The 50,363-nt window shown below is 58.0% G+C and carries 51 protein-coding genes, 2 tRNA genes and 1 rRNA gene; 24 read left to right on the top strand and 30 right to left on the bottom strand.

Going from position 1 to position 50,363, the window contains the following annotated elements; translation table 11 throughout:
* The first annotated feature begins 112 nt into the window (after positions 1 to 112).
* Positions 113 to 200, top strand: a tRNA-Leu gene (locus V5D86_RS06850).
* 166 nt (positions 201 to 366) lie between these two features.
* Here the strand turns inward: V5D86_RS06850 and V5D86_RS06845 are convergent.
* On the bottom strand, positions 367 to 633 hold the full coding sequence (locus V5D86_RS06845) for a DUF1634 domain-containing protein (protein ID WP_414595941.1): 267 nt from the start codon (positions 631 to 633) through the stop codon (positions 367 to 369).
* Positions 630 to 1,454 carry a sulfite exporter TauE/SafE family protein gene (locus V5D86_RS06840; protein ID WP_414595940.1) on the bottom strand — a complete coding sequence of 275 codons (825 nt, stop codon included), beginning with the start codon at positions 1,452 to 1,454 and terminating at the stop codon, positions 630 to 632. The genes V5D86_RS06845 and V5D86_RS06840 overlap by 4 nt, the downstream gene beginning before the upstream one ends.
* Positions 1,455 to 1,540: 86 nt before the next feature.
* Here V5D86_RS06840 and V5D86_RS06835 point away from each other — a divergent pair, with 86 nt between their 5' ends.
* Both V5D86_RS06835 and V5D86_RS06830 read left to right on the top strand, forming a co-directional pair.
* Complete coding sequence (locus tag V5D86_RS06835; protein WP_414595939.1) at positions 1,541 to 2,860, top strand: NCS2 family permease; 1,320 nt, start codon at positions 1,541 to 1,543, stop codon at positions 2,858 to 2,860.
* A 22-nt stretch (positions 2,861 to 2,882) separates the two neighbouring features.
* A complete protein-coding gene (locus V5D86_RS06830; RefSeq protein WP_414595938.1) occupies positions 2,883 to 3,713 on the top strand; it encodes a THUMP domain-containing protein in 831 nt (276 codons plus the stop codon).
* 73 nt (positions 3,714 to 3,786) lie between these two features.
* On the opposite strand, the gene V5D86_RS06825 is transcribed toward V5D86_RS06830, so the two are convergent.
* Both V5D86_RS06825 and V5D86_RS06820 read right to left on the bottom strand, forming a co-directional pair.
* Positions 3,787 to 4,116, bottom strand: a complete 330-nt coding sequence (locus V5D86_RS06825) for a P-II family nitrogen regulator (RefSeq protein WP_414595937.1) — start codon at positions 4,114 to 4,116, stop codon at positions 3,787 to 3,789.
* A 5-nt stretch (positions 4,117 to 4,121) separates the two neighbouring features.
* Positions 4,122 to 5,465 carry an ammonium transporter gene (locus V5D86_RS06820; protein ID WP_414595936.1) on the bottom strand — a complete coding sequence of 448 codons (1,344 nt, stop codon included), beginning with the start codon at positions 5,463 to 5,465 and terminating at the stop codon, positions 4,122 to 4,124.
* A 438-nt stretch (positions 5,466 to 5,903) separates the two neighbouring features.
* Here V5D86_RS06820 and V5D86_RS06815 point away from each other — a divergent pair, with 438 nt between their 5' ends.
* A complete protein-coding gene (locus V5D86_RS06815) occupies positions 5,904 to 6,440 on the top strand; it encodes an FmdE family protein (protein WP_414595935.1) in 537 nt (178 codons plus the stop codon).
* 69 nt (positions 6,441 to 6,509) lie between these two features.
* Here V5D86_RS06815 and V5D86_RS06810 read toward each other — a convergent pair whose 3' ends face one another.
* Positions 6,510 to 7,139, bottom strand: coding sequence for a 50S ribosomal protein L15e (locus V5D86_RS06810; RefSeq protein ID WP_414595934.1), 630 nt, complete (start codon positions 7,137 to 7,139; stop codon positions 6,510 to 6,512).
* A gap of 334 nt (positions 7,140 to 7,473) precedes the next feature.
* Between V5D86_RS06810 and V5D86_RS06805 the strand changes: the two genes are divergently transcribed.
* The 4 genes from V5D86_RS06805 (at position 7,474) to V5D86_RS06790 (ending at position 13,610) form a co-directional block, all read left to right on the top strand.
* On the top strand, positions 7,474 to 8,556 hold the full coding sequence (locus tag V5D86_RS06805; RefSeq protein WP_414595933.1) for a hypothetical protein: 1,083 nt from the start codon (positions 7,474 to 7,476) through the stop codon (positions 8,554 to 8,556).
* A gap of 28 nt (positions 8,557 to 8,584) precedes the next feature.
* A complete protein-coding gene (locus V5D86_RS06800) occupies positions 8,585 to 11,044 on the top strand; it encodes a leucine-rich repeat domain-containing protein (protein WP_414595932.1) in 2,460 nt (819 codons plus the stop codon).
* 519 nt (positions 11,045 to 11,563) lie between these two features.
* A complete protein-coding gene (locus V5D86_RS06795; protein WP_414595931.1) occupies positions 11,564 to 12,523 on the top strand; it encodes an asparagine synthase-related protein in 960 nt (319 codons plus the stop codon).
* A gap of 607 nt (positions 12,524 to 13,130) precedes the next feature.
* Positions 13,131 to 13,610 (top strand): tetratricopeptide repeat protein, encoded by a 480-nt coding sequence (locus V5D86_RS06790; RefSeq protein ID WP_414595930.1) that lies wholly within the window; start codon positions 13,131 to 13,133, stop codon positions 13,608 to 13,610.
* A 28-nt stretch (positions 13,611 to 13,638) separates the two neighbouring features.
* Here the strand turns inward: V5D86_RS06790 and V5D86_RS06785 are convergent, their stop codons facing one another.
* Both V5D86_RS06785 and ilvC read right to left on the bottom strand, forming a co-directional pair.
* Positions 13,639 to 14,019 carry a cyclophilin-like fold protein gene (locus tag V5D86_RS06785; RefSeq protein ID WP_414595929.1) on the bottom strand — a complete coding sequence of 127 codons (381 nt, stop codon included), beginning with the start codon at positions 14,017 to 14,019 and terminating at the stop codon, positions 13,639 to 13,641.
* Positions 14,020 to 14,042: 23 nt separating this feature from the next.
* Positions 14,043 to 15,029: a ketol-acid reductoisomerase gene (gene ilvC, locus V5D86_RS06780; RefSeq protein WP_414595928.1), complete on the bottom strand. Its 987-nt coding sequence runs from the start codon at positions 15,027 to 15,029 to the stop codon at positions 14,043 to 14,045.
* Positions 15,030 to 15,176: 147 nt separating this feature from the next.
* Between ilvC and V5D86_RS06775 the strand changes: the two genes are divergently transcribed.
* The 4 genes from V5D86_RS06775 (at position 15,177) to V5D86_RS06760 (ending at position 18,831) form a co-directional block, all read left to right on the top strand.
* Positions 15,177 to 15,635 carry a MarR family winged helix-turn-helix transcriptional regulator gene (locus V5D86_RS06775; protein WP_414595927.1) on the top strand — a complete coding sequence of 153 codons (459 nt, stop codon included), beginning with the start codon at positions 15,177 to 15,179 and terminating at the stop codon, positions 15,633 to 15,635.
* A 184-nt stretch (positions 15,636 to 15,819) separates the two neighbouring features.
* Positions 15,820 to 17,391: an MFS transporter gene (locus tag V5D86_RS06770; RefSeq protein WP_414595926.1), complete on the top strand. Its 1,572-nt coding sequence runs from the start codon at positions 15,820 to 15,822 to the stop codon at positions 17,389 to 17,391.
* 72 nt (positions 17,392 to 17,463) lie between these two features.
* The gene (locus V5D86_RS06765; RefSeq protein WP_414595925.1) at positions 17,464 to 18,021 is read left to right on the top strand and encodes a sugar O-acetyltransferase; all 558 of its coding nucleotides are present in this window, start codon (positions 17,464 to 17,466) and stop codon (positions 18,019 to 18,021) included.
* 21 nt (positions 18,022 to 18,042) lie between these two features.
* Positions 18,043 to 18,831 (top strand): nitrilase-related carbon-nitrogen hydrolase, encoded by a 789-nt coding sequence (locus tag V5D86_RS06760; protein ID WP_414595924.1) that lies wholly within the window; start codon positions 18,043 to 18,045, stop codon positions 18,829 to 18,831.
* Between the two features lie 28 nt (positions 18,832 to 18,859).
* Here V5D86_RS06760 and V5D86_RS06755 read toward each other — a convergent pair whose 3' ends face one another.
* Genes V5D86_RS06755 through V5D86_RS06730 form a run of 6 tightly spaced genes read right to left on the bottom strand, consistent with a single transcriptional unit; the run spans position 18,860 to position 23,899 of the window.
* Positions 18,860 to 19,225 carry a 4Fe-4S binding protein gene (locus V5D86_RS06755; RefSeq protein ID WP_414595923.1) on the bottom strand — a complete coding sequence of 122 codons (366 nt, stop codon included), beginning with the start codon at positions 19,223 to 19,225 and terminating at the stop codon, positions 18,860 to 18,862.
* A 4-nt stretch (positions 19,226 to 19,229) separates the two neighbouring features.
* Complete coding sequence (locus tag V5D86_RS06750; protein ID WP_414595922.1) at positions 19,230 to 20,309, bottom strand: nickel-dependent hydrogenase large subunit; 1,080 nt, start codon at positions 20,307 to 20,309, stop codon at positions 19,230 to 19,232.
* Positions 20,309 to 20,644 carry an NADH-quinone oxidoreductase subunit C gene (locus V5D86_RS06745; RefSeq protein ID WP_414595921.1) on the bottom strand — a complete coding sequence of 112 codons (336 nt, stop codon included), beginning with the start codon at positions 20,642 to 20,644 and terminating at the stop codon, positions 20,309 to 20,311. The genes V5D86_RS06750 and V5D86_RS06745 overlap by 1 nt, the downstream gene beginning before the upstream one ends.
* Positions 20,641 to 21,105: an NADH-quinone oxidoreductase subunit B family protein gene (locus V5D86_RS06740; protein ID WP_414595920.1), complete on the bottom strand. Its 465-nt coding sequence runs from the start codon at positions 21,103 to 21,105 to the stop codon at positions 20,641 to 20,643. Before V5D86_RS06740 ends, V5D86_RS06745 begins: the two co-directional genes overlap by 4 nt.
* A complete protein-coding gene (locus V5D86_RS06735) occupies positions 21,102 to 21,989 on the bottom strand; it encodes a respiratory chain complex I subunit 1 family protein (protein WP_414595919.1) in 888 nt (295 codons plus the stop codon). The genes V5D86_RS06740 and V5D86_RS06735 overlap by 4 nt, the downstream gene beginning before the upstream one ends.
* Complete coding sequence (locus tag V5D86_RS06730; protein ID WP_414595918.1) at positions 21,986 to 23,899, bottom strand: NADH-quinone oxidoreductase subunit L; 1,914 nt, start codon at positions 23,897 to 23,899, stop codon at positions 21,986 to 21,988. The genes V5D86_RS06735 and V5D86_RS06730 overlap by 4 nt, the downstream gene beginning before the upstream one ends.
* Before the next feature lie 176 nt (positions 23,900 to 24,075).
* Here V5D86_RS06730 and V5D86_RS06725 point away from each other — a divergent pair, with 176 nt between their 5' ends.
* From V5D86_RS06725 to V5D86_RS06715, 3 genes are read left to right on the top strand one after another with little or no spacing between them, the layout of a single operon-like run.
* Positions 24,076 to 25,398, top strand: a complete 1,323-nt coding sequence (locus V5D86_RS06725) for an ATP-binding protein (protein ID WP_414595917.1) — start codon at positions 24,076 to 24,078, stop codon at positions 25,396 to 25,398.
* A 2-nt stretch (positions 25,399 to 25,400) separates the two neighbouring features.
* A complete protein-coding gene (gene glpK / locus V5D86_RS06720; RefSeq protein ID WP_414595916.1) occupies positions 25,401 to 26,912 on the top strand; it encodes a glycerol kinase GlpK in 1,512 nt (503 codons plus the stop codon).
* Positions 26,913 to 26,942: 30 nt separating this feature from the next.
* The gene (locus V5D86_RS06715) at positions 26,943 to 28,637 is read left to right on the top strand and encodes an FAD-dependent oxidoreductase (protein WP_414595915.1); all 1,695 of its coding nucleotides are present in this window, start codon (positions 26,943 to 26,945) and stop codon (positions 28,635 to 28,637) included.
* Positions 28,638 to 28,736: 99 nt separating this feature from the next.
* Here the strand turns inward: V5D86_RS06715 and V5D86_RS06710 are convergent, their stop codons facing one another.
* Positions 28,737 to 29,714 carry a hypothetical protein gene (locus V5D86_RS06710; protein WP_414595914.1) on the bottom strand — a complete coding sequence of 326 codons (978 nt, stop codon included), beginning with the start codon at positions 29,712 to 29,714 and terminating at the stop codon, positions 28,737 to 28,739.
* Positions 29,715 to 29,981: 267 nt separating this feature from the next.
* On the opposite strand from V5D86_RS06710, the gene V5D86_RS06705 reads away from it, so the two are divergent.
* Positions 29,982 to 30,230, top strand: a complete 249-nt coding sequence (locus tag V5D86_RS06705; RefSeq protein WP_414595913.1) for a hypothetical protein — start codon at positions 29,982 to 29,984, stop codon at positions 30,228 to 30,230.
* 15 nt (positions 30,231 to 30,245) lie between these two features.
* Here V5D86_RS06705 and V5D86_RS06700 read toward each other — a convergent pair.
* The 5 genes from V5D86_RS06700 to ilvB (V5D86_RS06680) form a co-directional block, all read right to left on the bottom strand.
* A tRNA-Pro gene (locus V5D86_RS06700) sits at positions 30,246 to 30,318 on the bottom strand.
* A 44-nt stretch (positions 30,319 to 30,362) separates the two neighbouring features.
* Complete coding sequence (gene cca, locus V5D86_RS06695) at positions 30,363 to 31,682, bottom strand: CCA tRNA nucleotidyltransferase (RefSeq protein WP_414595912.1); 1,320 nt, start codon at positions 31,680 to 31,682, stop codon at positions 30,363 to 30,365.
* A gap of 54 nt (positions 31,683 to 31,736) precedes the next feature.
* Positions 31,737 to 33,410, bottom strand: a complete 1,674-nt coding sequence (gene ilvB, locus V5D86_RS06690) for a biosynthetic-type acetolactate synthase large subunit (RefSeq protein WP_414595911.1) — start codon at positions 33,408 to 33,410, stop codon at positions 31,737 to 31,739.
* 62 nt (positions 33,411 to 33,472) lie between these two features.
* Complete coding sequence (locus tag V5D86_RS06685; RefSeq protein ID WP_414595910.1) at positions 33,473 to 34,903, bottom strand: ATP-binding protein; 1,431 nt, start codon at positions 34,901 to 34,903, stop codon at positions 33,473 to 33,475.
* A gap of 149 nt (positions 34,904 to 35,052) precedes the next feature.
* On the bottom strand, positions 35,053 to 36,711 hold the full coding sequence (gene ilvB / locus V5D86_RS06680; protein ID WP_414595909.1) for a biosynthetic-type acetolactate synthase large subunit: 1,659 nt from the start codon (positions 36,709 to 36,711) through the stop codon (positions 35,053 to 35,055).
* Positions 36,712 to 36,914: 203 nt separating this feature from the next.
* Between ilvB (V5D86_RS06680) and V5D86_RS06675 the strand changes: the two genes are divergently transcribed.
* Genes V5D86_RS06675 through V5D86_RS06665 form a run of 3 tightly spaced genes read left to right on the top strand, consistent with a single transcriptional unit; the run spans position 36,915 to position 39,592 of the window.
* A complete protein-coding gene (locus V5D86_RS06675; protein WP_414595908.1) occupies positions 36,915 to 37,934 on the top strand; it encodes a type II glyceraldehyde-3-phosphate dehydrogenase in 1,020 nt (339 codons plus the stop codon).
* 9 nt (positions 37,935 to 37,943) lie between these two features.
* On the top strand, positions 37,944 to 39,176 hold the full coding sequence (locus V5D86_RS06670) for a phosphoglycerate kinase (protein ID WP_414595907.1): 1,233 nt from the start codon (positions 37,944 to 37,946) through the stop codon (positions 39,174 to 39,176).
* 44 nt (positions 39,177 to 39,220) lie between these two features.
* Complete coding sequence (locus V5D86_RS06665; protein ID WP_414595906.1) at positions 39,221 to 39,592, top strand: hypothetical protein; 372 nt, start codon at positions 39,221 to 39,223, stop codon at positions 39,590 to 39,592.
* Between the two features lie 158 nt (positions 39,593 to 39,750).
* Here the strand turns inward: V5D86_RS06665 and V5D86_RS06660 are convergent, their stop codons facing one another.
* The 4 genes from V5D86_RS06660 to V5D86_RS06645 form a co-directional block, all read right to left on the bottom strand.
* Entirely contained in the window at positions 39,751 to 40,095 is a 345-nt protein-coding gene (locus V5D86_RS06660) for a type II toxin-antitoxin system PemK/MazF family toxin (RefSeq protein ID WP_414595905.1), read from the bottom strand.
* The gene (locus V5D86_RS06655) at positions 40,092 to 40,322 is read right to left on the bottom strand and encodes an AbrB/MazE/SpoVT family DNA-binding domain-containing protein (protein ID WP_414595904.1); all 231 of its coding nucleotides are present in this window, start codon (positions 40,320 to 40,322) and stop codon (positions 40,092 to 40,094) included. The genes V5D86_RS06660 and V5D86_RS06655 overlap by 4 nt, the downstream gene beginning before the upstream one ends.
* Positions 40,323 to 40,628: 306 nt before the next feature.
* Entirely contained in the window at positions 40,629 to 41,186 is a 558-nt protein-coding gene (rdgB, locus tag V5D86_RS06650) for an RdgB/HAM1 family non-canonical purine NTP pyrophosphatase (RefSeq protein ID WP_414595903.1), read from the bottom strand.
* Entirely contained in the window at positions 41,183 to 41,806 is a 624-nt protein-coding gene (locus V5D86_RS06645) for a KEOPS complex kinase/ATPase Bud32 (protein ID WP_414595902.1), read from the bottom strand. The genes rdgB and V5D86_RS06645 overlap by 4 nt, the downstream gene beginning before the upstream one ends.
* 87 nt (positions 41,807 to 41,893) lie before the next feature.
* On the opposite strand from V5D86_RS06645, the gene V5D86_RS06640 reads away from it, so the two are divergent.
* The 3 genes from V5D86_RS06640 (at position 41,894) to radB (ending at position 43,644) form a co-directional block, all read left to right on the top strand.
* Positions 41,894 to 42,574, top strand: a complete 681-nt coding sequence (locus V5D86_RS06640; RefSeq protein ID WP_414595901.1) for a TIGR00266 family protein — start codon at positions 41,894 to 41,896, stop codon at positions 42,572 to 42,574.
* 9 nt (positions 42,575 to 42,583) lie between these two features.
* Complete coding sequence (locus V5D86_RS06635; RefSeq protein WP_414595900.1) at positions 42,584 to 42,919, top strand: hypothetical protein; 336 nt, start codon at positions 42,584 to 42,586, stop codon at positions 42,917 to 42,919.
* Positions 42,920 to 42,984: 65 nt separating this feature from the next.
* Positions 42,985 to 43,644: a DNA repair and recombination protein RadB gene (gene radB, locus V5D86_RS06630; RefSeq protein ID WP_414595899.1), complete on the top strand. Its 660-nt coding sequence runs from the start codon at positions 42,985 to 42,987 to the stop codon at positions 43,642 to 43,644.
* A gap of 190 nt (positions 43,645 to 43,834) precedes the next feature.
* On the opposite strand, the gene V5D86_RS06625 is transcribed toward radB, so the two are convergent.
* The 4 genes from V5D86_RS06625 to rrf form a co-directional block, all read right to left on the bottom strand.
* Positions 43,835 to 44,824, bottom strand: coding sequence for a polyprenyl synthetase family protein (locus tag V5D86_RS06625; RefSeq protein ID WP_414595898.1), 990 nt, complete (start codon positions 44,822 to 44,824; stop codon positions 43,835 to 43,837).
* Positions 44,821 to 45,876, bottom strand: coding sequence for a type 2 isopentenyl-diphosphate Delta-isomerase (fni, locus tag V5D86_RS06620; RefSeq protein ID WP_414595897.1), 1,056 nt, complete (start codon positions 45,874 to 45,876; stop codon positions 44,821 to 44,823). Before fni ends, V5D86_RS06625 begins: the two co-directional genes overlap by 4 nt.
* 5 nt (positions 45,877 to 45,881) lie before the next feature.
* The gene (locus tag V5D86_RS06615; protein WP_414595896.1) at positions 45,882 to 46,652 is read right to left on the bottom strand and encodes an isopentenyl phosphate kinase; all 771 of its coding nucleotides are present in this window, start codon (positions 46,650 to 46,652) and stop codon (positions 45,882 to 45,884) included.
* Positions 46,653 to 46,772: 120 nt separating this feature from the next.
* Positions 46,773 to 46,894, bottom strand: a 5S ribosomal RNA gene (gene rrf, locus V5D86_RS06610).
* 121 nt (positions 46,895 to 47,015) lie between these two features.
* Here rrf and V5D86_RS06605 point away from each other — a divergent pair.
* Positions 47,016 to 47,318 carry a DUF2188 domain-containing protein gene (locus tag V5D86_RS06605; protein WP_414595895.1) on the top strand — a complete coding sequence of 101 codons (303 nt, stop codon included), beginning with the start codon at positions 47,016 to 47,018 and terminating at the stop codon, positions 47,316 to 47,318.
* A 34-nt stretch (positions 47,319 to 47,352) separates the two neighbouring features.
* Here V5D86_RS06605 and V5D86_RS06600 read toward each other — a convergent pair whose 3' ends face one another.
* The 3 genes from V5D86_RS06600 to V5D86_RS06590 all read right to left on the bottom strand — a co-directional run bounded on the left by V5D86_RS06600 (position 47,353) and on the right by V5D86_RS06590 (position 49,202).
* Positions 47,353 to 47,583, bottom strand: a complete 231-nt coding sequence (locus V5D86_RS06600) for a HypC/HybG/HupF family hydrogenase formation chaperone (protein ID WP_414595894.1) — start codon at positions 47,581 to 47,583, stop codon at positions 47,353 to 47,355.
* Between the two features lie 5 nt (positions 47,584 to 47,588).
* Entirely contained in the window at positions 47,589 to 47,948 is a 360-nt protein-coding gene (locus tag V5D86_RS06595) for a nascent polypeptide-associated complex protein (protein WP_414595893.1), read from the bottom strand.
* Between the two features lie 63 nt (positions 47,949 to 48,011).
* Positions 48,012 to 49,202 (bottom strand): DHHA1 domain-containing protein, encoded by a 1,191-nt coding sequence (locus V5D86_RS06590; RefSeq protein WP_414595892.1) that lies wholly within the window; start codon positions 49,200 to 49,202, stop codon positions 48,012 to 48,014.
* Here V5D86_RS06590 and V5D86_RS06585 point away from each other — a divergent pair.
* The gene (locus V5D86_RS06585) at positions 49,120 to 49,734 is read left to right on the top strand and encodes an Lrp/AsnC family transcriptional regulator (RefSeq protein ID WP_414595891.1); all 615 of its coding nucleotides are present in this window, start codon (positions 49,120 to 49,122) and stop codon (positions 49,732 to 49,734) included. The genes V5D86_RS06590 and V5D86_RS06585 overlap by 83 nt on opposite strands.
* The last annotated feature ends 629 nt before the right edge of the window (positions 49,735 to 50,363 follow it).

Here is a 50,363-nt window from a genome sequence, read left to right as displayed (position 1 = left end):
TTTTGAAGAAACAACCAGATTGAATTACAGAATCGAGGAATTAGGAAACACACTAGAGGAGTACCCAATTCTTATATATCGGAACTATATCCGCACCTTAAAGGCTCTCCGTGCAAGGGTATCCGAGCCTGGCCAAAGGAGATAGGTTCAGGGCCTATTCTCGTAGGAGTTCGAGGGTTCAAATCCCTTCCCTTGCACCATCATTCTCAACCAGTCCGACATCGTCGTGATTCAAAGCGGCATCACTGTTGCCACCTTCCCTTGCACCAATTTTTCCATCCTGATCGTATTTTTCGGATTCTCGGTCGCTAGGTCCGTCCTTCACATCCGCACTATCGTCGCCAGATCCAGCGGTCCCACGCAGCGTCAGATAATGGATATCGCTATGCCGGATACGGTGATCAGCAGGAGTATGCCTGCCACAGCGGACCAGAACACGTCCTTCTCCCTGAGCAGGCAGATGAACGAGACCACCACGCCCGCGAAGGGCGACAGGATCAGGACGAGTATGCCGGCACGGAGGACCGTGTCGCCGGACCCGCCCATGCTCATGACGAGACCGATCGCCATCAGTGCCATCCCTAGGACCACTCCCGCACGGAGGGTGAATGCCGTGGACCTGTTCAGGTTCATAGGACCCCCACCGCCTGAAGGAGCACCATGGTCGCCATTATGAACACGACCACGGAGAAGTATTTCCTGAGATGCTTGGCGTCGATCCTCCTGGTGAGCGATGTGCCGACCAAGGCTCCGAGGAACGCCCCGATGGCGACCCCTGCCGCATATTCGAGGAGGACCTGCCCTCCTAGGAAGTATGTCACGGCTCCGGAGAATGCGGTTATCCCGATCATGTAGCTGCTCGTGGCGCTCGCGGCCTTCATCGGGACGTGCATGTAGATGTTCATAAGGGGGACCTTGACCATCCCCCCGCCGACACCGGTCATGGAGGAGATCATGCCTGCCACGGTGCACAGGGCCATGCCGCCCCCTATGTGCTGGACCTCGTAGTCTATGGACTCCCCGTTGGATTCGTCGCTGTACCTGAACGCATACCTCCCGGAGGAGTCCTCCGAAGGCGGGACGACCTTCTCCGGATTCCTCAGCATGCGGTATCCGCTGATGTAGACGATGGCCGCGAAGATCACCATCAGGACCCATTCCTGGAGGTATGTCGCGACGATCGCTCCGATGATGGCGCCTGCGGCGGTCGTTATCTCCATCAGCAGCCCCAGACGGACGTTGGACAGGCCCTTGTCCACGAATACGGTCGATGCGCCCACCGATCCCGCGATTATGCCGATGAGGCTGATCGCCACCGCCTCTGTGGGAGCCAGTCCGAACACGAGCATCAGGAGCGGGACGAATATTATCCCGCCGCCCAGTCCGAAGAGCGCTCCGAGCACGCCCGCGCCGAGGCCCATGACGATGAGCCCTGCCAACACGATCGGATCCATGTGCCCCCATCCCCCGTATCGTTACTAAATGTTGCGAATGTCCGACGGGGGCATCATTATTAAGACCGTAACACGGTGCTTAATCCATGGGCGTATCTTCGGCATTGGACAGATACTTCGGGATATCCGAGAGGGGATCCGATCTCAGGACGGAGATAAAGGGCGGGTTCCTGGTGTTCTTCGCGATGTCGTACATCATCGCCGTCAACACGAAGATGATGTCGGACGCCCACATGGACCCGGATGCGGCGTTCACGGCGACGATCCTCATGTCCGCGATAGGGTCGCTCCTGATGGGGCTGTACGCGAAGTTCCCTGTCGCGATGGCCCCTGGGATGGGCATCAATGCGATGTTCTGCTATACGGCCGTCCTGACCATGGGGTTCACCTGGCAGGAGGCTCTGGTGGCCGTCATAATATCCGGGGCGCTGTTCTTCGTGGCGACCATGTCCGGTATCAGGCGCAGGGTCCTGGACAACATACCGTTCGGGATAAAGGCGGGGATCACCGCCGGTATCGGGTGCTTCATAGCGTTCATAGGTCTTCAGAACGCAGGCATAATCGCGGACAGTCCATCCACACTCGTATCCCTGGGCGACATGTCGGACCCGGCGGTGCTCCTGGGACTGTTCTGTATAGTAGTGTCGGTGTTCCTCGTGGCGAAGAAGGTGTCCGCAGGTGTCCTCATAGGGATGATTGCCACTGCCATCATGGGCGTGGCGATAGGGGTCATCGACCTTCCACAGTCATTGTTCGCATCCCCCGCGGCCCCTCCGATAGGGGATTTCCTGGATGGCATCGGGCCCAATCTCCTGAGCATCAAGTTCCTGGTCCTGGTCATAGCATTGTCATTCGTCGAGTTCTTCGACGGTTCCGGGACGCTCATGGCGGTCGGGAAGCGCGGAGGGTTCGCCGATGACGAAGGGAACGTGACCTGCGAGACCGCGCTCAGGGTGGATGCGGGCATAGCGTCGCTGTCCGGTGCGGTGGGATGCACCCCCACCACCGCATACGCCGAATCGGCGGTCGGAGTGGAGGCCGGGGCAAGGACAGGTCTGGTGCCGGTCGTGGTCGCGATCCTGTTCATGGTGTCGCTGTGGATAGCCCCGTTGTTCGGTATGATCGAGTACAGCTGTACCGTCGGTGCGATGGTCCTGGTAGGGGCGGCGATGATGTCCGAGCTGAAGGGAGCGGACTGGTCGGACACACCCACCATGATAACCATACTCATGACGGTGCTGATGATGATCCTGACCTACTCGATCACGGACGGTATCGCCTTCGGCATAATCCTGTACTGCGTGACGATGATGGGTGCCGGGAGGATGAGGGAGGTCAGTCCCGTCCTGTATGTCCTGTCCGTGATATTCATCCTCTATTTCGTCGTCTGCGCGATATCATTTTAATCGTGTTCGGGGTTGAACGGGCGTGTCCATCATACTCGCAAGGTACTCCGAGATCGGCCTCAAGAGCGCTCCCGTCAGGAAGAGGTTCGAGAATCAGCTTCGCGACAATGCCGTGGCGATGCTCATGGAGGACGGTGTCGAGGCACTCGTGAACAAGCAGGGTGCCAGGTTCTATGTGGAGGCCGAGGATCCGGAGAGGGCCGTGGCCTCCCTGAGGCGCGTGTTTGGGATAGCATCCCTGTCCATCACGGAGGAGACCTCCTCGAAGATGGAGGACATGTGCGCACTCGCGGCCGAGTTCTCCATTCCCCGGCTATCGCCCGGGCAGTCGTTCGCGGTCAAGGCCCGCAGGGAAGGTTCCCAGGGGTACACGAGCATGGATGTCGGCCGCGAGGTCGGTTCGGCGATATTCCTCGCCAACGAGGACAAGGGCGTGAAGGTGGACCTGACGGACCCCGACGTGACGTTCTACGTGGAGGTCAGGGACAACAGGGCATACATCTTCGGGGACTACATCAGATGCCATGCGGGACTTCCAGTGGGCAGTCAGGGAAAGGTGCTGGCACAGGTGGACGACGATCGCGGGCTGGTCTCGGCATGGCTCATGATGAAACGCGGATGCCGCGTCATAGTATCCGGCTCGAGGGACTGGTCCTGCCTGAAGGCGTACGATCCGCTGATCCGTGGCGGAGAGCATCACAAGCAGGCGCTCGGATACGTCCTCGGGACGGGTCTGGACGACCTCGACAGGGTCGATGTGTCGAAGTACGACCTCCCCGTCTACTTCCCCACGGTGGGGATGCCGGACGGAGAGGTCGCGGAGCTCCTCGATGTCATCGAGAACGGGCTCTGACGATCCCCGATCCGCAGTGTCGATGCGGAGGGGCGCGCCCGAGCGGGTCGGAGCCCCATATCGTCCTCGAACGTCATCCGGTCGTCTCATCGGCCCTTATCCTGATGGACTCGAGGACCGGCATGATGAAGATCTTGCCATCCCCGGGATGTCCGGTCTGGGCCTTCCCTCTGATCGTGTCTATCACGGTCTGCACCCGATCGTCCTCGACGACGGTCTCTATCTTCACCTTCTCGATCTCGTCGACCACGAACTTCCCGACCCTCGTCGTGAACACGAGGCCCATCTGCTCCCCGCGCCCGGTGACGTGGGTGATGGTCATGCCGTAGATGCCTATGTCCTTGAGTCCATCCTTGACGAACTGCAGCCGTTCCGGTCTGATTATAGCTACTATCATCTTCATTCGAATCACATCACGTATGCGGACTCCCCGTGCTCCACGACATCGGATCCGATCATCTGTTCCTCCTCGCTGAGGGTGGCACCCTTGCCGATGGTGCGCATCATCATGAGGTCGATGACCTTCATGATCGCATAGGACACCAGGAAACAGTAGACCAGCGTGACGACGACGTTCACCAGCTGTCCTACCATCATCTCCCAGTGACCCTCTATGAGGCCGCCCACGCCGACCCAGCTGTAGCCGGCTATGGAGAAGATCCCGACTGCGAGGCATCCCCATATGCCTCCGATGCCGTGGACACCCATGACATCGAGGGCATCGTCCACTCCGGACTTGTTCCTCATGAATATGATCCCGAAGTAGCAGATCGCCGCGCTTATGGCACCGATGACGACCGCCGCCCAAGGGTCCACGAACCCGCATCCGGGCGTGATGCCTACAAGTCCTGCGAGGACCCCGGCACAGAGGCCAGTGACACTGACGCGTCCGACGTGGAAGTACTGGATGCCCATCCAGACGATCGTGCTGACCGCCGAGGCCATCATCGTGTTGACCATGGCCAGTACCGCGATCTCATCGAATGCACCCTCGGATCCGCAGTTGAACCCGAACCATCCGATCCACAGGGTCATCGCACCGAGGAACATGACCGGAACGTTGTGGGTACGGCCCTTCGACACCCTGTCGCTCCTCCTTCCGATGGCGATCGCGCATGCTACACCGGAGATGGCGGAGCACATGTGGACCACGGTCCCTCCGGCGAAGTCCTGTGCGGGGAACCCGAGCTGTGTGATGCCGTCCGAGAGGAACCCTCCGAACCATACCATGTGGGCCATCGGAGCGTATACCAGTATGGACCAGAGTGCGAGGAACGCGATCACCGCGGAATATCTTATGCGCTCGGCAGTGGCACCGAAGACGATGCATGCGGTGACGATCGCGAAGAATCCCTGGAAGACGAAGAACTGCATGGTGGATATGTTCCCGTTGCCCTCGGTGATGGAGAGGCCCTGGCCGAAGATGTAGTCGAGGCCGCCGATGAATTGCCCGTCCCCGCTGGCGGCAAGCGAATAGCCGACGGCCCACCATATGAACATGACCAGGGCCATCACTCCGAGGCATTGGGCCATCATGGACGTCATGCTCTGCTTCCTGAGCATGCCGCCGTAGAACAGCGCGATCGCGGGCGCCATCATGAAGACGAGCATCCCGCAGAAGAACATGAACACGCTGGATGTCATGTCGACCGTCTCGGTGTCGAACCCTGCCGCGGACACCTCCGGCAGCAGGAATATTGTCAAAGACAGCAGAGCAACGATTCCCGCGACCGCCTTGATGAATAACTTCAAATCGATTCACACTCCGAATGACTTAATTTATTTGTTTAGATTAGACAAATGTATAGTTATATTTGAATGTAATCACTATTTGATGTGATAAATGCTCCATCGATGTCTTATCGATGGATGGAAAAGTGGAAAAACGGAGGATCTCGACGGGATCGATCCCTCACGGTACGATCCCCTCTGTCTGTTCTCTATGGTAGAGGTTGTGGACATGGTCCAGGATCACCTGTACTTGTCCGATTCACGTGGTGTTATAGAGGGGATCCCGCGGTGGAATGGAACCTCCGTCTCCATTCTGTACACTTCTCCGATCCTCTACGATGATCACTGCTGCGTGTATGGTGACATGGCTTTCTTATCCACGTGTTTAGTATTACGAAAATTTAGAATAATAATACTTTTCAGATAAACATTAAATAAACTTATACCTAATCGAGAATCATGGACCAGCAACTTTGGGATGATTGCGTTAAATTTCACGGACACGCGTGCGGAGGTCTGGCATCGGGATACCGGGCCGCGGAGGTCGCAGCCAGCATCCTCGGGTTCGAGTTGGGACGTACCGGGGATGAGGACATCGTCTGTGTGGCAGAGAACGATGCATGTGGGGTCGATTCCATCCAATGTCTCCTCTCGTGCACGGTGGGCAAAGGCAACATGATCCTCAGGCCCCGTGGGAAATCGGCATATTCTTTCTTCGATCGCAACACCGGGAAGTCAGTTCGTCTGGTCCTCAGGCCGATCGACAGGAAATCGATGACCAAGGAGCAGATAATCGGATACATCATGAACTCCCCTGCCGAGTCGATTTTCGATATCAAGGACGTGGGATTCCAATTGCCTGAAAGGGCGAGGATGTTCGGAAACAGGACCTGCGAGTGTTGCGGAGAATCCGCACGTGAGGATCTGGTCAGGTTCCAGGACGGGAAGGTCGTCTGTCTGGATTGCTTCAGAGGCTACGATCGCGGATGGATGTGAGTCGTACCGTATGATTCTAAAAAACACCCCGTCCCGATGGGACGGGTAAAAAGTTTCAGGAAGTGAGAATCACTTGATCCTTCTCTGGTTGGCGCGGACGGAAGGCCTTGCCTTCTCGGCTCCCTTACCAGTGGTCCTCATACCGCGGCCCTTCTGGCCGGCAGAGGTCTTTCCGCGGTAGACGCGGTTCGTGTGATCGTTGTTGCAGATCCAGTTGATCTTGGGGTCCGCCTTGATCACGGGGTGTGCGGGATCGACGAGGATGACCTCGTACCACTCCTGCTGTCCATCGGCTCCGACCCAGTAGGAGTTGAGGACCTCGAGGTTGGGGTAGCGCTTCGCAGTCCTCTCCTCGGCCATCCTCTGGAGGGATTTGCCGACGGTGATCTGGTTGATACCCTTTCTCTTAGCCCTGCGTCCGGTGACGATGGCCCTCTTCTGGAAGGATCCCTTCCTGACCTTCGCCCTGACGATGACGTATCCCTGCTTGGCCTTGTATCCGAGAGCCCTTGCCCTGTCGAGCCTGGTGGGGCGCTCGATGCGGAGGAAGTTCTCCTCCTTGCGCCAGACGATCCTGCGCTCGTAGTTCAGGGCCTTGACGTAGGAGTTCTCGGGGTTGTCCCATGCCTTGCCGATGTAGTAGTACAGACTCTTCCCGTTAACCGGGCGTGTCTCCTGCTGCTGAGTTTCTTCGCTCATTTGGAATCACCTTTACGGATTCACCGATTCACGGCACATTTCCGTTCGCGTAGCGAATGCTTCGCGATTCCGGGTACGGGGGTGTCCTATATAAAGGTGAGCGGGGGACGCGCAGGCATATGTGCACTGAGCCCCTTGTCTGCGGTCTCGGTCACGAATCACGTTGAAAAAGAATAGAGTCAGACCGGTTAGAATCATGGAATATGGTCTTAGGTATTAGAAACATTAAATCCCCATACAGGGATTTCAACAGCAATAGTCGAAAAAAGGCTATAGCGGGGGGGGGGGTCGACCTCCTTTTGGTTCCTTCCTCCGCCTCCCGTGCGGAGATATCATGAAAGAGATCACCGAACACGGAAACAGGAATGGTGTGGACTTCAGGAAGGTCCTTGTCGTCATGGCAGCGGTCTGCATGATGTTCACGCTAGTGCCCATGGTGGATGCGGCAGGGGCCGATGACACCATGGAACTTCAGAACCTGATCAATGGTTCCACAACGACACCCATCGAACTGGATAAGGATTACAGCATAAGCAGCACTGTCAGCATCGGCAGGACGCTGACCATCGATGGAAATGGTCACAGTATCACGTATTCCGGCAACCAGAGTGCTCTGAAGATAACCGGAGGAGCTACCGTAGCACTCAAGAGTCTGACAATAAACGCAACCACCAGCGGAGCCTATGGGATAACCATAACGAGCAACGAATCCAATGTCACTCTTCAGCAGTGCACAGTGAATGCGAACAACCGTGGCGTCAGCTACTATCCGACCGATGGATGCACTGGTAAGACTCTGACGATCGACAATACGGACATACTCAATTCCCAGATCTCGAATTATGATAATGACACCACGGTGGGGGATACCCGTGGAATCGCACTGTACGGTGTCACGGACAGTCAGATCAATATCATCAACGGGAGTGCCATCAAGGGATTCGGATACTCGATCAACACCTCCAACGGATTGGCAAACGGTGTCAGAGCCGGCGGGAACACATACACGGTGACGGACAGCGTCATTGTAGGGTGGTCGGCATTCAACGTGTGGACCGTCGGGAACACGTTCAACATCACGAACAGTACACTGAAGGGAATCAGCGATCTCAGTGGCGATTGGAATAATTTTGCGACGATCGTGTTCAATGATGGGATATACAACGGGGTATCAGGAAATGCCAACATCCTCAACATCTATGGCGGGACAGTTGCAGCATTCGCCACAGGTACTGCGATGCATTCTGCATTCTTGGAGAGTTCTGAGTCTATTACGCAGATTCATTTCTACAAGTACAATAACATTCCTGTGTTGTTGTATTTCCCAGAGGAGTCGAGTGCATTCAGAGTTACTTATCCTGGGACGACAGTCAATTACACTGGCATAGAGAACGTACTGCCAGCATATTCGGATTGAAACGATGGAAATGCATGGAGCGATAACCATGAAAAAACTGATGGCGGCTACGTTTCTGGCACTGGTGGTCGTCCTATTGGCAACCACTGTCGTGGCTGGTGATTCGGATGCCGACAATGGGGAACCTTATTTCACAGATTCAACGACTACCTTCAGGTATAAGATAGTCGACGGCTCGGATTATGGAATCCTCAATGCGGTAGAACTCGTCAACCCCGGTTCATCTGGGAATACGAACGTCCCTGATTCGACGTATGTGGGAACTCCTGTTGTTCCAGCGACCGTCGAATATAATGGGACGACATACAATGTTATTGGAATCTCCGATCGTGCATTCCTTCATTCGAGTATAACAGGAATTACCCTCAACGAGGGGTTGAAATACATAGATGGTTCCGCTTTTGCTGATTCTAATCTGACATCGATTGTGATACCTGCAAGCGTAGAGAGGATTGGAACATCAGTAGCATATGCATCTAGCACGGCGAACAGTCCTGTGTTCGCATCCTCCGGCGAAAAATGCAGCCTTGCAAGCTTGGCCTTTACCGAAGACAGCAAACTGAATTACATAGGACCGGGCGCATTGGAAGGCATAGCGGTTCAGAACCTAATAATACCCGCGGGAGTGACAGATCTCGGACTGGTGTATGAGATGAACTATAGCGGACCAGTTGCAGCACTGCAAGCTTTAGACGGCTGGGATCATGCAAGTGATGTACAATTTGCCCAAGGGAGCCAGTTTGCTAATGTGAACGGTGTCTTGTACAAGAACGATTCCCTACACTACTGTTTGAACGAAAATATTGATGCTCTGAATGTTAGAGAAGGCACAACATCGATAGGAAGTTACTCCTTGATGTACTGCAGTGTCCTGAATACGGTGAACATCCCAGGATCGGTGAAAACTATTGGCGACTGTGCATTCTACGGATGTTCAGCGATAAGCGCGTTGAATTTGTCGGAGGGGCTGACAGGTATTGGTGATGATGCATTCAACTACGTACCGGGCCTAGTACCTACGTACAGATTCGAAAACGGCTCTCTTGTGCTTAAGGGTGACAATCCTGCCAACATCCTAAATTCCGTCGTGATTCCATCGACAGTCACGAACATCGGTGACAATTTCCTACAGGGGGCGCTGAAATCCGACGGCACATCAATGGTGGTGTTCCTAGGCAAGACTGCTCCTCAGATGGGGAGCAACGCCTTCGCCACATCGTACAATACTGAAAACAGCGACTTCAATCACGAACTGAATTTGTACTACTCGATAGGTTCAGAGGATTCATACAAGACTGCAATGGGTGATTGCTACAATCCCTCCAACGGATATTTCCTCACCGTCGAGTACTCGAAGGTCAGCGCCTCTGCCGGCGGAACGGTGGAGATAGGCATTGAATCGGGACCCCGCAGTTTCACTCTGTTGGCAACACCCAGCGATAGCTCGGTTAAATCGATAGTTGAAGATGGCAAAATCAAGATCGTAGGAAACAATGAGGGAGAATACACGGTAACAGTGTATCTTATGTTGGGACAGACTGCTCTGACAGAAACCACAATTGATGTCACTGTGAAGGAACCGAATGATGATACCACCACTACTGAGACGACAACTACCATTACGAATGAAGACGGTCAGGAAATCATAACAACAGTCACCACAGTCACCGATAATGCAACAAATGAATCCAGCACCACCACAACTATCTCAACATCTACAAAGGACGAGATCACAACTGAGGCCTCGGTCTCCAACGATACTGTGACTGTCACCGTCACCGCTGGTTCCGAAACACCACTGGACAATGTCATAGAACAGGCAGAACTGATCAGTAAAATCGTCATAGATGACGGGTCCTTACCAAGCAGTATCTCCAAGACGGAGATTGTGATTGAAAATGACGCTGCGGGCGCATCCGTGACGTTGACTCTCGACATCGTTGAGTCGTTGAGTACGGAATCACAGGACATGAGTGTCAGCATCGTCGTCGGGCATTTCGATGAAGACTCCATGACATCGGCACAGATCTCTGCATTGGAGAATGGAAAGGCATTCGAGCTGTCTGCCATTCTTGCCGACAATGAGGGAGCCGCCGTCGACAGGATTCATGATCTCGGAGGAAGTGTGACGGTATTCCTGCCGTTCATGGTTTCCGGCGGAATGGATGTCGAAGACTATGGTGTTTATTACATCGACATCTATGGAAACACCACTGACATGGGGTCGAGCTATGATGCGAGCAGAGGAGGATTCGTCTTCGAGACCGACCACTTCTCACTGTTCGCAGTCATGGAGGTCCCTGCGGAGGATCCGATAATCCCGCCATTCTATCCTGGGTGGGACGATGACGATATACCCTATATCCCCCCGACAGTCGTGGACGATAGCGATTCGGATGAACCGATAAAGGTCGTCGCATGCGCCGCAGCCGCCGTGGCCGCCGCTATCATGATGATGTTCCTGATCGTGGACAGCCGTAAGAGGTGAGGGTCGACCCAACCTCATAAACGAGCGGCACCCGTCGCTCCCTTTACCACTCCTCACCTCCATTTCTTTCGAGGATGCTCTTGAACTTTCGAGTCTTCATGAGAGTATGAATCGCTGAAGACCCAGGACATCGGTCTCGACTCGATGTATGTGATATCGGGATAGATTGTGAAACAATGATGCAAAACGATATATCTATCAAAGGCATATTCACACTTAGAGGGTACGGGATAACGGTCCTGAACCTCCAGGGCTGAATACCTCGAGTGTCAGTCTTCGTTACAAACCGCTATGACCAATCTGTCACGATGATCAGTCCGCTGAGCGTGACATCTCCGGAATTCGCCGTTCGGGTACCGGTGAAAGGAAAACAATTTCCCCTTGCCGGAGTCGCAAGGGGCATAGTCCTTTCACGGTCATGTCCGTACATCCGATTCGCGTTTCGTATTATTGTGAGATGATGGGCGGTCTTGTCCAATCCAGCGAATCCTAAAGAACAACGTCGATAATCGCATCGTCATGGCATTCGGATACAGGGACCTTGAGGAGGCGATCGTCTCCGCGGTCCGGGACGGGGTCTCCGGAAAGGAGATCGGCGTCGCATTCTCGGGAGGACTGGACTCCGGGCTGGTCTCTGCCCTGGCGAAGAGGTTCGCCAGGTCCGTCCATCTCTACACCTGCGGCACATCCAACGCGTACGATGTCGTGATGGCGAGGGACCTCTCGGAGAGGCTCGGGCTCCCATGGACCCACGTCCAGCTTTCTCGGGGCAACATAGAGTGCTACATCCATGACATGATCTCGGCCACCGGCACATCAGACCCGTTCACCGTATCCTACGAGCTCCAGCTCTTCAGCGTATGCGAGGCCGCGACGGAGGACATCGTCCTTACAGGGCAGGGCTCCGACGAGTACTTCATGGGCTGTGCGAAGTTCGTCGGACAGTCCAGGGACAACTTCGAGGCGTTGAAGGACGCCAGCGTCGAGCGCCTCCTGGACGTCTCCGTCCCGTGCGAGATGAAGATCGCGGAGCATTTCGGCAAGACCCTGGTGTATCCGTATCTGGATCCCCGTGTGACATCGGAGGTCGGTCGGATAGATCCGGAGGCTCTGATCCCACGCGATATGGACTCCAGGAAGTCCGTGCTCAAGGAGGTCGCGCTCCATCTGGGATACCCGTGCCTGCTGGAGAGGAAGAAGAAGTCCTCCCAGTACGGGTCCGGGACCACGGACCTCGTGAGGGCAGTTTCCAGGGAGAAGGGGATGATGTACAACGAGTACATCGCATCCGTCTACGACGAGATATTCAACGGCATCCCGTTCAGCGGTAGGGGTTCCGTCATCAACGCGAGGGTGGATTCCGTGCTCAAGGAGAAGGCCGAGCGCATCATCGCCGAATGCGGTTCGAACCCCTCTGCAGTCATGGACATCGTATATCGCAGGATCCTGAAGGATGGGGATCTGAGGTCCTTGAAGTGAATGCATTTCCGTGCAGGTCTTCCGCATCCAAAATAGTAACAAAGATGTCTTAAATTACAATGATAACAGCTTACTGTTTATATTATCCATTCCGATACATACGTATCGGTGATTGAACGACACCGACAGGACATTGGATCGGAAATGCCCAGGCATCCGCTCGGTCTCAGAGGAACAGGGCGGCTGCTATCAGGGTAATGATCAAGGAATCGGAGAGGAAGGCACCCGACAGATGCCCATACTGCGGGTGCACCCGCATAGTGGGGTATGGCAGGACCAGGAAGGGGTCGGCACGCTTCAGGTGCAACGGGTGTCTGAAGACGCTCCCATCGATAGGTGTGATCTCGGGCTCACAGCTGACCGCGGACCAATGGATGACGTACGCGGAACACTACGTGAACGGATCGACAGCGAAAGATGCGGCGGATGCGTGCGGGGTATCCCTGACGACTGTCCGCAGGATGAGGGCGCGCCTCGCCGTTCTGGAGGAGCTGATCGGAGAGACCAGAAGGAGTGCATCTTTCCGTCGAGACGGGGCACTGTATGGAAGTCTCCTCGACGCTCGGCTTCTCGATATGGTTATCTACCGCACGCGAGTGGCATCCCTATGCACACGTTCGAAGAGGTCGAGAGGATCAAGGCGTTGGCAGATGAGGGGAATCCCGAGGCCCTGTTCATCCTCGGGACCCTGTACCTTGACGGGGACGGGGTGCCGAGATCCATGGATGATGCGTTCGGCTGCTTCCGTGAGGCGGCCATCCGCGGTGAGACGAACTCGGCATTCAACCTCGGGCTGGCGGCGGCCCTGGGAGAGGACATGCCCCAGTCCTGGTCCGAGGCTTCGTACTGGTATTCGATGGCCGCGAATTCCGGGCATCCCAAGGCCATGGTCCAGCTTGGGATCCTGTACAGCACGGGCAACGGGGTCCCGCAGTCATATCTGGATGCCGCATCATGGTATGCGAAGGCAGCCGATCTGGGCGATAGGGACGGGATGATGTTGCTCGCGGACCTGTTCGAGGACGGTCTCGGCGTCCCCCAGTCCCATGAGCGCGCGGAGGAGATCCGCAGAATGGCCGAGGAATGAACTCCCGCGGACGGGCGGGGATCGGATATCAGAACGGGGGCTCGAGGACTATCCTCTGTCTATCTCCGGCATCCTCCATGCCGGAGCAGTCCCCTATGAACCTGCCGATCTTTATGACCGGGTAGGGGGAGATCGGCCTACCGTCCTCTCCGCTCAGAGGGGTCGGTCCGAAGAAGAAGCATATCGCGCCGGGTCCCGGCCAATATGCGATGTCGCCGACCTCGAGGTCCGTGGTCCTGCCCTCTTTGGGCATCACGGCATCGAGGGGGCATTCGCAGTATGCCATCCCTCCGAGCATGTTCGTAGTTAGCTCGGAGGGAAGGGAGAGCCAGATGGCATTGGAGATGTCCGAATCGTCGAGTTCGGCAGTAAAGCTGCCGTTCCTTGTCCTGACAGTCAGACCGCTCATTCCGCCACCGGCCCGTGATCGTTTCAGTTCTTCCTCTCGAAGAGCTTGCGGATCTCCTTTCCGGTATGCTCGAGCTGGAGGTTCCTGTCGGCCTCCTCCATCTCGCGGAGTCCCTTGAGTCCGTTCTCGAAGTCGGCCCTCCACTGGTTCTTGAAGGTGCCGTCGTGGATGTCGTCCAGGATGGACTGCATACCCTTCTTGGACTCATCGGTGATGACCCTGTCCCTCCTGGTGAGTCCGCCGTACTCGGCGGTGTTGGAGACGACATTCCACATGAGCTCGAATCCGCCGGCGTAGATCAGGTCGTCGATCAGCTTGGTCTCGTGGAGGACCTCGAAGTACGCCATCTCGGGAGGATAGCCGTTCTTGACGAGCGTCTCGAACCCTGCCTTGATCATGGCGGTCATCCCTCCGCACAGGACGGACTGCTCGCCGAACAGGTCGGTGTAGGTCTCGTTGTCGAAGGTGGTCTCGAAGACCCCTGCGCGGGTGGACCCGAGTCCCTTGGCGAGTGCAAGGGCGATGTTCTTCGCATTCCCGGTGTAGTCCTGGTGGATGCAGATGAGTGCGGGGACTCCGAATCCTGCGACGAACTCGTCCCTCTCCTTGTCTCCGGGGGATTTGGGCGCCATCATGATGACGTCGATGTCCTCGGGAGGGGTGATGAGCTTGTAGGTGATGCTGAATCCGTGGGCGAATTCGAGGGCCGCTCCTTTCTTGAGGTTGGGCAGGACGTAGTCCTTGTAGATGTCCGGCTGGATCTCGTCGGGAAGGAGCATCATGACGACGTCAGCGTCCTTGACCGCGTCGGCGAACTCCTGTACCTTGAGTCCGTCCTCCTTTGCCTTGTTCCAGGATTTTCCGTCTTTCCTGACTCCGACGGTCACATCGATCCCAGAGTCGTGGAAGCATAGGGCCTGGGCCCTTCCCTGAGCACCGTATCCGAGAACAGCGACCTTCTTTCCGTCGAGGACCTTCAGGTCCGCGTCTTTGTCATGGTAAAGCTGCATAAATTCACCTGATGAACCTGGCGATTCGCTGTTCATTGAAATAGTTTGTCGGGTAACCCATAGTGTGCACGCGTGCATGCCCGCGGGACGTTTACAGGCAACCAGTTGCATTTATGCGGGATGAGGGCTATGCGATGCCGATAAGCCATGGCAGAGAATAAGGAGCTGATCGACCTGATGATAGTCTTCCCGAAGAAGATGTCCGTCATATGTCGTGCCCTTGTCGAAGGTTATCTCAAGGATTCCCGCATCAAGCCGCCCCATCTGTTGATCCTGAGCGAGATCCAGAAGTCCGAGGGTGTGTCCCAGAAGGACCTGTGTAAGACTATCCCCTTCGACAAGTCGTACATATCGACCGGGGTCCGCGATCTCATAGGCATGGGTCTGGTGGTGAACGAAGGTGTCGGGAAGACTCACAGCCTCAGGCTCACGGAGTCCGGGAGGGATGTGGTCGTCATGTCCGACATGATGTTCGACCTATTGGAGAAATCGATAATGGAAGCCATCACCGAGGAGGAGCGCGACCAGCTGTATCAGATTCTGAGTAAGATCGATGTCCATGTCGATGAATTGACCGCCGAGTATTCATCCAGACAGAATAGTTGACTAATAAACTAAAAATAATGAACAAATTAATTCATTATTTTAATCAACATTTTATTGCTGGCTCTTTATTCTAACAGCATTCTGACGTCAGAGCCGATATCTTATCCAAAACAATGGTTTTCTCATAATGTTGAAATAGGATGTTTGTTACAAGGGGTCCTGCGAGAAATTTGGAGGGGTTGGAATGGCAATCGAACAGATCACCTACAAGAACATCAACCCCAGGACGAGGAACACGATCATGCTCGGACTTTGTCTGGCCATGTTGACCGCCTGCTTCGATGGTACCATCGTCGGTACGATCGGTACGAAGCTCGCGGAGGACCTCGGAGGCCTGGGCCTTTATGCATGGATGGCGACAGCATACCTGCTGTGCGAGACCATCATGATCCCCATCGCGGGAAAACTCTCAGACATATACGGAAGGAAGCCCCTGTTCCTCATAGGACTGCTTCTCTTCACCGCCGGTTCCGTGCTCGCGGGACTCTCAGTAAACATGGAGATGTTCATCGGTTGCCGTGCGATCCAGGGTCTCGGAGGGGGAATCCTCATCCCTGTCGCGACCGCGGCTGTGGCCGACCTGTACGCACCTCGCGAGAGGGCAAGGATGCAGGGTATCCTCGGAGCGATCTTCGGAGTGGGCAGTGGTATCGGGCCCCTTCTGGGAGGATACATAGAGGGTGCGCTCAGCTGGCACTGGTGCTTCTACATCAACCTCCCGCTCGCTCTCGCAGCGTTCGTCCTTACGATCAAGAAGTTCCCCACGCCCATCGATACGTCCGAGAAGCACATCGACGGTCGCGGGATCGCTCTCCTTACCGCTCTGCTCGTGGATGTCCTCCTGTTCTTCGAATTCGGAGGGAAGAACTTCGAGTGGGTAAGCATAGAATCCGCACTGATGATCGTAGTCGCGGTAATACTCGTGATCGCCTTCATCAAGGTTGAGAAGAAGGCCATCGAGCCCATCCTGGCACCTCATCTCATCCGTAACAAGACCGTCATCATGGCGGCATTGTACATGGCGGTGTTCGGAATAGGTATGATAGGCGCGATGATGTATTCCAACATGTTCGCCATCACCATATTCGGCCTCACCACGCTGGAGGCGGGGGTATGGTCCCTCGCGATGGTCGTCGGTATGATGATAACGTCCATGCTGTCGGGAGCCATGGTCAACCGCACAGGTTACAAGGTGTGGCTGATCGCAGGACCCATCGCATGCTTCGCGGGACTGTACTACATGTCGGGCATGGTGGTCAATCCGGACATGATCATCCAGGATGCGGTCAGGGACACCTACATGATGCGCTATCTGGTCGGGACCTTCGTCCTCGGACTGGGATTCGGTTGCATGATGTCAGTCGTCATGACCGCCGTTCAGAACAGCTCCAAGCCGACCGAGATGGGGATGACGACATCGTCCGTCAACCTCATGAGGTCCATCGGGACGACGATGGGTACCGCGATCTTCTCCATGTTGATCAACAGCAAGCTCTCCGAGGAGCTGTCCACCCATCTCCCCACCGAAATATTCAACATGCTTCCCCATGACACCGGGGTGCTCAACGAGATCTTCATGTTCCCGACCTACGCCCCGAACATCCTCACGGCATTCGGCAACAGCGTCAACTTCTCGTTCCTCGCTGGAGGGGTGATCATACTCCTACTGGTCTTGATCGGCGTCGTCTTCAAGGCCTCCAAGCCCGAGGTCGATGAGGAGTTTGAGAACGCCAAGAGGATGATCGAGCAGGAGTGATCCTCGGAACAAACCCATGCGGGCCAGCCCCGCATTCCCAAACATTTTCCCTTCTATCGCCATTACAGCAACATGAACTTCATGGAAAGGGCGCTCGCAGGGATACCGACATCGGACCTGGACCCTGACATCGGAGAACTCACGGACCTTCTGGACCGCGCCGCCCGTCTCTGCGAGCGGTTCAACACTCCCGGCACGTCCAAGGACGATCGCAGACTCATATTGGAGGAGTTGTTCGGACAGGAATTGAGCGAGGGCGCATGCATCAACCCGTCCTTCCGTTGCGACGTGGGGACCAACATAAGCCTGGGGAAGAACCCACGGATAAACTACGACTGCGTGTTCCTGGACACGGGGAGGATAACCATCGGGGACTATGTGATGATAGGTCCGAACGTATGCGTGGTCACACCGAACCACACGTTCTCCCCCGAGGAGAGGCGGCATGTCAAGACTGTCGTCAAGCCGGTCCACATAGGGAACGATGTATGGATCGGCGCCTCTGCGACGATACTGCCCGGAGTCACGATCGGCGATGGCGCCATCATAGGGGCGGGGGCCGTCGTGACGCATGATGTCCCTGCGGGCGAGACCTGGGTGGGCGTACCGGCGCACAGGATCGGTGATTGATTGGAGCCTCTCAGTCTGCGCATGGTGTCCATCCGTTCGAAGGTAGGGGATGTCGAGGGGAACGTATCGAGGCTGGTAAGGCTGAGCAGGGAGGCCGCATCCGAAGGCGTCGACATGGTGTGCTTCCCCGAGCTGTCCGTGACCGGTTACTCCATGCCTGCCAGTGCGGACCATGCCATGTCCGACGGGGACGAGCGCCTGGACCCCATCATCGAGGCCTCCGAGGACATCGCGATATGCTTCGGATACGTGGATCAGGGGAGGCACATCGTCCAGGCGATCGCGGAAGGGGGCAGGATCGTCGGAAGATACTCCAAGACCCATCTGGGCGAGATGGAGTCCGAGTGCATGGCACACGGGGATTCCCTGCCCGTGATACGCACCGGGAGGGCGAACGTCGGCATCCAGATATGCTGGGAGTCCCACTTCCCGGAGATAACCGGCACATACGCGTTGAACGGGGCGGACATGGTCCTCATGCCGTTCGCATCGGGCCTGGGAGGGATGCGCAGGCAGTCCTCTTGGGACAGGTGCCTGCCTGCCCGCGCATATGACAACACGGTGTTCGTGGCATGCTGTAACGCATGCGGCGACAACGGGCTCGGGACGGTGTTCGGAGGGGGAGCCTGCATCTACAACGTGCGCGGGGAGGCGATGGCGTGCGAAGTGGGCAGGTGCAGCGTGACTGCGACGCTGGATCCGGGTCAGATGGAGCGCATACGCGCAGAGGGTTACGAGTCGATGAGGGACGTGTACTTCCTCGACAAGCGGCGTCCCGAGCTGTATGGCCGCATCGTCACCGGGCTGTGATGGTAAGAGGGGTCTCCCCCTCGTTTTTTCAATCCTCGGCCTTCGCCGGTTTCTCCCTCTCGGGCACGGTGTACTCGTCGACCACCTTCGTCGGATCCGGATCCGTGTATCCGGGGCCCATCGAGAGGCAGTGCTTCGGGCACGAATCGACGCAATAGGAGCACTGGATGCATTGCATCCTCTGGATCGTCACGGTCCTCGACGGCTTGTCCGCATGTATGGCATCCGCGGGGCACTTCTTCCCGCAGATGTTGCACAGGATGCAGTCCGACGGATCGAACTCCACATGTCCGCGGCTGGCATCCGGATAGTCCCTAGGGACCGCGGGATACTGCCTCGTGACCGGCTTCCTGAACAGGTTGGACCAGAGCTTTCCGCCCATCTTCATTCCCATGACATCACCTCTCCGTACAGCTTATGCACGGGTCTATCGTGATCACGATCATCGACACGTCCTGGAGTCCGCAGCCCTGGAGCATCCTGGTCATCGCAGGTATGTTGATGTTCGTCGGCGTGCGCACCCTGGCGCGGGACAGGTTCTTCGTGCCGTTCCCCTGAACGTAGTAGAACGCCTCTCCGCGGGGCTGTTCGACCCTGAACGCGAACTCCCCTTCCGGCGGATTGCCCTTGACGGGGATGCGGAAATCTCCCTGAGGAAGGTCCCGCAGTCCGTTGCGGATGATGTCTAGGGACTGGATCAGCTCGTCCACACGGACCAGGCACCTGGCGAGGCAGTCCCCCTCGTCGTAGAGCACCGGCGAGAACCCGAGCGCCTTGTACGTGTCGCTGGTGTTGCGGACGTCGTTGTCCACACCGGACCCGCGGGCCGTCGGTCCGACGCCGCAGAGGTCCATCATGTCATCCTTGGAGATCACGCCGACCCCCTTCAGCCTGTTGCGGACCGATGTGTCCTTCATGAACACGACCGCGGTCTTCCTGACGTCCTCCTCGATGGAATCGACCATGGAGACGATCCTCTTGGCCATCTCGGGCGTGATGTCGGACTGCACGCCACCGATCCTGCAATAGGATACGATGACCCTTCCTCCGGTCACCTCCTCGAAGATGTCCAGGACCTTCTCCCTTATCCTCCAGCACTGCATGAAGAGGCTGTCGAACCCCATGCCGTCCGCAAGGAGTCCCAGCCATAGCAGGTGGCTGTGGACCCTGGACAGCTCATGGAACACGACCCTCAGGACATCCGCCCTCTCCGGTATCTCGACCTTCATCAGGCCCTCCACCGCGCTGGTGTAGCCGTATCCGTGGCCGAAACTGCAGATGCCGCACACCCTCTCCATGACGTATGTCATCTGCTGGTAGTCGCGCATCTCGACGAGCTTCTCCAGTCCTCTGTGGACGTATCCGATGGACGGCACCGCACGCACGACGGTCTCGTCCTCGAGCTCGAGGTCCAGATGAACCGGTTCGGGGAGCGCGGGGTGCTGGGGTCCGAACGGGACTATCGTCCTCTTCCCCATCAGGCCGCCCCCTTGGGATCCTGGCTCTTCCAGGGAGTCTTCGGGCCGGTCCTGAAGAAGTTGCCCTTGTAGTCCAGCATGCTGTCCTCGAACTCGACGTCGAAGAGGTCGTGTATCTCGTTCTCGTAGACGAAGGCTGCCCAGTACGAGGGGGTGATGCTCTTGACCGCCGCCCCCGACGGGACGGTCACCTTCAGGTTCAGGAGCCTGAACTCCTTGTCGAAGCTGTAGATGAGTTCGGTGGAACCGCTTCCGGTGATCCCGCAGATCTGCACCATGCGATATCCGTCTCCCTTGAGCTCCTCGGCCTTCTCGCGTATCGTTTCGTAGTTCAATTCTTGGAATTCTTGTTCTTGGAACGTTCGTTCACCTCCTTCATCTTGGAGCGTTTCTCTTCAAGGACGGCGACGCCTCTCACGATGCCGTCTATGATGGATTCGGGTCTTGCCGCGCATCCGGGGACGTACACGTCCACCGGGATCACGGTGTCCACGCCTCCGAGGATGTTGTAGCATTCGCGGAACACGCCACCGTTGCAGGCGCATATGCCGACGGCCACGACCACCTTGGGGTCGGGCATCTGCTCGTACAGCTGCTTCACGACGTTCTTGTTCTGGTCGTTCACGGAGCCCGTCACAAGGAATATGTCCGCCTGCTTCGGGTCCCCGGTGTTTATTACGCCGAACCTCTCCGCATCGTAGATGGGGGTAAGGCAGGCGAGCACCTCTATGTCGCACCCGTTGCAACTGGATGCATCGTAGTGCAGTATCCATGGGGATTTCGATGTGCTGCTCATGCTATCACCAACAGGACCGCTATGTTCACGAGGCCGAGGATGATGGACGCGCCCCATCCGACCTTGATCGCGTTCTGCCACCTCATGCGTGCGAAGCCGTTGTCGATCCAGACCTCCAGGATGTACGCGAGCACCGCCACGACGGCACCGATCAGGACACCGCTCCATTCGCCGTTCGCGAAGAACAGGCCGACCATACCGAGCAGCATGATGTTCTCGTACCAATGGGCGATCTCCATGAGGGCGTACGTCCTGCCGGAGAACTCCGTCGCCACGCCACGGACGATGTCCTGGTGCGCATGATGGGACATGCTCAGGTCGAACGGGGACTTCCTGAGCTTCATGGTGAGTATGACTATGAATCCGATGAATATCCCGATCATCGGGAGTATGGCCATCTCGCCGTTCGATGCGATGTCGCTCACGGAGAAGCTTCCTCCGTCGGTTCCGCCCGTGACGAGGTAGAACCCTATCGCCATCATCAGGATCAGAGGCTCGTAGCACATGGCGACGTAGATCTCCCTCTGGGCGCCGACCTGTGCGAACGGGGACCCGGAGCAGTATGCCGCCAGAACAAGGAAAGTCTCTCCGAGCGTGAGCGTGAATATCACGAGCAGGAGGTCCATCCCTGCGAAGAACATCGCTCCGGTGACCACGATCCACAGCAGGTAGCATGCCACGTAGAAGTCCTGCACATGGTTCGCCGTCACGCGGTCCTTGTCGAGCAGCTTCCTCACGTCATGGTACGGCTGTGTCAGAGGGGGGCCTTGCCTGCCCTGCATCCTCGCCGACACCTTCCTGTCCACTCCCGACAGGATGCATCCCGCCAGAGGGGCCGCGATTATGAACAGGATCCCGAGCAATGCGAACGTCCAATCGCTCATGGCATCCACCCCATGCATACCGCCGCGATGCATACGACGATCGCGAACGCCGTGACGATCTCCCCGATGGCCCCGATGCGCTTCTCGCCGAACCATCCCTCGAGGTACCAGTTCCTGAGGGACACGTTGACGGTGGCGCCCATGGACCCCTCGTAGGACGTGTCGTCTATGTTCACTCCCGACATGTAGTGCGGGACCTCGCGAGACCTGCCCCTGCCGAAGAACGGGAGGAAGATCAGGATCAGTGCCGCCAGCATGATCAGCAGCAGGTACATGTTGTTGCCCAGCAGGACGGTCAGCGCGGGTGCGATGCCGAACGCGTCGCAGATCCACGGGATGACGAGCCAGTCGGAGAGCAGGGGGTATCCGAGACATACCAGGACGACCATGGCCGCCAGGGACATGAGAACGACCCATTCCTGCATCCTGACGGTCTTCTCCACATCTTCCTGATCCCTTATCACGCAGGCGAGCTTGCCGAGCCATTTGGTCCAATAGAACCCTGTGACGGCGCTACCGAACGCTATGCATGCGATGAGCAGGAGGGTGACCGGGTTGGAGGGATCGACGAACGACGTCAGGGCGGCCCACTTGGATATCAGCATCCCGAACGGGGCCAGGAACATCGCCGCTATCCCGAGCATCATCGTCATGGCGAGCCTGGGCATCCTCTCGAAGAGTCCGTCCATGTCCTCGATTATCCTGCTTCCGATGTGATGCTCCGCGGTACCGACGCAGAGGAACAGCATGGACTTGGTTATGGCATGGAACACGGTGAGTAGGACCCCTGCCCATACGGCCTCCGGGGTACCCACGCCCGCACATGCCACAATCAGTCCGAGGTTGGCAATCGTGGAGTACGCGAGCACCCTCTTGGCGTTGGACTGGGATATCGCGGCCATGGATGCCAGCAGGAAGGTAAGGCCTCCCACGGTCATCACCATGTACCCTCCCATGTTGCAACAGAGGAGGGGAGACAGTTTCAGCAGCATGAACACTCCTGCCTTGACCATGGTCGACGAATGGAGCAGGGCCGAGGTGGGAGTGGGCGCGACCATCGCGCCGAGGAGCCATGTGTGGAAGGGCATCTGGGCGGACTTGACGATCCCGGCGAGGGCCATGAGCATCACGGCGGCAAGGATCCACTGGGCGCCTGACACCTCGGGCGTGGCCAGAAGCTCCTCCAGGGACAGTATGCCTGCCTGGTCCGCCAGGATTATCAGGGCCGCGAGGAACGCTATGCCTCCGATCAGGTTGAGGATGAGCTGTCTGAACGAGTTGTTGATGGCCTCCTCCGTCTTCGTGAACCCGATGAGGGCGAAGGAACAGAGGGTGGTGATCTCCCAGAAGAAGAACATCCATACCAGGTTGTTAGACAGGACGACACCGAACATCGCGCTCAGGAACACGAACATCAGGAAGAAGAACCATCTTCTGCGGTCCTTCCCTCCCTCATGTTCCTGGAAGTCCCGCATGTATCCGACAGCGTATACGCAGATCAAACTTCCGATTATACCGATGATGAGGACCATTATTATGCTCAGGTCATCGATATAGAGTCCGTTCTCGACTTCGATACCTTCCTTGAATATGAATTCGAAGGCAAGTGACATTACAAGCTGAATCGCGCCGAGGGCGCATGCAGCATATTTCTTGTGTTTGACTCCGAGATAGATTATGATTATTCCAAGAATCAGCTCTATCGCGAACATCAGGAGATCTACGATCTCGCTCGATATCTCGAAGGTCTGAGGTTTGCCGACGTATGTGAATGCCACGAGCACCGACGACACTATGATCGCCGCGGCACCGACCTCTGCGATCAGTCCACGCGCCCTATCATTCTTCACAACGAGCAGGATGCAAGCCACGACGAACGGGATAGCCATCATCAACAGCAATTCGTTCATGTTTCGCTCCAGGTTTGTGAGACCTGAGCGTACGGCATTTGGTCAGTATATAAAGAGTGACTTTTTGCATACGTGTGGACACATAATCCAGTATGCGAACCTTTAACGGGTCGTGAATCTTTTCAATCTGCTGGCCATACTGATTCTTATATTGCGGTGACGTGATTTCCCTTCCCATGGACGGTTGTGTGGGGCGTGTGGAGGAGCTCGCGTACCTGAATGCTCTCTGGGACAAGGTCCCGATATCGTGTGCGGTGTGCGGGCGTCGCCATCTCGGGAAGACCGCTCTACTCCGCGAGTTCACCCGTGACAAGGACCACATCTACATCACCGGGACCGAGGGCCTTCGCAGCGACAATCTGAAGGAGATAAACCTGGCTCTCTCCAGATTCAGTGGCACCGACACGAGCATCTCGGACATCGACGAGCTGTTCCCCACGATCAGGAAGCTGTGTGCACGCCGCAAGGTCGTGGTCGTGATAGACCGTCTGGCCGACCTGACTGAGAACTTCGAGGAGATCAACCCGTACATCCGCAACTTCATGACGCGCGAGATGGGAGGCACGAGGATCCTCCTGCTGGTCTGCGACAGCGACAACTCGGTCTTCGGACGCTTCTACTACAACCTCGAGCTCAAGCCGATGAGCTACATCGATTGCAAGGGATTCCATCCGGGGTACACGGCATTGCAGCATCTGAAGGTCTATGCGATCGTCGGAGGGACCCCGGCATACCATCACCTGTTCCGGTCCCAGGACCCGGATGAGGTCGTCCGTACGCAGATATTCGACCACATGTCCGTGTTCTCCCTCGAGGTGGAGGGGCTGGTCTCCACGGAGATGGCCACCACCGGCAACTGCTCCAAGATCCTCGCGGCGATAGCGGACGGCGCGGAGAGCATCCGCGACATGGCCTCCAGGTCCGGGATCAGTGCATCGTTCTGCTCCAAGATGGTGGAGGACATGGAGCACAAGGGGATCCTCAGGAAGGAGGTGTCCTCCGGCATATCCCGCAGGGCGGTCTATGCGATCAACAGCAACCTCATCCGTTTCTATTACCAGGTGGTCTACAGGTACACGCACGTGGTGGAGTTCGAGTCGCCGGAGAGCGCCTACGACTTCGCGAAGCAGGATATCGATGCGTACATGGAGCGCGAGTTCAAGGCGATATGCATGGACCACGTCACGAGGTCCTTCGAGTACAGGTTCGTCGGGAAGCTCAGGAGGCGCGACGATACCGTCGACGAGGTCATAGACTTCCTGGCATCGGTCAACGAAGGCGGTGCCCAGAGGATGCTGGTCGCGAGATGCAGGCTCTACGGGGAGCCCATGGGCAGGAGGGAGCTCGACGAATTGGTGCAGCGCGCAAGCGCTGTCGACGGTCCCGGCAAGATGTACCATCTGTTCTCGGGGTCCGGATTCACGTCCGAGCTGAGAGGGGTCGCCGAAGGGGATCCCGATGTGCGGTTGATCTCCCTGGACGACGTCTACGAAGGGTGACCATGAGATTCATACTATCCATCGATGCAGGCACGACCAGCGTCCGTGCGATGCTCTTCGGTCACGAGGGGCAGGTGCTGGGCGTGTCCCAGCGCCAGTTGAGGCAGATGTATCCCGAGCCCGGCCTCGTGGAGCACGACCCGGCCGAGATATGGGCTCTATGCAGGGAGACCACGTCCGATCTCCTCTCCCGTCCGGGAATCGACCCGTCCGAATGCGTGGCGGTGGCGGTGACGAACCAGAGGGAGACCGCAGTGATGTGGGACCGCGACCTCGGGACGCCGCTGTGCAACGCGATAGTCTGGCAGGACCGCAGGACGGCATCCTTCTGCGAGGGACTGATCGCCGAAGGTCTGGACGACGGGATCTTCCGCCGTACCGGACTCCACATAGACCCATACTTCACGGGGACGAAGCTCAGATGGATGATCGACAACGTCCCTCGGGTGTCAGAGTCCGTTGCCGCGGGAAGGGCGGTCGCGGGTACCGTCGACTCGTGGGTGATCTGGAACCTCACAGGGGGAAGGGTGCATGCGACAGACCATTCCAACGCATCCCGCACGATGCTGTTCAACATACGCACCCTGGACTGGGACGACGAGCTCCTGTCCATCATGGGCGTTCCCAGGGACATACTCCCGGAGGTGCATCCGACCGGGCATGTGTTCGGATACACCGACCCGGCCGTGTTCGGGATAAGGGTCCCGATCGCAGGGTCCATGGGCGACCAGCAGGCGGCCCTCCTCGGACAGCAATGTCTGTCCGAAGGGGACGTGAAGGTGACGTTCGGGACCGGAGGATTCCTCCTGATGAACACAGGGCCGGAGCCGGACCTGTCCGAGAACGGTCTCCTGACCACGGTCGCACGCACGTCGGACGATTCCGTGTCCTACGCGGTGGAGGGCTCGATATACATCGCGGGAGCGGCGATACAGTGGCTCCGCGACGAGCTGCAGATCGTGGAGGCGTCGGCGGAGACCGAGAGGATGGCCGAGAGCGTGCCGGACACCGGGGGGTGCACGGTCGTGCCGGCATTCACAGGTCTGGGGGCCCCGCACTGGGACCAGGGGGCCCGCGGCATGATAATGGGTCTGACGAGGGGCACAAACAGGAACCATCTGGCCAGGGCGACGCTGGAGTCGATCGCGTTCCAGGCATGCGATGTCGTCGGGGCCATGATGCGCGACCACGGCGGGGAGACCGAGGCGATCCGCGTGGATGGGGGTGCCAGTGCCAACGATTTCCTCTGCCAGTTCCTCGCGGACATAACGGGCATAAGGGTCCTCCGTCCGAAGGTCATAGAGTCGACGGCGTTGGGTGCCGCGTACGAGGCGGGCCTGACTGTGGGCTTCTGGAAGGACGTCGACGAGCTTCGTAGGAACTGGATCCTCGACCGCGAGTTCATCCCCTCGATGGATGTGGACGAGAGGGCCAGGAGGCTGCGGAGCTGGTCGAACGCGGTGGAATGCGCCAAGGCATGGTCCCGCATATGCGGCGACGATGAGAGGTGTTGACTTTTTAACGCCGTTTATCGATACGGCACCATGAAGGTCGTCATCGTGGGCGGTGTCGCTGGCGGAGCATCGGCAGCGGCCAGGCTCAGAAGGCTGGACGAGAGTGCGGAGATCGTCATGCTGGAACGCACGGGATACGTGTCGTACGCGAACTGTGGACTCCCGTACTACGTCGGCGGGGTCATCAGGGACAAGGGGAAGCTCACTCTGCAGACGCCCGCATCGTTCTCCGCCAGGTTCAACGTTGATGCCAGGGTCAGGAGCGAGGTCGTCTCCATAGATCGCAGGGCGAAGACTGTCAGGGTCAGGAGCACCGTGGACGGCTCGGAGTACGATGAGCCGTATGATTTCCTGATTCTGTCACCCGGAGCGAGGGCCATCAGACCGGACATACCGGGCATCGACGATCCCCGTGTCATGACCCTACGCACGGTGGAGGACACCCTTGCCATGCGTTCCATCGTGGAGCGGGACTCCCCGAAGCGGGCTGTCGTGTGCGGTGCCGGATACATAGGACTGGAGGTCGCCGAGAACCTGGCGGACATGGGCATCGACGTGACGGTGGTCCAGAGGTCCGACCACGTCCTGCCCCCGTTGGACAGGGACATGGCTGCAGACGTTCATCATGTGCTGCGCTCGCACGGGATCAGGCTCGTTCTGTCCGATGCGCTGGAGGGCTTCGAGACGGTGGACGGACTGAAGGTGTGCCTGAGGAGCGGGGAGAGGATCGATGCGGACCTGGCCGTGGTGGCGCTGGGTGTCGTTCCGGACACAGGCATAGCAAGGGATGCGGGCCTGGATCTCGGGGTGAAGGGGGCCATCGTGGTGGACTCCCACATGAGGACCTCCGACCCGTCGGTCTATGCGGTCGGGGATGCCGTGCAGGTGTCCAACTTCGTCTCCGATGTTCCCTCCAACATCGCATTGGCGGGACCTGCCAACAGGCAGGGGAGGATCGCCGCGGACAACATCGCCGGAGGGGATTCGGAGTATAAGGGGTCCCTCGGGTCATCGGTGATCAAGGTCTTCGACATGACGGTGGCGACGACTGGCCTCAACGAGAGGCTGGCTAAGGATGCGGGCATCGGATACGACAAGGTCTACACGTACTCAGCGTCACATGCCACATACTATCCGGGTGCCCGGAACATGTCCGTGAAGCTGCTGTTCGATCCCGTCACAGGGACGGTCCTGGGGGCGCAGATCGTCGGATACGAGGGAGTGGACAAGCGCATAGACGTCATTGCCACGGCGATCCATGCGGGTATGACCGTTGATGACCTGGCTGAGCTGGACCTGTCGTACGCGCCCCCGTACTCCTCCGCCAAGGACCCGGTCAACTATGCGGGGTTCGTCGCGATGAACGTCATGAGCGGACTAGTAAGCCAGTATTTCTGGGACGAGCTGGACGGGAAAGTCGCGGATCCCGGCGTCACGGTCGTGGACGTGCGTTCCCCGAAGGAGTACGCGGAGGGGCATCTGGACGGCACGGTCAACATCCCTGTCGATGAGATCCGCGACAGGATCTCCGAGATCCCGGAAGGGAGGCCGGTGTGCCTGGTCTGTCACAGCGGTCTCCGCAGCTACATCGCGGCGAGGGTACTGGAGCAGAACGGGTACGAGTGCAACCACCTTGCAGGAGGGTTCAGACTGTACTCCTCGGTCGTCAGGGACATCGAGGTCGGGTGCCCGGGGGACCATCCATGTGGCATAAGATCAGATTGATGACACGATGAGGATGTTTGCATCGGCATCGTCCGCAGTCGGACGGATGTAAAAACGGGTTTACAGGCCGACCCGTCGTCCACGGGGCGGCCCGTTGGATCAGAACGTCTCTATGAGCGTGCAGTGGTCCAGTGTTATCACGGATGTTCCAACGAGCTCGTCCCCTTCGTACGCCTCGATGTATTTCGCGAAGACGAGTCCGTCGAAGCTCGTCCAAGTGGTCGTCTTGGTCGTAGATCCGTCGATGGTCTCGGTCTCGGTGGTCACCCACGCATCCGTCAGACCGCCGATGCAGGTGTACATCTTTGTTTTCACAGGGGTGTCGGCATCGTCCTTGAACACGAACTGCCTGAGTTCATCATCGGTGAACGGCACATCCTCGAACGTCGCCTGTCCGTATTGCATGTCTATCAGAAGGTCGGAGGTCGTCGGATCGACGGACTTCACGATGAACTCGCTGATGAAGTTCCCATCCGGGAACTCGCCGGACGAGGTCGAACGGTATCCGATCCTGTCGCCTGCCTGGAAGGTGGTCCTGACCCCGTAGTCCTCCGCGTCGCCCGGGGCGTCTCCGAGGATGGTGGACGACTTCAGTATGACGGATGTGGTGCTTCCGTCGGGGGAGGTCATCTCGACCTTGTACGTGACCTTCCCGCCGTACCATGCGAGGCAGTCCATGACGGTCCCGTCCTCTCCGGTCATCTTGTATGACATGACATCGCAGTGCTTCTTTCCGAAGGGCGTGTCGATCGTCTCGCTTCCCACCTTCTCCATGTCATACTCATTCTTCATCTCGGGTCCGACGACCGAGGGGTCGTCCGATATGAAATTGGTCACGGTCCCGTCCTCGGACGTCCACTGTATGAGGTACTTGTCCTCCCACTCCGCCAGGATCCTGATGCTCATGGTGCTCTTGACACCATCCTTGGTGGATTCCAGTTCCTTCAGGTCACCGACGGTCGGTTCACGATAGTCGGACGAACCATCGTCCCCGTCCATGTAGATCCATGAACCCAGAAGTATGACGGCGATGATGACGGCCGAGACCGCCATCAACTTGACGTTGTCTTTCTTCATGCGATCGGATTGGGATGTGCATTTAAAAACCAATTGCATAAATCTTCCCTTGCATCCGTCCGTGGACGGCCTTTCGCACTGGAATGGCGGTGGACAAATGCCTGATTGCCATTAGCAAGGAATCGAGATTGACGACTCTGGCGAATATGAGACCAGGTGTCATCATTATGTGATTTTCAGCGGATTATTCTGTTAGTATTGATACACAGGATACATATTATATACGGGTTATACGGATGGATGTGCGGGAGATTCTTCACAGATAACATGGCCGAGAGAAGAAGGACATCGATAACGTTCCCTGCAGAGATCACGAAGCGCGGGAACGCCCGCTACATAACGGTCCTCAAGAGCTACATGGAGATGCTCGGAGTGGCCGAGGGCGACCTGGTGGACGTCACCATCACCATCCCGAAGGACATGGAGGGAAGGGACGACGAGCGAGGCAGGATCATTAGCGATCGGGACGAGGCGTACGGGACCGATCCGTCAGCGGTCGGTCATCCCGTCGGATAAGTAGTCGTGGAAAGGTGGGTCTGCCCGGATTTGAACCGGAGTCAATGGCTCCCAAAGCCACAAGTATACCAAGCTAGCCCACAGACCCGCGCTTCCGCCGATTGCATTTCGGTAGATAAAGCCTTTGTTCGGTCAGCGTTCCCACGGGAGTCTGGGGTCCAGGAGCTCGCCGATCAGTGCGGGGTCCGCGGATGCCAGCGTCATGTCGTGGTCAAGTATCCTCATGGTGCCGGTGTCGAGGTCCTTCCCGATCCCGGAGATCGCGACCTCTCTTCCCAGCATATCCATGGCGCTCTCGTAGGGCCTCTCCGCTATCACGACCCATGCCCCATCTTCTATGAAAGGCTCCCCGTAAGGGCTGCCCTTCCATTTGTCTAGGAACGGTTCGGCCTTCACCCACACGGGAGGACCCCTGTGCCTGCGGGTCTTGGACAGCCTGTCGTCCTCCAGCTCGAACATCACGGCCATCTCGGTATCGCTCATGCCGTGCACCGCGCGCAGGACGTTGAACGAGAACTCGTCCAGCTTCTTCCGGACGGCGTACTGGGTCTTCCACAGCTGGGACTGGAGGTTGTCTTCGATCCCCTCCGGTCTCTCGAACACCAGGGTCACCAGCCTGGATCCGTGGGACTCCGTCATCTTCGAGAGCTTCTCCGCGGACAGGGGGGTCCTGGGCCGGGGGAAGAAGAACTCCTCGCGCGGTTCCTCCAGATAGCTCCTGGATGCGGCTATGAACAGCGATAGCGTGTCCACATGGACGGCGGACGCCACGTTCCTCCTGCTGTCCACGGGGTCGTACACGACGAGGGCTCCGGTCATGGACGGACCCCTGCCCTCGATCTCCACGACTGTGCCTTCCTTCCATTTCGCGGCCGCCTCGAGGACCTTCCTGAACGAGCCGTACCTCACGACGAGGAGCTCGCACAGGTATCCAGAGAACCCTCTGGAGTCCTGTTCCGCGCCGTATGCGCCAATCCCTTTCATGAACTTCTTCAGGAGGCGCACCTGGTCGCATCCCTCGTCGGTCAGATGCGACCTTATGAACGCGGTGTGGAACGGGGTGCGGTCCACCGCGGATTTTAGGTGCTCGGTGCTGTCCAGACGGTAGCACGGGACCATGTCCACGTCGACCCCCTCGAACTTCCCGCGGGTGTACGGGTGGTCTGAGAACATCCTCTCCCCGTGGAGGATGTCCTCGCCGGCCTGCAGGCCGATCCTCTTGAGGTCCTCCGGATCTATCTCGGGAGGGAACATGAGGAACATGTCCAGGTCCGGGTCGGAGAGGTAGGTGTTTTTGGAGAACGAGCCTGCGAACCTGGCCTCGACGTCTATGCCGCGGGCTCTGACGTACTCCTCGACCATCCCCTTGAGGCGGTCCGCCTTCCCCTGGATGGAGCTGACCTGCTCCGGCGTGGGGACTATCCTCTTCAGAACCGACTGCTCCAGATCCATGATGACCCGACCGACGACCAACGATTAATGCGTTCTGATGTCCACGGACGCGGTTCACGCACCGAATCCGCAGCGTCCCATGACCATGTCGGCCTTGGGGTCCGCAGGGACCATCGGGAGCGCATGCTCGTCGGGATCGCACATTATCTCCACGATGCAGCTCCTGCCGCAGTCCTTGGCCTGCTTCAGCGCATCAGCGATCTCCCCCGGCTTCTCCACACGTATGCCCTCCGCCCCGAAGGCCTCCGCCATCTTGACGAAGTCCGGGTCGCATTTCAGGGTGGTGGCGGAGTACCTCTCGTTCCAGAACAGCTTCTGCCACTGCCTGACCATGCCGAGCGTCCCGTTGTTGAGGAGTACGACCGTGATCGGCAGATCCTCCGCCAGCGATGTGGTCATCTCCTGCATTACCATCTGGAACCCTCCGTCCCCGGTGATCGCTATCACGTTCTTGTCGGGCCTGGCCGCTTTGGCGCCTATGGCCGCCGGCAGTCCGTATCCCATCGTGCCGAACGTCCCGGACGACAGGAGCTGGCGGGGCCTTTCGATGTTCAGATAGTGCATCGCCCACATCTGGTTCTGTCCGACGTCGGTGGTTATTATCGTGTCCTTGTCGATGAACTTGTTCAGCTCGTGCATGACCGTCTGCGGGGCTATTGGGACGTTGTCCAGCGTCATGTCGCAGCAGCATCTCCTCTTGGCCGCTTTCGCCCTCTCGCTCCAGTCGGTCACGGTGGAGGTCGTGCCGAGGCGGTCCAGGATGATCCTCAGCGCCTTCCCGCAGTCGCACAGTATGTCGGCGCTCTGATGCCCGTGCTTCCCGAACTCGGTCGCGTCCGTGTCGATGTGGACGACGCGTCCGTGGGGGTCCTGCATCCTGCACCTCTTCCCGTACGTCCTGTCCGAGAACCTGCTGCCGACGGATATCACGAGGTCCGCGTCGTTCATCATGGTCAGCGCGGACATCCTTCCGTGCATGCCGAGGGGACCCATGTTCAGCTCGTACGACGAGGGAACTATGCCCATCCCCATGAGCGTCACGTCCACGGGGGCCCCGAGGCGCATGGAGAGGGCCATGACCTCGTCGACGGCGTTTACCGCCCCGCCTCCGCAGAGGATGACCGGGCGCTTGGCATCCCTGATCCATTGTATGGCCTCGTCGAGGTCCCTGAGGTCCTCGGCACGGGGCTTGATGAAGTACTCCTCGTCCAGCAGGGACTCGTCCACGGACGAGTTCATCTGGTCGACGGGGAGGTCTATGTGCACCGGTCCGGGCCTTCCGTCCTGGCATATCATCCAGGCCTCCTTGATCGCGTGGGGGAGGCGGTTGACGTCGAGGACCCTGAAGTTGTGCTTCGTGATGGGCATGAGGAGACTGTACGCGTCGACTTCCTGGAACGCTCCCAGGCCAAGGGATCCGACGCCCACCTGTCCGGTCAGTGCTATCATCGGAATCGAGTCCGCATACGCGGTCGCGACCCCTGTCACGAGGTTGGTCGCACCGGGTCCGCTGGTCGCGATGCACACCCCTGGCCTCCCGCTCGCCCTCGCATACCCGTCCGCCATGTGAGCGGCGCACTGCTCGTGCCTGACAAGGACATGTCTGAGGTTCGAGTCGTACAGCTCGTCGTATATCGGAATCACACTTCCGCCGGGGTATCCGAATATGGTTTCGACACCCTTCCTCTCGAGCATTGTGACTAGAGCCTTGGTCCCCTTCATTGTCATCGGAGGTTGGATTCATGCTTTACTTAAAATGTTAGCGCGAAGGTATGGTGGACGGTCGGCCGTCAGGCATCCGGAAGGTCCCTGGCGGGATCGGCATCCAGTCTCGATTTGAGTTCCTCGATGTAATCCGGAGGGGGTATTTCAGGGAGTCTCGCATCCTCGAAGAAGCAGGGTCCGAACAGGGGGTAATGGCGTATCCCGTCCTCGTCGATGAACAGGTTCGAGTTGGAGACCTTGATTCCTGTGAGGTTCCTGTCCGCCTCCATGAGTTTTTTCAGAGAGGTTGCACGCTTCTTCCTTCCGGATTTCACCTCGATGACCGATAGTTTTCCGTTAATGTTCAGCACGAAATCGATCTCTTTGCGGGCTTGTGTGTTGCTGTGATAGTAGACTGTGTATCCTTTACGGACAAGGCATTCGAACACGGCATTCTCCATGACAGCTCCGTTGTCACATTTTGCTGCACCCATCACACCGAGCGATCCCTGGAGGCCAAGGAGCATGACCATCACTCCCGTGTCCTTCATGTAGATCTTGAACGTGTTCCCGTCCGTCTTAAGCACGAATGGTTCGTAGACACCTTGGACGTTGTTGCAGAAGTCGATTATCCCAGCGTTCTCGAGCCATGTTAGTGCGGGGCCGTATTCGCGTTGGCCATTTCCGACTATCCCCTCGATTTTCGCATACACGAACGAATTGTTGTTCTCTGCGGAGATCTGCCCTGGGATCGATTTGAGACAGGCCAGGATCTTTGCCTTCTCGCCATTGCTGGATGCGTATCTGAGGGAATCCTCTACGATCTTCGAGTACAGTCCTGTCAGAACGTTGTATGCGTCGCCGTACAGGTTGTTCTTGGAGTATGCTTCTACGGCGGCGGGCATCCCTCCAACGGTCACGTATCTCTTGAACAGGTTGGTCATTCTGCTCAGTATGAAATCATCCACGGGGATCATCTGCCTGATGTGATTTCCTATGGTCCTCGTTTGTTCAGGGGAGTATCCCAGTGCCCAGAGAAATTCTTCAAAATCCATAGGGGACATCCGATACTCTTCGATGTATCCGAGCGGAAACAGTCTAATCTTCGTCCTTTCGTTTTTTCTTTCGGCACTATTGCTTCCCAAGGTGTGGCCTAGCATGGAGCCAGAGCAGATGATATCGCAACGTCCATCCTGGGCAAGGGGTTTTAGGGCGGATTCGGCACCAGGGCATGCTTGGATCTCGTCCATGAAAATCAGGCAATCTTTGTCAAAGCGGATGGTGGGATAAGTTACACTGAGCCTTTCGTAGATACTTTTTGCGTCAAGATTGCCCGAGAATATCTTTTTTTGTTCAGGCATATCTTCAAAGTTGAATTCGAGAACAGTGTTGTAATGATTACGGGCGAACTGCCTGATGGAATATGTTTTACCAACTTGGCGAGGTCCGCGGATAACAAGAGGTAGATGCTCGCGTTCTTTCCATTTTTCGAGAATCTGTTCCACTTTCCTCTTCATGATTGTATATATGTTATTGATTATTTAAATTTCTCTGCAAAAAAGCATCTATATTGCAGAGAAATCTCTGCAAAAAAGCATCTATATTGCAGAGAAATCTCTGCAACAATGAAAATCGGTCGAGGGAGGGGATTGAGCCCCCTCCTGCATCAGAAGTGGCAGTCGCCCTTGATTATGGGGATCTTGGGGTTCATCGGAAGCATCGGGAGGATGTCCTCGTCCGGGTCGACCATGATCTCCACGACGGTGGTGACGGGGGAATCGAGGGCTTCCCGTATCGCCTCGCGGATCTCGTCGGGCCTCTCGACGTGGATGCCTCTGCACCTGAATCCCTTGGCGACCTCCACGAAGTCGGGGTTCGCTCCGAGGAGCTCCGCACTGAACCTCTCGTTCCAGTAGTGCCTCTGCATCTGCCTGATCATCCCGAGATGTCCGTTGTTGAGGAGCACGACGGTGACGGGGAGGTCCTCCGCGACGGATGTGGAGAGCTCCTGGATGACCATCTGCAGCCCTCCGTCCCCGGTTATGGTCATGACCTTCTTGTCGGGCATGGCCGCCTTCGCTCCGATGGCCGCCGGCAGTCCGTATCCCATCGTGCCGAACGTCCCGGACGAGAGGAAGTGCCTGGGCCTCTCGATGTTGAGGTAGTGCATCGCCCACATCTGGTTCTGTCCCACGTCCGTGGTGACTATGATGTCGTCGTTTAGCAGGGAGTTGATCTCCTGCATGACCCTCTGGGGCTTGATCGGGACGGCACCGTTGTCAGGGACTATGTAGCTGTCAGACTTGAGCTTCCTCGCATGCTGGCTCCATTGCGCCCATCCCAGGGGCTTCGATCCCAGGGCGCATATGAGCGCCCTGATCGCCTTCACGGCGTCCGCCTGGAGGTTGACGCACTGGTGCTTGTGCTTCCCGAACTCGGTGGGGTCCACGTCTATGTGGATGACCCTCCCCTCCTTCATGCGGTCATGGTGGCTGTACGTCCTGTCGGAGAACCTGCTGCCTATGGATATTATCAGGTCGGCCTCGCTGGACAGCTCTATCGCCGTGAGCCTTCCGTGGAGTCCCAGCGGGCCCATGTTCATCTCGTAGGATGCCGGGACTATGCCCATCCCCATGAGGGTGTTGACCACGGGGGCGCCGGTGAGCATCGCCAGCTCCATGACCTCCTTCGAGGCGTCCATTGCACCTCCTCCGACCAGGATCAACGGTCTCTTGCAGCCCCTTATCCATTCGACCGCCTCGTGGAGGCCGCTGAGGTCCTCGCTCAGGGGCTTCACCCCGTAGGGCTCGTCAAGGAGCGCCGGGTCCAGGTCCATGCCCATCTGGTCGACCGGGAGGTCGATGTGGACCGGCCCCTTGCGACCCATCTGGCATATGTCCCACGCCTCGCTGATGGCATGCGGGAGCCTGTCGATGTCCAGGACCCTGTAGCTGTGCTTCGTGATCGGCATCAGGAGGCTGTAGGCATCCACTTCCTGGAACGCACCCAGTCCGAGGGACCCTGCCGCGACCTGGCCCGTCAGGGCGATCATCGGGACGGAATCCGCGAACGCTGTCGCGATCCCGGTCACGAGGTTGGTGGTACCGGGTCCGCTGGTCGCCAGACACACGCCGGGCATGTTCTTCGCCCTAGCGTATCCGTCCGCCATGTGAGCGGCGCACTGCTCGTGTCTGACGAGGACGTGCCTTATGTCGGAATCCAGAAGCTCGTTGTAGATCGATATTACGCTCCCGCCGGGGTATCCGAAGATGGTGTCGACTCCTCTGTCCTCGAGCATCGTAAGGAGTGCTTCCGTGCCTCTCATAGACCTTTCTCCGGTCCTGGCATCGGGGATTCGCGTTATAATCTTGGTGTCATGCCGCCGTTCCCATGGCATCCATCCACTTCCGTCATCGGTGTCCGCGGCATCCCGCAGGCCCACGGACGCGGGGACGCTCGCCTCCGATCCCCGTCTCCCTCGCATAACCCTAATAAATGCTATGTCCATCGAGGTTCCAGGTAATTTTCATGTCGAAGGTCAGGGTAGGAGTCAACGGCTACGGCACGATCGGAAAGAGAGTCGCGACCGCCATCGCCAAACAGGACGATATGGAGCTCGTGGGGGTCACCAAGACCAGGCCCAACTACGAGGCCAAGGACGCGCTTGCGAAAGGTTACGGTCTGTACGTCCCCGAGGAGAGCGTCGAGGCGTTCGCCAAGGCCGGGATCCACATAGACGGGACCGTCAAGGACATGCTCGGCAAGGTCGACATCGTCGTGGACTGTACGCCCGGGTCCCTGGGCGAGTACTACCGGGACATGTACAAGGCCGCAGGCGTCAAGGCGATATTCCAGGGCGGGGAGGACCACAGCCTCACCGGCATCTCCTTCAACTCCACCGCCAACTATGCGGAGTCCTGGGGAGCGCAGCTCTCGAGGGTCGTGTCCTGCAACACCACCGCCCTCCTGAGGACCCTGTATCCCATCGACAAGGCGCTGAAGGTGGAGAACGCGTATGTCACGATCGTCCGCCGTGCCGTCGATCCCGGGGACAGCAAGGGAGGCCCCGTCAACGGCCTCGAACCCTCCGTCAAGCTCCCGACCCATCACGGACCGGACGTGCAGAGCGTCATGCCCTGGCTGAACATCAACACGATGGCCGTCAAGGCGTCCACGACCCTGATGCACGTGCAGACCGTCGTCGCTCAGCTGAGCCAGCAGAGCACCACCGAGGAGGTCATCGACATACTGAGGAGCGCCCCCAGGGTCAGGCTCGTGAAGGCGTCCGACGGCATCAAGTCCACGCCGCAGATCATGGAGCTGGCCCGCGACCTCGGAAGGGACCGCTCCGACATGTACGAGATCGTCGTCTGGGAGGATGGCGTCAAGGTCGTCGGGAACACCTTGTATTACTATCAGGCGGTCCACCAGGAGTCCGATGTCATCCCCGAGAACGTGGACTGCATAAGGTCCATGTGCAAGGTCACGCAGGATGCCTCGGAGTCCGTCGCCAAGACCGACGCGTCCCTCGGTATCGGCAGGGAGTGAGGCGGGACCATGGAGAAGGAGTTCAACACGCTCGGCGATTTCGACTACAGGGACAAGACCGTTCTCCTGAGGGTCGACATCAACTGCCCCCTCGACAAGAACACCCTCAGGATCGTGAACGATGCCAGGATAAGGAGGATCGTCCCCACGGTGAGGGAGCTTGTCGGGAAGAGGGCCAAGGTCGTCATGCTGGCTCATCAGAGCCGCAAGGGAGGATGGGACTTCATCCCCCTGGAGCAGCATGCTGCACTCCTGTCCAAGCACCTGGGCATACCCGTCGAGTACGTCGACGATGTGATAGGCGACGATGCCGTCCGGGCCATCAAAGGGCTCGATCCCGGGAGCATCCTCCTCCTGGGCAACGTCAGGGGCATTGACAGCGAGACCGCCAAGGGCGACATGATGATGCACTCCGAGGGGGAGATCGTCAGGACGCTCGCACCCCTCGCGGACTACTATGTGTGCGACGCGTTCGGCGCGGCCCACCGCGCTCAATGCTCGTTGGTCGGGTTCGAGCCCCTGGTGCCGTCCGCGTCCGGAAGGCTGATGGCAAAGGAGATCTACGCTCTGAATGCGATCTTCGGCAATCCCCGCAGGCCGTCGGTGTTCATCCTCGGAGGGGCGAAGTTCGGGGATGTGTCGGAGATGATCGACAGGGTCCTGGGAAGCGGCATGGCCGACACGGTCATCCTGGTGGGACTCGTCGGCAACGCATATCTGCTGGCACGCGGGGTCGATATCGGTGAGGCGAGCATGAAGGTCCTTCAGGACGAGCTCACCCCGGAGAACCTCCAGGCCGCCAAGGACATCCTGTCCAGATACGGCCAGAAGGTCCTGTTGCCCGTCGATGTGGCCGTGGAGAGGGACGGCAGGCGCGTGTCTGTCAATATCGGCGACCTCCCGACGGAGGAGCCTGCCCTGGACATCGGGGACGCGTCCGCAGAGAAGTTCCGCAAGGTCATCGTATCGTCGAAGACCAGCTTCATGTCCGGACCGTCGGGGATGATCGAGAAGGAGGGCTTCGAGGTCGGGACCCGCATCATGATGACGGCCATGGTGGACAGCGGAGGCCAGTCCGTCATAGGAGGGGGACACACCGGAGGAGCGGCCGAGAGGTTCGACCTCGCGGACAGGTTCTCCTACGTGAGCACGGGCGGAGGTGCGCTGGAGACGTTCCTCCTCGGGAAGCCCCTGCCCGTCATCGAGGCATTGAAGCATTCGAAGAAACGGTTCTCGCAGTGAGTCCTTTAGAAAGCCTTTATAAGTGGAATCAGGATGCGGACGCGATGGCCAAGAAGAAGAGGCGGATCATGGAACAGGCGGAGGAGGAGTACGAGTTCACTCCGACCGAGTTCAACGAGAGGGAGTTCATCCTCAAAGACATCTACATGACCAAGATTTTCATGGTCGTAATGGTCATAGGACTGGCTGCCGGGCTTCTCGGAGCCGTCATCACCAACGCCATCGATAATTACGGGTGGATCGTGGCGACCGTGGTGGTCTTCATCATCTGCGGACTGCTCGGAAAGATCCTCGGGGCCGTCGGGTTCAGGATGGATATGGTCGAGACCAAGTCCATGATGGGCAACTACCTGCTGTACCTCGCGCTCGCGCTCGGAATCTGTATCCTGTTCATCAACCCTCCCTTCAACCTCTGAAGGGAGGTCATCCAAACGCTTTGAAACCCCAATTTCCGATTCTAGGAGACGACTCTCATCATATCCCGATATCGTCTGATTGGTATCGCAATCTGGCTCCCTATCTCGACTTTTACAGCGCGATGGCCGAGTGATACCCGACCATCGCGCTGTAAAAGTCAAGCTGGTAGTCTTTCGACCATGCCGACTATGATATCCAGGACCTCGTTCAGGACATCATCTGGTGCTTTTTCGATGAATTCCGCATACCTTGCGGATAGGTCGACGGTCCTCATCTGATCGCACATTATGTATCCTCTGATCTTCTGTCCCTCGAAATGCACTCTGGTCGGATACCCCTTATCTGCCGAGGTGATGGGACACACGACCGCCATGGGTCTCATCAGACGGTTTGCGACCTCGTTAGATGCTATTATCGCAGGACGCCTTCCGATCTGCTCGTGCCCTGCCCTTGGATCAAAATCGAGCCAGATTACATCGCCCTGAACAGCACTGTAACTCACCAGAACACTTCCTTTCCGACGGAAGACTCGTCCAAGCCTTCGGTGTCATAACTGCCCTGGAATCCTTCTGCCCTTTCGGCCAAGGGGATGTGGGGAACGGCCTTGCATATGGTAAGCTTCCCGTTCGATACGATGAAACGCACCTGGTCTCCCTCACGGAGACCTGCGGATTCCATGTCGCTTTTTGGAATCCTGACAGCACAGCTGTTGCCCCATTTCTGAATCACATTGACCATTGTATATACATAATATATACATATTATTTTAATGTGCCTCGGAGCCTTGTTTCAATGCTCCATGAGACCACGGCGGACGAGTACATCAGGTGATTGAGCGCCCCTGTCGGAAGGGGAGGATATAGATCTGGGACTCCGGTGGCTGGTCGATGCTGTCAGGAAAGAGTGAACTCTCTAAAACTACACATTTTTGATGTTTCTGATCGATTACAGCCCTATCTCCGATTCCAAGGGCATAAGTCGTGTTTCTGGAATCGGGATTCAGGGTCGGATCCCTTCTTCGTCAAGGTCGTGCTCTCAGATCAGTCCCTGTCTCCTCATCTCGGCGATCAGCAGTTTGACGGCGTTTCCGCGGTGCGACACCGAGTTCTTCTCGTCGAGTGGGATCTCCGCGAACGTGCGCTCCCCGTCGTGGGAGAATACGGGATCGAACCCGAAGCCGTCCTTGCCCCGTTCTCCGTCGGTGATCGTGCCCCTGCAGATCCCGGTGACGACGATCCTCCTGCCGTCTATGTCGCATCCGATGCAGCACCTGAACTCCGCACCGCGGTCCTCGACGCCTTCCATGAGCCTGAGGATCCCTTGGTTCCCGATGGTCTTCTGTGCGTATGCCGACCACACTCCGGGGAATCCCTTCAGCGAATCCACGAAGAGGCCCGAATCATCCACGATGAAGTCGCGGATGCCTTCGGACACGATCGTGTCCATCCCCTTGTTGACGACCTCCTCCAGATCGGAGGTCTGGACCTCGTCGTAGGGGTGAGGGAAGTGCTCCATCTCTATGCCGTAGTCCTTGAATTCCTTCTGATATTCCCTGACCTTGCCGGGATTGGACGTGATGACCTTGAGCTTCATGTGTATCTCCCCCTGTTCCTGATGTCTTCGAGTTTCTTGGCCACGGCCTTGGGGTTCCCGACGTTCGCGTAGTACTCGGTCATGAGGTCTTCGAACGCATCAGGCAGGTCCACGTGCGCCGACGAGAACGCCCTCTCCAGGAGCCTCAGGTCTATCCCTATGTCTTCCAGTTCGGCGCGCGTCTTGCCCATGGACATGTCTATCAGGCATATCTCCCCATCGGATGTCAGGATCATGTTGGACGTCGTGAGGTCGCCGTGGCATATCCCGGCGGAATGGAGTCTCGCGACCGCATTCCCGATCTTCACGCATACCTCGGACGCCCTGTCGGGGTGGTCACGGAGGTGGTTCTTCACGACTGTGCCCTCGACCTTCTCCAGGACGATGGAGCACCTGTCCATGTCCAGGTCGTACACGCACGGGGTGCGTATCCCGGCCTGGGGCGCCTCGTGAAGGATGCGCGCCTCGTTCCTGGTCCTGGCAGAACGTAAGTGGGCGTCCAGTTCCGGCAGACGGTATCCCTTGGTCGGACGGACCTTCTCGACCGCTCTCCTTCCAAGGTACTCGGCATCCGATACGGAGGCTTCCGCTCCCATCATCGTTCCAGACACCTCTTCCATGATCGGCATTATGCGGTGCAGATATTCAATGGTAGCAGTCCAGGCCATCGATATTGTTTTTTATTCTGCACGTGCGTTATGACATCCATGAAATACACTATCACGGGAGACAATCTTCAGATGGTCAACGTAGAGGTGGAGCCGGGGGAGGTCATATACTCCGTGTCCGGCGCCATGTCCTACATGACCGGCAACATGACCCTGGAGGCGAAGGCCAAGGAGGGGGTATGGGGAAGCATAAAGCGTTCCATGACCGGGGCCTCGCTGTTCCTGGTGAAGTACGAGGCCCAGGGTGGCAAGGGGGTCGTCGGACTGTCCCAGAAGGCCCCGGGGAAGATCATGGACATAGACATCTCCAAGGGAGGGTGGTTCGTCCAGAAGACCGGGTACCTCGCCTCGGAGGAGAACGTGACCCTCGAGATGGCATTCCAGAAGAAGCTGTCGTCCGCACTGTTCGGAGGGGAGGGCCTGATCGTCCAGAAGGTCTCCGGGAACGGTATCGTCTTCATCGGAGGCTGCGGGGACCTCGTGGTCAAGGAGCTCGCGCCCGGAGAGGTCATCAAGGTGTCCACGTCCAACGTCGTCGCGTGGGAGGACACGGTTTGCTACGACATCTCCTCTATCGGCGGTGTCAAGAACGCGCTGTTCAGCGGAGAGGGGCTCTTCGTCTCCACGCTGACGGGTCCCGGGAAGGTCGTCATGCAGTCCATGACCCTGGGAGACCTCGCCATGGCCCTGTGGCCGTACATGCCGCAGAGCTCGAGCTGAGGTGATCGCTTGAAGGACATGGGCATGAAGACCGAGAGGAAAGGCACCGGGAAGTCGGCGCTCGGCCTCGTGATCATCGCGGTTCTCATCGTCGCGCTGGTCGCCGTCGTCGCATGGGCGTTCTCGCAGCCCGGATTCCTCGAAGAGGCGGTCAACATACTGGCCATAGTCGTGGTCGCATTGGTGATAATCGCCGTGATCGCATACATCGCATACGCGTTCATCGCGGTAGTCATGTATGCGACCAAGGGCGAAGTCGTCCAGACCGGGGTCGATCATAGCATCGACGACGTCGTCGGGGTCGAGGGGAAGATGCTCGACGATGACGGCAACGATAAACATTGATCAAACACAGGGCGGGTGCTCCCGCCCTACCCACAGTTTTTAACACCGTTCGTCATTGGACGTGCGTGGAGCGCACTCCTCTGGGATGTCCCAAGTTTGACCGTCTTCTGGGAGGCGGGATCGAGTCCGGCTGTGTCACCATGATCTATGGCGAAGCGGGTGCCGGGAAGACCAACGTATGCCTGCAGGTCGCCCGCAATGTCGCGGAGAGCGGCAGGAAGGTGATCTACCTCGATACGGAGGGGCTGTCCAAGGAGAGGCTCGCCCAGCTCTTCAAGGGGAACGAAGACGCGATCAGGAACATCCTGATCTCTGAGGTCCATAGTCTGGAGGAGCAGACGGACCGTATCGAGATGGCGTCCAAGATAGTCTCCAGCGGGGTCAGTTCCCTGATCATAATCGATTCCCTCACGATGTTCTATCGGTTGAGGCATGACGAGTCCAAGGCACGCAACGAGTTCGTGAGGCAGACCGAGATGCTCCTGGAGATCGCGAGGAAATACGACGTCTCCGTGCTGATAACGTCCCAGGTCTACTCCAGTCTCACCAGCGGCAGGGTAGAGTTCCTGGGAGGTCATGCGTTGAACCACAACGCGAAGACCATCCTCAGACTGGAGAAGCTCGACAACGGACGCAGGAAGGCGGTCATCGTCAAGCACAGGAGCCTCCCCGAGGGAAGGTCGACGTATTATATCATCACAGAGACCGGCATCGAGGATGCCTGAAGATTTTCATTTTACGCTTTGATGTACTTTTATGTCGTTTTAAGATTATAAAATTTATAACTTTCGTACTATACAGTACTTGTAATGATTTGAAGATTGTTGACCCAAATATGTCGGTTGATGCGGAAAACGATCAGAAATCGAATGGTCCCCCATCGTACGACGGGGGACCGGTTTATATTCGGGAACCTCAGAGCTCCCTGTCTATCGAATAGTTCGCGAGGGAGATCATGAACTCCTTGTCCTCGCTCTCGGGAAGGAACGCGATGGTCTCGATCGCGCGGTTCACCTTGGCGCGGGCCATGTCCATCGCGTAGTCGATGGATCCCGCATCCTTCATGATCTGCTTGGCACGGGCGCACTCTTCCTCGGTGGCATCCATCTTTCCGAGGATGGATTTGAACTCCGCGAGCTTGGCCGCATCGTCCTTGAGGGCCTCGATCGTATGGGTGACCATCACGGTGCACTTGCCCTTCCTGATGTCGTTGCAGTTCGATTTTCCGGTCTTGGCGGGATTCCCCATGATCCCCAGGTAGTCGTCGAATATCTGGAATCCGAGCCCGACCTCGATGGCGTACTCGTTTATCGCCTCGGCTGTCTTCCTGTCCGCGCCTCCGACGAGCGCACCGCCCGCGGCCGCAGCGGCGAAAAGGACGCTGGTCTTCAGCTTGATGGTCTCGAGGTAGACCTCCTCCGTGACGATCTGTCCCTCGTTGTTGACGTCCATCTGCTGTCCGCGGGCAAGGTCCCATACAGCTTTGCTGACGTAGCGGAGGGCATCCCTCATCCTCTCGGCGGGGATGTCCAGGTCGCAGATGATCTGGAACGCCTTGGCGAACAGGGCATCTCCTGCGAGGACGGCGGTGGGCATGCCATAGTTGACATGGATCGTCGCCATGCCCCTGCGGGACTCGTCCCCGTCCATGAGGTCGTCGTGGACCAGGGTGAAGTTGTGGATGTACTCCACGGCGACGGCCAGCGGAACGGCCTTGGACCTGTCCCCTCCGACGGCGCCGCAGCATGCGACGGCCATCGCGGGCCTCATGCGCTTCCCGCCACGGTAGGGGTACTGCCTGGACGCCTCCATGAGGTTCTCCGGCTCCTCGTTCCCTATGTAGCTCTTTATGGGTCCGTCAAGCTCGGCGGACATCTTCTTGAGGTATTCCTTGGCATCGATCATAGTGCATCAATCCATTGTCTGGTTTCTCCGAGGATCACGTGGCGGGCTTTTCCCAGCGCCTTCAGGTCTTTGCAGCCTGTCAGCAGCATCGCCGCCCTCAGTTCCTCTCTGAGGACTGTAAGTTTTCTCTTGACGGCATCCGCCGATTCGGTGGCCTCCCTGAGGACCGCGTTGGCGACGCCCCCGCATGTGGCTCCCAGGGATATCGCGGAGGCGATGTGCGTACCGTCCAATATGCCTCCCGATGCGATCACGGGAAGTCCGCATCCGGCTGTCTCGACCACGGATGCGGGAGTGGGTATCCCCCAGTCGAAGAACGTCTCGCCCATGTTGGTGCGGACCTCATCGTTCGCCGCCATGGCCCTGTAGAGTTCAACGGCGGCGAAGCTCGTTCCGCCCATCCCCGCGACATCGATCCCGAGGATCCCGATCCCCTTCAGCCTGTCCGCGACGTCCCTCGAGATGCCGGCCCCCGTCTCCTTGACCATGATGGGGTATTCCTGTGCCAGGCTCCTGATCGCGTCCCTGACGCCAGCGCCGTTGGTGTCCCCCTCGGGCTGCACGACCTCCTGGAGGTAGTTGAGGTGTACGGCCATGACGTCCGCCCCGATCAGGTCCTTCGCCTGACCGACCATCTCCTTGCTGAACAGGTCCCCGCTCTTCTGAGGTACCAGCTGGGGGGCCCCCACGTTGCCGATCACCAGAGGGACGTCGTAGTTCTTTATGACCGAGTAGCTCTCCGGGCATGTCCCGGTGACCCCGGCCCTCTCGCTGCCGATCCCCATCCCGATCCCGAGCTCGGCGCATGCCTCCGCTATGTTGGAGTTGATCTTCGCGGCTCCCGGGAATCCTCCGGTGATCGCCGTCACGATGAGGGGGAAGTCCAGCTTCTTCCCGTAGAGCCAGCAAGTCATGTCTATGTCGTCCATCCCGATCTCCGGGAGGGCGTTGTGCACGAGCCTGACATCATCCCAGTAGCAGTGTCCGGGCGCGATGCGCTCGTTGATGCAGATGTTGATGTGGTCCGCTTTCCTGTCTCTGATCTGTACCATGTGAATCACATCTTCGCTATTGTGCAGGGGACATCCTCCCCCTTCAGCAGTGAGAGGAGCCTGCCGGGGACCGTTCCGTTGATGAGCACGCAGTCCCTCTCGGGAGTGCACATCCTGAGCATGGACTCCATCTTGTTGCGGACCCCTCCGGTGACGTCGTCGACATCCTCCCTGGAGTCCACCGCGTCCATGATCTCGCTCGTGACCTCGGGGATGAACCTCGCATCGGGGTTCGTCTTGGGGTTCTTGTCGTACAGGCCGTCTATGTCCGATACGAACACGATGCGGTCCGGTTTGAACATGTCCGCCATGAGCTCCATGAGCTGGTCCCCGGAGACTATCCCGAACCCTCTCTTGCGGTCCATGACCACGTCACCGAACATGACCGGCATGATCCCCACATGGGCCATCCTGCGGATCGCCTCATCATCGTTCACGATAAGTTTCCCGTCATCCATGACGAAGCAGGTCCCGGGCGATACGGACGCGGCAGGGATGCCGACCTTCATGAGCTCGGATGTAAGGAGCATTCCAAGTTCCATGGCATCGTGGTGGACCATCGCCGCCGGAGTGACCTTTCCGAAATCGGTCAGACCTTCTTGAACCGCATACCTCTTCGCGAGCACATGACCGAACGATCCCGCGCCGTGGACTATCATCACGGAACGACCCGACTCCGCTATCTCCCGGCAGAGCCTGGATGCTTGATCCTGGTTGAACTTCTTGTACTGCGACTTGTCGGTTATTACGCTCCCGCCAAGCTTGATCAGTATCATCGTCTAACCCTATCGCGTCTTATTATTAGATACTAGTTTACAACGGGCAGACGACCGTTCATTATCAACTCGGTGTCGTCGATGGCCAGAGCCACCGCTCTTCGGAGAAAATGGGAAAGTGGTTGACAGCGTGTCTGAGTTCCCGTACGCTTGCGCAGTACAGTACAGACAGATACGCGGGCGGACTTTACTTCCGGGTTCGGGAAGGGACCGGGTGTTTCCCCGCCGCTATGGCCGTCATACCGAAACATGGGATATCAGACTAATATATAACTTTAACTGTTAGGTTCTGATACAATGAACATATGTGTCCGATATTGTCGAAGCATCGTTTTATCAAACAATCTTGCGATTCATACCTTGATGGGACTATTCAACCGTAAGAAGGAAGAGAAGGGCGAACCGGCGGAAGAGATGAAGCCCGAGACCAGCACAAAGGACGTTCCCGAGTCCGAGACATCTGCGAAGGCGACGCCCGCAGGCGCCTATTTCGTATCCCCGCATCCCGACGGAGGATGGCAGGTCAAGAGGGCGAACGCGCAGAAGGCATTGAAGAAGTTCAAGACGAAGGCCGAAGCCGAGGCGTACGCGAAGCAGGTGGCGACGAACCAGGGAACCAACGTCGTCCGCAAGAAGAAGGATGGGAAGATCCAGAAGAAGAAGTAAGTCGATCGGGGCGGGGTCGGACCCCGCATCCCGATCAGCAGGATGTGGTCTTCTCGCTGTCGAGGACCTCGTTCCAGAGCCTGATGGTCTCCTGGGCGTCCTCCTCGTCCATGATCTGGATCGCGAACCCTGCATGGACGACGGCCCACTCCCCGACCTCGGCGTCGACCATCGAGAGGTTGGCCTTCCTGGTGACGCCACCGAAGTCGATGTCGCCCATGTTGCCGTCGATGTTCACGATCTTTCCGGGAATTGCTAGACACATTCCAATCACTCCGTCATTATCTTTATGATCGCTTCGGCAGGCTGTCCGTCAGTGGCTTCCAGCGCTACCACCGCCTTCTCCCTGTCGCAGTTCGCCTGGGACATCACCAGGGCGATGTCCTCTTCGGGGAATGTGGGCCTGGCAACGCCATCCTCTCCGATGGAACGCTCCTCCTCGACACCCGTGACCTGGTACGTGACGGTGCCACCCATCTCGACGCGGACCACCTCCGCATTCCTGATGACGAGTTCCGCCGTCTTGGTCTTGATGACGACCTTGGTCACTCCGTCAAGTGCGGACTGCTTGATCCCCATCTTCTTCATGGCCTGTTTCATCTGGCGGTCGTTTACTCTCATTCCACCCATGTGCCGAGGAATCTCCTAGTCATTCTTAAGGTGTGTGTCCTTTCCGCGTTTGTTAATGCCGGTTTAATCGGAGCGACCCAGCATATCGGCGGTCGCGTCGGACAGCGCCTTCAGGACCTCGTCCGCAAGGGACCTGTCCTGCACGCCGCCCTGTGCGAAATCCGGTTTCCCGCCCCCTCTGCCCCCGAACCGTCCGAGGACGTCCGACAGGAGCTTCTTGCAATCCACTGCGGGGGTCCCGGACGCCACTATGACGGACAGGGTCTCCGTCTCTCCGACGATGATGGCCACCCCTCCCTTGGATTTCACGGATTCCGCGAAGTCGGTCATCGCGGCACGGTCCGTCCCGGGAAGAGTCCCGCAGTAGACGTCCACGTCTCCCATCTGTCTCGGGACCATGGACTCCGCCAGCCTTCTGGTGGCCTGCTTCAGCAGTCCGCTCTTCAGTTCCAGTTCGCTCCTCATGTTGGCCACGGCCTTGGGGGAGTCCTCCCTCTTGCATCCGATGCCGTCGACTATGCGGAGTGCGATGTTGGACAGTGCCAGCGCCTCCCTCTTCGCCGCATCCCCGACCTTGAAGTGTATCGCCGTGCCCTCGCTTCCGGCAGAGACCTTGCGGTCCACGAGGAGAAGCTCGAGCTCGGACGTCTCCATGACATGGATCCCGCTGCATGCGGAGAGGTCTATGTCCCCGATGGCCACGACGGTGATCTCCTCGTCCTCGGGTATCCTGTCCAGCTTTATCCTGACTCTCTCGATGTCCGGGTCGTCCCTGTCCATGACGCTGCGGGTCACCGGGAGGTTGTCCTTGATCGCCTGGTTGGCGAACTCCACCGCCGCCTGGACCTGGTCCCAGTCCAGGTCGTGGTTGACGATCACGTACTTGCTCTCCGGGGAGATGTATATCTTGGTTATCTCCAGGTCGGGGCACTGCCTCCTGAGGGAGCAGAACAGGAGGTGCTCCCCGGTATGGCCCTGCATGAGGTCGTAGCGCCTGTCCCAGTCCACGCTGCACCAGACCCTCTCGCCCGGCCTCAGGTCGTGCTGAGGGACCTTGTGCACTATGTCTCCGTCCTCGTTCAGGAACACATCGACGACCGCGTTCCCGCGTATCGTTCCGATGTCGCACACCTGTCCGCCCCCTCCGGGGTAGAACGCGGTGCTGTCCAGGATGACCCTGTCCCCTTCCGCGGAGATGACGTTTGCCTCGAATTCGAAGCCGTATCCGTCCCTTCTGAAGATCTCGTCTGTCATATGGACCCTCATCAATCGCACAACTTTAATAAATGCGCTTCCGGATTCGGGGAAGACGATTCAAATGTCTCTTTCAGACTTCGACGAACTGGACAAACGTATAATCGAGCTCCTGTGCAGGTCCAGCCAGGGCTCCTACAGGCAGCTCGCGAAGCAGCTCGATGTGCACCCGACCACACTCATACAGAGGGTCAAGAACCTCGAGGCCAAGGGCGTCATCAACGGATATCGCGCGAGCATCGACTACATGACGCTCGGTTACGAGTACATGGGGCTCGTCAGCGTCTATGCGGACAACGTAAAGACCGTGCAGGACGAGATCTCGAAGATCCCTCAGGTGATCTCCGTGTTCGATGTCACGGGAGAGAGCGACTGCATAGTCTGGATCGCGTGTATCGATAGGGACGAGTTCTCCGAGGTCGTCAAGGAGATCAACGCGATAAAGGACGTCAGGAAGACCAACACCGCCGTCATCCTGAACATCACGAAGGACCCGTTCTCGTACATCCCTCCGATACTCGGGGAGAAGTGAACTCCCGACCCATACCTCATGGGAGGGTCTACAGGGGCCCGGGGGATCTGCGTTCCCGCGGACGTTCGCGTCGTTCATTGCGCATCGGTGACCGTTTCGATGATCGAGCTCTACGTTCAGGGCGTCGAACAGCTTCTTCGCCTCCCTTGTGATCGAGCTGCGGTACACGTGTCCGTTCACGCGGACAACGTGATACGATGACGCTATCCTGAACGCATCGTCCGCAGACATCCCCTCATACCCCGACTCCGACAGCATCTGTTCCAGCTGCATGCGGACTTTCATAGCGAGAAGCGCAAGGGTCCCGTAGCCGTATCTGAACCTGTCCTTCGGGTTACCGGCGGCCTCTATGATCGGACCTGCGTGCAGTTCCATGACGCGACGGAGCTTGGAACACTTCATGCACTCCTCCCATCCTTCGCGATTGGTTATGAAGAGATGGACGCTGGAGCGTATCGCCGCCTGCCGAAGCTCTTTCCTGCGTATGGACGTGGAGGGTACCCCGTCCGGGCCCCTATTCAGGGTGACGAAGCGCGACTCTATGCTTCCGTCACCGAGGACCTCATTGGCCGATTCCCCATCGATCGATTCCAGGATGCGTCTTCTGAGACGGACCCTCTCGTTCAGTT

The sequence above is a fragment of the Candidatus Methanoprimaticola sp. MG2 genome (assembly GCF_047501175.1).
Classification (GTDB): domain Archaea; phylum Thermoplasmatota; class Thermoplasmata; order Methanomassiliicoccales; family Methanomethylophilaceae; genus Methanoprimaticola.
This window is presented reverse-complemented; position numbering and strand designations above follow the sequence as displayed.

Coding starts and splice junctions, on each gene's coding strand:
- V5D86_RS06675 (WP_414595908.1), top strand. CDS start 36,915: ATGTCGAAGGTCAGGGTAGGAGTCAACGGCTACGGCACGATCGGAAAG.
- V5D86_RS06810 (WP_414595934.1), bottom strand. CDS start 7,139: ATGAGCGAAGAAACTCAGCAGCAGGAGACACGCCCGGTTAACGGGAAG.
- glpK (WP_414595916.1), top strand. CDS start 25,401: ATGAGATTCATACTATCCATCGATGCAGGCACGACCAGCGTCCGTGCG.
- fni (WP_414595897.1), bottom strand. CDS start 45,876: ATGGTACAGATCAGAGACAGGAAAGCGGACCACATCAACATCTGCATC.
- V5D86_RS06795 (WP_414595931.1), top strand. CDS start 11,564: ATGGCATTCGGATACAGGGACCTTGAGGAGGCGATCGTCTCCGCGGTC.
- V5D86_RS06815 (WP_414595935.1), top strand. CDS start 5,904: ATGGACCAGCAACTTTGGGATGATTGCGTTAAATTTCACGGACACGCG.
- V5D86_RS06605 (WP_414595895.1), top strand. CDS start 47,016: ATGGGACTATTCAACCGTAAGAAGGAAGAGAAGGGCGAACCGGCGGAA.
- V5D86_RS06625 (WP_414595898.1), bottom strand. CDS start 44,824: ATGATCGATGCCAAGGAATACCTCAAGAAGATGTCCGCCGAGCTTGAC.
- V5D86_RS06840 (WP_414595940.1), bottom strand. CDS start 1,454: ATGGATCCGATCGTGTTGGCAGGGCTCATCGTCATGGGCCTCGGCGCG.
- ilvC (WP_414595928.1), bottom strand. CDS start 15,029: ATGCAGCTTTACCATGACAAAGACGCGGACCTGAAGGTCCTCGACGGA.
- V5D86_RS06685 (WP_414595910.1), bottom strand. CDS start 34,903: ATGAAGAGGAAAGTGGAACAGATTCTCGAAAAATGGAAAGAACGCGAG.
- ilvB (WP_414595909.1), bottom strand. CDS start 36,711: ATGAGAGGCACGGAAGCACTCCTTACGATGCTCGAGGACAGAGGAGTC.
- V5D86_RS06775 (WP_414595927.1), top strand. CDS start 15,177: ATGGCAGAGAATAAGGAGCTGATCGACCTGATGATAGTCTTCCCGAAG.
- rdgB (WP_414595903.1), bottom strand. CDS start 41,186: ATGAAGCTCAAGGTCATCACGTCCAATCCCGGCAAGGTCAGGGAATAT.
- V5D86_RS06715 (WP_414595915.1), top strand. CDS start 26,943: ATGAAGGTCGTCATCGTGGGCGGTGTCGCTGGCGGAGCATCGGCAGCG.
- V5D86_RS06665 (WP_414595906.1), top strand. CDS start 39,221: ATGGCCAAGAAGAAGAGGCGGATCATGGAACAGGCGGAGGAGGAGTAC.
- V5D86_RS06770 (WP_414595926.1), top strand. CDS start 15,820: ATGGCAATCGAACAGATCACCTACAAGAACATCAACCCCAGGACGAGG.
- cca (WP_414595912.1), bottom strand. CDS start 31,682: ATGGATCTGGAGCAGTCGGTTCTGAAGAGGATAGTCCCCACGCCGGAG.
- V5D86_RS06725 (WP_414595917.1), top strand. CDS start 24,076: ATGGACGGTTGTGTGGGGCGTGTGGAGGAGCTCGCGTACCTGAATGCT.
- V5D86_RS06805 (WP_414595933.1), top strand. CDS start 7,474: ATGAAAGAGATCACCGAACACGGAAACAGGAATGGTGTGGACTTCAGG.
- V5D86_RS06615 (WP_414595896.1), bottom strand. CDS start 46,652: ATGATACTGATCAAGCTTGGCGGGAGCGTAATAACCGACAAGTCGCAG.
- V5D86_RS06740 (WP_414595920.1), bottom strand. CDS start 21,105: ATGAGCAGCACATCGAAATCCCCATGGATACTGCACTACGATGCATCC.
- V5D86_RS06710 (WP_414595914.1), bottom strand. CDS start 29,714: ATGAAGAAAGACAACGTCAAGTTGATGGCGGTCTCGGCCGTCATCATC.
- V5D86_RS06785 (WP_414595929.1), bottom strand. CDS start 14,019: ATGAGCGGTCTGACTGTCAGGACAAGGAACGGCAGCTTTACTGCCGAA.
- V5D86_RS06790 (WP_414595930.1), top strand. CDS start 13,131: ATGCACACGTTCGAAGAGGTCGAGAGGATCAAGGCGTTGGCAGATGAG.
- V5D86_RS06705 (WP_414595913.1), top strand. CDS start 29,982: ATGGCCGAGAGAAGAAGGACATCGATAACGTTCCCTGCAGAGATCACG.
- V5D86_RS06640 (WP_414595901.1), top strand. CDS start 41,894: ATGAAATACACTATCACGGGAGACAATCTTCAGATGGTCAACGTAGAG.
- V5D86_RS06645 (WP_414595902.1), bottom strand. CDS start 41,806: ATGGAAGAGGTGTCTGGAACGATGATGGGAGCGGAAGCCTCCGTATCG.
- V5D86_RS06765 (WP_414595925.1), top strand. CDS start 17,464: ATGAACTTCATGGAAAGGGCGCTCGCAGGGATACCGACATCGGACCTG.
- V5D86_RS06750 (WP_414595922.1), bottom strand. CDS start 20,309: ATGGGGAAGAGGACGATAGTCCCGTTCGGACCCCAGCACCCCGCGCTC.
- V5D86_RS06755 (WP_414595923.1), bottom strand. CDS start 19,225: ATGGGAATGAAGATGGGCGGAAAGCTCTGGTCCAACCTGTTCAGGAAG.
- V5D86_RS06600 (WP_414595894.1), bottom strand. CDS start 47,583: ATGTGTCTAGCAATTCCCGGAAAGATCGTGAACATCGACGGCAACATG.
- V5D86_RS06730 (WP_414595918.1), bottom strand. CDS start 23,899: ATGAACGAATTGCTGTTGATGATGGCTATCCCGTTCGTCGTGGCTTGC.
- V5D86_RS06670 (WP_414595907.1), top strand. CDS start 37,944: ATGGAGAAGGAGTTCAACACGCTCGGCGATTTCGACTACAGGGACAAG.
- V5D86_RS06760 (WP_414595924.1), top strand. CDS start 18,043: ATGGTGTCCATCCGTTCGAAGGTAGGGGATGTCGAGGGGAACGTATCG.
- V5D86_RS06590 (WP_414595892.1), bottom strand. CDS start 49,202: ATGACAGACGAGATCTTCAGAAGGGACGGATACGGCTTCGAATTCGAG.
- V5D86_RS06800 (WP_414595932.1), top strand. CDS start 8,585: ATGAAAAAACTGATGGCGGCTACGTTTCTGGCACTGGTGGTCGTCCTA.
- V5D86_RS06595 (WP_414595893.1), bottom strand. CDS start 47,948: ATGGGTGGAATGAGAGTAAACGACCGCCAGATGAAACAGGCCATGAAG.
- V5D86_RS06825 (WP_414595937.1), bottom strand. CDS start 4,116: ATGAAGATGATAGTAGCTATAATCAGACCGGAACGGCTGCAGTTCGTC.
- V5D86_RS06585 (WP_414595891.1), top strand. CDS start 49,120: ATGACCCTGTCCCCTTCCGCGGAGATGACGTTTGCCTCGAATTCGAAG.
- V5D86_RS06845 (WP_414595941.1), bottom strand. CDS start 633: ATGAACCTGAACAGGTCCACGGCATTCACCCTCCGTGCGGGAGTGGTC.
- V5D86_RS06835 (WP_414595939.1), top strand. CDS start 1,541: ATGGGCGTATCTTCGGCATTGGACAGATACTTCGGGATATCCGAGAGG.
- ilvB (WP_414595911.1), bottom strand. CDS start 33,410: ATGACAATGAAGGGGACCAAGGCTCTAGTCACAATGCTCGAGAGGAAG.
- V5D86_RS06735 (WP_414595919.1), bottom strand. CDS start 21,989: ATGAGCGATTGGACGTTCGCATTGCTCGGGATCCTGTTCATAATCGCG.